The organism is Brevibacillus laterosporus (assembly GCF_030489605.1).
Lineage (GTDB): Bacteria > Bacillota > Bacilli > Brevibacillales > Brevibacillaceae > Brevibacillus_B > Brevibacillus_B laterosporus_E.
On sequence record NZ_JAUKFY010000001.1, the window covers coordinates 173,015 to 230,685 of the forward strand.

Here is a 57,671-nt window from a genome sequence, read left to right on the forward strand (position 1 = left end):
CGCCAAGTGGCAGGCAATGAAGAAGGTCGATTGGAAGATATCTTTTTATCCGCTATCGAGTAGCAGGAGGTGACAGAATTGTATGTGGGCACAAACGAAATGGATTAGTTTCTTTTACACAAGACCCTTCTTTAATCGCTTTTTTATCCATAGTCCTTCTAAATGGATCATTTATGTGGGCTTGGGAACCATTGCTATTGCCATGTACTTTTCGGAGAATTTTGGGCAGCTTCTCCTACATGCCAGTCTTAGTGCTAGATTGATGCTTCTCATAGGGGAATGTATTTTTGTCGGTTTGCTTCGAGGCATGAATACGTTGACACAACAAATGTACTCTGATCGATTACTGACGTTGTTCCATGTATCAGGAGTTTCTCCGTTTCGGATGATCCTTGGGCAATCTACTTCAAGTCTGCCTCTGTACACGTGGTCATCCATTATGATTGCTATTCCATTAACGATTGGCTATTCCGTGATGGAAAGAGTTCTGTATGTTTTGTTATTCCTAGTCGTTTCTCTATTAATGATTTGGTTAACAGACATCTTAAGCCGATTTTTAATGGTTCTGACCATGCGGTTTTTCCCTATTATTGTAAAAACATTCGTAGGTATCTCCTCACTTGCCTATGTTGCGTTAATTGGTCTATTGGTTTGGGCTTTGATTGAGGTTGAAACAATTTCTCCAGAAGCTTGGCAAAGCTTAGAGCGTTTTATGGTATATGTTTTGTGCATTTTCGCGGTCGGTCTTGGAGCGTTGTTTCTATTCTCTGAACAAATTGGAAGGTTTTATTACGAAAGCTGGCTTAACCATGCGGAGTCGCAAGATAGGACCAGACCAGAAACACAGGAAAATCTATCGAATTTGGTCAAAAACGCTCATGATGCCATTGTTTTTAAAGACATCACGCTCTTAATAAGAAACCCCATCACAAAAATCCGCTTCTGGTTTTGGGTGATTGCCATTATCTGTGGAGCAGTGGTAGCGAAGTCGGGTGTGGCCAGTTCCTTTTTAACGGAAGCAAACCAAGCCTATTATGTCTTATTGTTCGTTTCCTTGCTTACAGCACTCGTTTTTGGTGAGGTTGTATCAGCACTCTACCAATTAGAAGAACAAAACTACATTCTTTATTATGTAGCGGCTGTAAAGGGAAGTACGATTTTCTGGGCAAAAACAATGACAGCATCGCTCTTGGTGGTAGCCCCAGCGATCATAGGTCACCTCATTCTAGCCATTGTCCTGCAATTCTCTTTCATGGAGTGGCTGCTAGGAGGATTACTTATTCTTGGCTTTACCTTTGGCTCCATAATCGTTCAATTAAGTATAGCTTCCCTTGATAAGAAGGGGAGAGGTGGAGTCAATCTTAAAGAAGGCTCGGAAGAAGAGGAAATGCTTAAGCAATCCCCGAAAAAGCCGATTGCCATTGTATCGTCTATTGTGGGATTGATTTATCTAGGCGTATGTCTTTGGTTATATTGGATCAATATTGGCATTCCCATTCTAGCAACAATCGTGCTGCTTACGCTACTATTGAGTCTGGTTGGAGTTCGTTATAGCGCGAGATAAAAAGAGAATAATGCAATTTTGTGTCATAAATTGACTTTTAAGGTCAAAAATGTAAATATTAAAATAAGTTGTGTTCTACTTAATTTGTCTACTTATCTTTTTAGAGTGAAAAATATGATAGCGGAGGTCGTTTTATGGATTATGTACAATTAGGTTCATCTGAGTTAAAGTGCTCCCGTATTGGATTAGGAACCTGGGCCATTGGCGGTTGGGCTTGGGGAGGTACCAATGAAAAAGATGCCATTCAAGCGATCCATCGTGCTTTCGATATCGGGATAAATACGTTAGATACAGCTCCCATTTATGGATTTGGTTTATCTGAAGAAATATGCGGTAAGGCTATTAAGCAATATGGTCAAAGAGACAAAATTCACATCGCCACCAAGGCTGGCGTAGAGTGGGTAGGAGAGGAAGGCGTTTACTGGTGCAACTCCTCCAAAGAGCGTATTCTTCAAGAGTTCGAAGATAGCCTACGCCGTTTGCAAGTAGACTATATTGATTTATACCAGCTTCATTGGCCTGATCCGGGATTGCCGCTTGAAGAAACAGCAGAAATTTTTGCACAGCTTCATAAAGAAGGCAAAATTAGAGCGATTGGTGTAAGTAATCTTTCCATTGAACAAATAGAACAGTGGCGAAAAGTAGCTCCGCTTCACAGTAGCCAAAACAGACTTAATCTTCTTCAAACCGAGCATAAGGATACCTTCCTTTATTGCGATAAGAATCATATTAACACCATTACGTGGGGAACATTGGCACAAGGCTTGTTGACAGGAAAATTCACGAAAGACTCCACGTTTGCTGAAGACGATTTACGACATGGATATCCTTTATTTGCGCCAGAATATTTTGATCAGTATCTACAGGCAGTGGATCGTTTAAAAGAAATTGCTAAAGAAAAAGGAAAAACAATGGCACAACTGGCTGTACGTTGGACGTTAGATCACCCTGGAGTCAGCATGTCTCTTTGGGGGGCAAGGAAGCCGTCTCAGTTAGACGAGGTATCTGGAGTAATGGGATGGTCTCTTTCAGCACAGGATTTAGAGCAAATTGATCAAATCATAAAAGAATCTCTACATGATCCATTCCATGATCCGACATTGGGGCCGCCTACTAAGGAAGAGTGGCAGGAGATGGGAGTTCTGTAAAAAAAGAAAATACCTTAGTTCTTCTTCATGGACTAAGGTATTTCTGTTTAGAATTTTCATGATACGAACATAGAGCAGGAGGAGACAATGAGTATACAAAAGCAATCGCAGATCGTTTTGGATATGGAGAAGAGTCTCAAAGGTTTAAAATATATCGATGAAGTTCGTGCAGTACAGGAAGAAAAAAATATTGGCAACAGAATATTGCATGCAAAAGATTTAATCCCAACCATGATGAAAACGGACAGGATAAAAGCAAATACATCAAAATCAGAGCTGCTGCGTCAAACGGAACGGATTGAAAGCTCTCTTCCCTTAGCAATTAGTCATGGGGATGAATTAAAGAGAACAGCTGGCAGTCCTGCTACATTAATTGATGTATTACTTCATGCTGCAGAGCTGGAGGATAAGGGAATCATCTATGTTTTGGATAACGGAGATGAAATCGAAACTAGCTATCGACAGTTATTTGAACAAGCTAAACGTCTATTAAAGGGACTGCGGAACATGGGGGTCAAACCTCAAGACCGGGTTATTTTTCAATTTCAAAAAAATCAAAACTATGTTCCTATGTTTTGGGCTTGCGTATTAGGCGGTTTTATTACTGTACCGATTGCTACGTCTACCTCGTATGCAGAAAAGAATGCCGATACTACTAAGCTATACAATATATGGAGCATGCTGGATAAGCCAGTAATCATAACGGATGAAGATTTGCTTAAGGAAGTTAACAAGCTATCGGCAGTTTGGGAAACAGATGAGTTTGTTATCAGCACGGCTGAACAGTTAATGAATAATGATGAGGAACAAGAATTTTATACGTATCAAGAGGAAGATTTCGTTCTATATTTATTAACATCGGGCAGTACTGGTTTACCTAAATGCGTGCAGCACAGAAATGCCAGTCTGGTGGCACGCACAATGGCCACAGCACAATTTAACCAATTTGACAGCGAAGAGGTACTTTTATGCTGGATGCCATTAGAGCATGTTGGTGGATTGGTCATGTATCACATCCTGGGTGTTTATTTAGCCTGCCAACAGATATTGCCGCGGGTAGATTCATTTATTTCTCAGCCGTTGAATTGGTTGCATTGGATGGACAAGTATAAAGCTACCTTGACATGGGCTCCTAATTTCGCCTTTTCTCTGGTAAATGACCAAGAAAAGGCTATTGAAGAAGGAAGCTGGGATTTATCCAGTGTAAAACATATCTTAAATGGCGGAGAAGCGATTGTTGCTAAGACGGCTAAGCGATTTTTATCCATATTGCGTAAACATCAACTCCGTGACGATTGCATGTACCCCTCTTTTGGAATGTCTGAAACCTCTTCCGGTATCGTATTTTCCAAAACATTCCGCAGTGAGCCTCAATCTGGCGTTCATTATGTAGATAAGATTTCATTTGAAACCCTGCTTCGATTTGTAGATGATACAGAAAAAGAACACATTTGCTTTACAGAGGTAGGAGGACCCATTCCGGGTGTAAGTGTTCGAATTGTTGATGATAATAACCAGTTGCTGCATGAAAATCATATTGGCCGGGTGCAAGTCACAGGCCCTACAATCATGGCAGGCTATTATCAAAATCAAGAGGCCAATCAGGAAGCGTTTATTGGAGACGGCTGGTTCTTTACAGGGGATCTGGGCTTCCTCAATGAAGGCCGATTAACAGTTACAGGTCGTCAAAAAGATATCATTATTATGAACGGCAAAAATTATTATAATTACGAAATTGAATCCTTAGTAGAGAGTGTATACGGGGTGCAATCTACATTCGTAGCCGCCGCAGCGTTTATCGATGCCTCCAAAAGCGTTGAGGAGCTAGCGATCTTCTTTACTCCTATAAATGATATAGATGACAGATTCCTAGGTTTTATCATAACCGAAATTAGACGAACAGTAAGTAGAAATTTAGGTATAACACCGAAGCATATCATTCCGATTAAGAAGGAAACATTTTCAAAAACCGAATCTGGTAAAATTCAGCGTAATAAATTCACGGAGAGACTATATGCTGGGGAATTTGATGAGATTATTAAAAAAATAGAGACACAAAATGAGGACCCTCATCAAACCTTGCCAGAATGGATGTATGCAAGAAAGTGGGAAGAACGCCCTATTTCGGTACTAGCCTCCCCGCTCCCGCAAGAAACGTATCTTATTTTTCGCGATAAATTAGGGCTGGGAGATCAATGGTCCTCCTTGTCTCAGAATGGTTCTAGCACGATGATTATCGTTGATCAGGGAGAAAGCTTTAAAAAACGAGGAGAATTCCACTACGAAATAAACCAGCATGAGCAAAAGGATTATCAGTTACTATGTGAGGAACTAAAAAAAGAATCGGTAACCATTCATCATGTTCTGCATCTATGGACGTATCAGGAAGATTTGGATGAAGCAGAAAAAGAGCTGTCTTATTTAAAAGAAAGTCAATTCTTAGGCAGCTTTAGCCTTATTTTCCTGTTACAAGCTTTACATAAAGAAATAGGTATGCCAAAAACGTTGACATTTGTTTCTTCCAATGTATTCTCATTAGAAAATCCTGAACATTCAGCTTACGAGAAGGCAACGATACCAGGAATCATCAAGACAATGAAGCATGAATTTCCTAATACAATCGCTAAATTTGTAGATATAGACACCAACCATCCTCCTTATCATCCTTTGCTAGCGTTACAAGCCGAGCAGGGGCTGCCGGACGAGGAAAGCGTGGTTATTTATTCAAAGGGCAAACGATTTGTCCCGAAACTGCAACAGGTAAATCTTCAAGAAGCTAACAAAAAACCATTGCCATTGGTAGAAAAAGGATTCTATGTCGTTACAGGCGGTCTCGGCGGGGTCGGCAAGCAAATTGCTCAATACTTGATTCAAAAGTTTGATGCAAATATTTTACTACTCGGAAAGACCGCGCTTCCTAGTGCAACTGACAAAAATACTGGTACACAGAGTGAGCGCTATCGAGCACTTCGAGAATTAGAGAAGCTGACTGCTAGAGAAAATCAAATCATCTATAAAAGCACTGATTTATCCGACGCAACGGTATTGGAAGAGGCAATTAATGAATCAATGTTATGTATGAATGCTGAAAAGGTGGATGGCATTATTCATTTAGCCGGCGTCTATTATGAAAAACCATTATTGGAAGAATCCGTTGAATCACTGGAACATATGTATGAATCGAAAGTAGCGGGAACCTATCTGTTAGGCAAACTGGTTGAAAAATATCCCGAAGCTATTTTGGTTACCTCCTCTTCCTCCAGTGGTTTGTTATCAGGCTATGGAGTGGGAGCCTATACTTCCGCCAATATGTTTGTGGAGACATTTACGGATTATGTAGCACAAAAACGGGATGGCGTACAATGTTTCGCATGGAGCCTGTGGAATGATATCGGTTTGGGGCAGCAATTTACAGATATGAAAGATTTATTGATAAGAAAAGGACATCAACCGATCTCTCCACAAAAGGGCATCTTTTCATTTGAATTAGGCTTGATGCTTGAACATAACATGCTGTATATCGGGCTGAATAAAGGCGTATCCGAAATTGCAACGCTATGTTCTGAGGTGGTGGAAAAGGAACTAGTAACGACGATTTATTTCTCTACTACCCATAATCAATTCTCCTTGTCTGAAATGTACAGCACCATCAGATTGCACACCATTGATGAAAAGGGGAATTCCACAAAGGTTATTTTTAGACAGGTCGATCAGCTTCATTCAGATCAGGCTGAGGATCACCTTGCAAGCAATAACCGGCGAATGGAAGAGGAAATCAAGCAGCTATGGTCTGAAATCCTGCAGGTCGACCAGCTTCAGGCTTTTGATAGTTTCTTTGATTTGGGAGGAAGCTCACTGAAGGCAACGCAATTACTCTCCTCTGTACAGTCACGATTTGGTGTGGCCATTCCTCTAAAGGTGTTTTTTGAAAATCCTACCATTAAAGGATTAATCCATCGCATGGGGAATGCAGCTGGGACCAAGGGTAACGTCATGCGAATCTATGAGCCAGCTAAAAAGAGGGAAAAGATCATCGGCTTATCTCCATCGCAAAGAGGACAATGGTACTTATATCAAACGCGTCCAGACAGTCCTTTTTATAACATCACGTTCACTCTTACCTTCGGGGAAAATGTGAATAGAGCTTCTTTATTAAAAAGTATACAGGCCGTTATTCAATCACAGGAAGCGCTACGTTCCGAAATCAGAATGATCGAGGATGATCCAAAGCTATTTATCCATGATACCTATGTAGTGGGGATACCGATTATCGATTTATCCTCCTATCCTTTGGAACAAAAAGAACAGAAACTGGCAGCCTTGATTGATACGGAAGCAAATACTCCTTTTCAAATGATGAATGAGCCTCTGTCAAGATTTACCCTTATTCATGTTGGTGACAATGTACACATCCTGTTGGGAAGCATGCATCATATTATTTCAGACGGCTGGTCGATACATGTATTTACCAAAGAGCTATTACGTTTTTATAAGGAAATACAAGAAAACGGTGCCGTCGATAATAAAGAGCTAGATTATACCTACACAAACTATCTGCTAGACCAAAAGGAATGGCTGACAAAAGAGAACCCGGAATATGCTGATCAACTATATTATTGGAAAGAGAACTTGGCAACTGAAACAGCACCGTTAACCCTGCCTATACAACTCTCCCGCCCAGCTATTCAAAGCTATCAAGGGATGACCATTGAACAGCTTGTGACCCAGGAGTTAACGGAAAACATCATGGAAGCAAGTAAACATATGAAATCTACACCGTATATGTTTTTACTTTCTACCTTTGCGGCGCTATTATTCCGTTATTCTGGACAGGATACCTTCCGTCTTGGAACGGTTCTAGCGAATCGGAACATGCCGCAAACAGAAAAGATTATCGGCTATCTGGCCAATACGGTTACGCTATCTTTTGATTTCAAGGAAGAGCTCACTTTTGACCAATTGCTGGATAAGGTAAGGGGCATGGCGTTGGAAGCGCATGATAATCAAAATGTCCCGCTAGAAATTGTTTTACGTGAGTTACAAGTAAGGCATACTGCGGATATGGCGCCTTTGTTCCAAATTGTCTTCACCATGCAAAACGCGGTACAGCATCTCTATCATAATGAACAAATAAAGGCCTACTTGGACATTGTTTCCAATAAAACCTCTAAATACGATCTAAGCTTGCATGTCTATGAAGAGGAGCATCAATTGCGATTTAAGCTGGAATTCAATACCGACTTATTTGAAGAAGAAGCTATGAAAACCTTCTTGGGACATTACCTGAATTTTATTCAAGTGATCACCAACGATAAGGTACACACAGGTTAATTCAGAAAGAAAAAAAGCTCAACAATGCTAACTTCTATAACGGTAAAAAGGCATTTCCTCCAGATTGAGTAGGAAATGCCTTTTTTTAATAGGTATGATGAAATAGCTAGCGTATGGTTTATACCTTGAGCATAGTTGACAGCAAGGTTTGATTAACCAGGCTGATCACAGCCTGCTCGTGCTCCTGAATGAAGAAATGCCCGCCGTCAAAGGTGGCAAAGCTGATATCTTGACTTGTATGTCTACTCCATTCTGTCATTCGGTCTACAGATACGGTGTCATCCTTTGTTCCATAGAGAACCGTAACGGGTGTGGTAATAAGCTCTCTATTCAGATCAGGTGCATACGTTTCTACTAATTTAAAATCTCTTTTAAGGATAGGCGTAAATATGTCCATTAGCTCTGTGCTTGTCATCAGTTCGGCTGGAGTCCCGCCCATTGATCTGACTTCCTCCCAAAACGCTTTGCCTTCAAGCTTGTGGCGATTCGTTGCGGGTGCGATATGGGGAGGATTTTTTCCAGAAAAAAAAGTAGTGATGGGCATAGGAGCATTTTGTTCTTTTAGAGCATGAAGCACTTCAAAAACGAGCAAGGCCCCCATGCTATGACCAAACAATGCATACGGGCTGGAATCTAATTTACTTTGTAAAATCGACAAAATATCGGACACTGCTTCCTCTATATTTTCGTACAGAGGCTGGTTAAACCGACTTCCTTTCCCGGCAAGCTCAATAGGGATTAGCTCTATATTTGGGAGAAAGGCTTTTTTCCAGCTGGTGTATACGCTAGCAGATCCCCCGGCATAAGGGATACAGAATAGTTTCATTTTGGTTGACACTTGTAACCTCCTTGTTTTCCTACCAGTACTAGTTGCAGGATATATGTTTTGATAAATCAGTATTTTTACATTATACAATAAATGAAGGGTATTTTTTACTTTTCTGCTCATTTTTGTACCCTAAAATATGATCCAATAGGAACCCGGAAGGAACAAAAGTGAAAATGCCGGTAATAAATGTAATACCAATCGGAAGCATTAAATGCGGATAAATCTAAAAAAGAAGATGGCTTAGTCCCGCAATGAAGAGATTTAGGACACATAATCCAAAAAGACTATGATTTTTTAGATAGATCGGCAGTTAATATGAGTAAAGAACTAGGTGAAATACACTTTTAGTGAAAAAAATAGCGGCTAATGTAAAAAAAGTACGGTATTCTAAAAGAATATGAAAAGTTATCTAGCAAGATATAGAGATTTTTGCACGAAATCATGGGAATTCAGTCTCTGTTTTTTTCAAAAAATCTGACCGAAAATGAAAGAAGGGAAACTATTTATTTCCCTTCGCCTTTTCTTGAGCAGGCAGTACCAAAAGCTTATGATAGATCCATTTGGTATATGCAAAACCTTCCTTCACACGATAGTAAGGGATAAAGATGCTTGCTGAGTCGGTTCCAACCGGGTGTGCATCCATTGCTAATACATTGGCCATTTCCATAGCGCGCATTAAATGATAATTGTGGCTTACGATCAATGCTGTGTGATAGCCATTTTCCTGCATGATTTTCTGGCTGAAGCTGAGATTTTCCAGCGTATTTACAGCCTTGTTTTCCAGATAGATGCTGGAGGCGGGGACTCCTTTTTTTATAAGATAAGTACTCATAACGTCAGCTTCGCTATGCTCTTTCCCTTTTCCAATTCCGCCAGAAACAATAATGGATTTTATGTATTTTTGCTGATAAAGCTCGAATGCTTTTTCTAAACGTTCTGCCAAAGCCGGACTGGGCTGATCACCATGGACAGCGGCGCCAAGGACAATCGCGACATCGGCAGGCTGTGGCACAGCCGAGCGCTCTACTTGAGCCATTCTATAAAAGATGAAGCTAAACCATAGGATAGTCAATACAAAAATAGGGACCCCCACGCGCAACATCCCTTTTTTAAGGAACAGTAACAATTTGCTCGCCTCACTTCAATAGGATTATAGGATGATGGAAATGACTTGGTCAAAATCTGGTAAAACTGCATATGTAACCACAAACGTACTCAAAGACTTATCCGATCAATCGGCACCAGATAATTTATATACTTCTTCTGCGACTACGCATGTCGCTCCCGATAAATTGAAACGCGGAAACAAAAGAAAAGGATTTTTATCTTCAGCTGCCTATCGAAACGCTAACCATTCGTTTGATTCTTGCCATGCTGATAATCTGCCAGCTGCGTCTCACTCTACTAAAAGAGAACAAAAGCTGCCAAACGAAATTGAGCGCCCTCTTCAAAGCTTTCTGAATGGGCTGCAAAATCTTATTGGATCACAGCTCATCGGCTTTTATCTATATGGTTCTATTGCGCTTGATGCGTATGTTCCCGGTGAGAGTGATATTGATTTCCTCTGTGTTACAGATGGCGATTTAGAAGAGGTGGATATGTGGCTGATTGAAAAGCTATTTTTCGAACAGATGGCTATATATCCGATTCTCGCTAAGCTAGAAGGAAATTTCCTTGCAGCACATCGGCTAACATTACATAATCGCTGCGAATGCGCCCAGTGCTTTGAGGAGGCTTATTTAGTCAAATCGCCCCGAGATTGGAACGCCGTTACATTACTATTATTGCGTAATCAGGGAATCCCTTTGCTAGGACCAGCTCCAACTGAAATAATACCAGAGGTCTCTGCCTCAGAGTTAGCGAATAACATGATTGGGAACCTACTTTATTTTGAAATAAATATGGAGCATTACTTTAATCGAGGTCTAAATGACCAGGTTTTTGCAGTATTAACGCTGTGCCGGATTCTATATACGATGCGCACCGGTGAAATTGTGAGTAAGCAAGCCGCTGCTGAATCGGTATTGTCTCAGTTGCCAGCTCTCGGAAAGGTTATCATCAAGAGGGCGCTGCGAGTAAGGGGAAAACGACCAGATGCAGGTAAGACGACAAAAGCTGGTACAGATCTCGCTCCAAAGGATAAGCTGCTAGAGTTTGTTTCGATTGTAAAGAAGCTTGCAGTGGATTAAAAGTATTCAGCCTCTCACAAATAGTAAGACGTAACATAGATGATGAACGTAACGACTTTATGTAAAAAACATGTAGCGTGGATTTTGCATGAAGAAGTGCTATTCAGATTTTTTGTGCGTCTTTTTTTGTTTTACAAATATACATTTAATCCCAATAGAGTTATAATTATGAATGTTTCATCTGAATAATGGGAGGTGCTTTTTATGTTTTTAAAAGAAAAGGATACAGCCGAAATGCCGGCAAATGTAGCTCTTATTGAGAAACTGTTTATGCCCTTCATGTTTCAAGCGATCTATGTCGCCGCGGATTTACACCTTGCTGATCATCTAAAGGATGGGGCAAAAAGTATCGGTGAACTAGCTCAAGTGACACAGACAGATGAATCAGCTCTTTATCGACTGCTACGCTCCCTATCTAGCATGGATATTTTCAAGGAAAGCGAGAAGGGAATCTTTGAGCTGACGCCAATGGCTGAATGGTTAAGAAGTGATGTGGAGGGTTCGCTACATTCCATGGCATTGATGCTAGGTGGACAACCGATGTGGAACCTATTGCCAGAAATGGTGACCAGTGTGAAAACAGGCGACTCATCCTTCGAGAAAACCTTCAAGCTATCATTTTACGAATATTTAAGTCAATCAGAAAACAAAAAAGCTGGAGATATTTTTAATCTAGCAATGTATCATAATACACAACGGCAAATTAAACAAATCCTGGCCAACTATGATTTTTCCTCTTATCACCAAATCATAGATGTGGCAGGCAATCATGGACAATTACTTACCGCGATTTTAAAGGAAGCCCCGGATAGTAAAGGGATCATATTTGATCAGGCTTATGCGCGTGAGCTCGCTTTGACTAACCTAAATAAGGAACAAGTATCCGATCGATGCGAATTTGTAGTAGGTGATTTTTTCAAAGAGATTACAAAAGGCGGAGATTTATATATTCTCAAGCATATCCTACACAATTGGAATGATGATAAAGCGATTGAAATTCTTACGAAATGCAGACAAGCAATGGGGGATAACAGCAAACTCTTAGTGATTGATTCCGTTATTGAAGAAGGAAACTCAAAAGATTTAGCGAAATTCCTTGATTTACAAATGCTGCTTTTACTGGGAGGAAAGGAACGGACGCATGAAGAATACTCTCGATTATGCGAGACAAGCGGATTGTTTATTCACAGGGCGATTAAACTGCCGATGAGCATGTCTTTACTGGAGATTTATCCAAAGTAGAGCATTTCATTTAGCATGGGAAAAAATATAGGAATAAAACGCCCCTATGTTTTTAGGTAAGAGCTGAAGGGCTGATACTGCTGTCTGAAGCGAAGGAATTTCGCTCTCAGGCATTTTTTTTGTAGTGAACTTGGATTGATCCTATGATTGAGAGGGGGCAGGCAGGGGGAAAGTGTTTTGTAAAATATATTTGACATTTACATTCCTTTCTTAGTAAGATGATGTCAAATGTGTTTTACATTTTTGAGAGGGGATTTCATGGAGAATAAGATAAAGGAATATAGGAAAGCGCTTGGGCTGTCCCAAGATGATTTAGCCAAAGCATGCGGTGTGTCAAGACAGACGATAAATGCAATTGAAAATAACAAATACGATCCCAGTCTGGTTCTTGCTTTCCAGCTTTCTTATGTATTGGGCGGGAGTGTTGATACCATTTTTTTGTTTAAAAAATGAAAAGTCATAAGACTAGCAATGAAGGATGAGGAGTGCGTCAGATGCCAATTGGAAATAAAAGACTTATTGGGGGAATTATTTCGGGGATCGCAGTGCTTGCTATCGTAGGCTATAACCTTTTTAAATATGTGCAGGGTCAGCAGTTAGGATTCAGTGACCTGATTAGTATCCCCATTATTTTGATGTTTTTTTTCAATACAATTTCATGGAATTCAGCAGAAGAGCAACGGGATGAGCTAGGTCAGTTAATCACATGTAAAAGTGCCAAGATTAGTTATTTTGCTCTGATGATCGTAATTCTTATTGTTTTCCTATGCGAGGAAGCTCCGTTCCATTCTCATCAGCCCATAAAAAATATGTCTTTGTTCCTGGTGCTTTGTGCATCAACCGTTATTTTACCGGCAGTTGAATTCATCGTCTCTAGACGATTTCGCTAACGATCCTGCAGCGTGGATTTATCATGAAAAGATTGGCAGGTAGTAAAATACCATTGTGTGAATATCTTCAGATTAAATTTTATATTAGAACCCAAAAATCTCTCTAATCGATCAGAGAGATTTTTTGTATGCAATCCTGTATCTAATCATGATTAGTAGGGAACAGTTATATTCCGGATATAATTCAATGTACCGTTTTTGTAGACATAAATGGATGCATTGCCAGATTGAACTGCGGTAAATTTATTAAACTGTGTCCTGCTATCGTATTCAACCTTGATAACCTCACGGCTTTGAAATACTTTTTGCGACCAGCCATCCTTCGTGCTTATTCTGATATGTGAGCCAATATTCCATGTTTCATTAGAGGTGCGGATTGATGCTGAGACGTTACCAGAGTGTTTGGCTGGTGTAGCCATTGCACTTGATGCTGGTAAGAATGGTGTTACCGTGATCCCAAGAGCTAAAGAGAAAGCAAATAGTGTTGAGACAGCTTTTTTCATTAGGGAAGCCCTCCTTATATTTTTGAATATTACAATGATTATATCAAATAATGGAAAAAAATGTAATGTTGATTTAGAAATATCTATTCTATAATCCGATTAACTTTCATACTAGCTTTTTGTTACGGCCAAGAAACGTGAGAAGCTTCTATAAGGATTTTCTGATGTCTAGCGGAGAGTGGCAAGTTACTGCGCATATGCCTTTTACTCTTATAGCAAACTAAGGAATAGATTTTTTACCTTTTTACACAGCTTCTTCGCAAATCCTTGACCTGTAGCCTGAGAATAGATGGAGAAATTTTTGATTTGTATAAAAGCATTAGCTTGATTGCGAAGCATTCCCTCTTAAGCATTGAGGGTATGGCCTTCGCTTCCTCTCGGGAAATGCCCCTTTGCCTCGAATTGCCATGAGTGTTTCTTGATAATGTGCTCGAGCTACAGGAAAACTGATTCACTGACCTTCAAACAGATTAATAATACAGAGCAGGGAGCACAATCTAATGTTTACCTCGCCTTATACCCCGTAGGATAGGCAAGAAAAAGCCTATGCCATCACCTCACCAAAGCCCCAGCGATGAAGAATAAAACTCATTTTTATGACTCGAACCCATACAACGAACGGGAATAATACCTTATTGAATTACTGGACTGCCTTCGAGTTAAGGTTACGAGACCTTGTCACTAGGGTTACGACAGCTATTTTAGTAGCTTCGTGATAGAAATCTCACAGCTCACAAACTGATAACGCATGCCAGCACTTACAAAAGGAGTGATCTTGTGATCTTCTAGACGAACTCAGAATGAATGAAATGTCGGACAAAAAGACCATGTACATGAAAACAAAACCAAAAGGAGAGTATCTATGTCTATCCATGAAATACTTCGGTTAAAAATGTTTAAGGTACTAGGTTTGACCCTACTTATTTTTTCATTGATTGCTACACCGATGATTTATGCAGCGGAGACGAAAGTAAATCCGCCCGGACCCACGAATGCCAAAGAAGTAGAGAAGTTTGCTGATCAATTCTTCAACCGTCCAAAAATCAAAGAAAAGCTCACCGGTGCTGCTTTTGTTGTGGTAAAGGATGACCAAGTACTGTTCAAGAAAGGCTACGGATACGCTGATCTGGAGAAGAAGAGGCCTGTTGATCCAGACTCTACCGTATTTCGTATCGCTTCGATTTCTAAAATCTTCACATCTACAGCAGCCATGCAGCTCGTGGAACAAAATAAACTAGACCTAAATAAGGACATTCAGGAGTACCTGAAGGATTTTAGTCTTAATAATAAAACAGGCAAAAAGCTCACCTTGGATCATTTAATGTCACATATGACTGGCTTTGAGTATACCGATCTCCCTTCTATGGATACAGATTCACCAAATAAGTACTATCCATTGGATGAGTTTGTTAAACAGAATGCTCCAAGCATTGTATCCAATCCTGGAGAGGTGTTTCGGTATGACAATTATGCTTTCGTCTTGCTAGGATACATTGTTCAGAGCATGACCGGTGTACCATTTCATCAGTATGTGGAAAATCATATTTTTAAACCTCTGGGCATGAATAACAGCAGTTTTATCATGAGGCCCGATATACATGCTAATCTGGCTACACCGTATGATGGCGCAAAAAAACCAATTCCTGAATATGGCTCGATTCCTACAGATGCACCAGACGGGAGTATGCTATCGACTGCAGGTGACATGGCTAAGTTCATGATCGCACATCTTAACGGCGGTAAGCTTGCAGGGAAACAGATTTTACAGGAAAAAACAGCAAAAACAATGCATCAGGTTCGCCATAATCTGCACCCAAAAATTCAAAATGGCGCATACGGATTCGAAACATTTTTCCAAAACTATTACAATCAACAAGCTGTAATCGGCAAGGGCGGAGATTTGCCTGGATACCATTCTTGGATGTGGCTTTTACCCGAAAAGAAGGTGGGTGGATTTGTTGTTTTTAATGGAGATGGGGCGAATTTTCGAGAAGAGCTGTTCAAAGCGTTCATGGATCATTACTATCCAAAACCAGTGGAGGATAAGATAGATGAACAAACCACCAAAAAAGGGCTACAACGCTTTGTCGGCGTTTATCAGGATTTACGCTCCCCTTATTGGGTGTTTCGAGTCAATGTATTAGATGATGGACAACTGATGGTGAAAGACCCTTTAGGTAATCATAAGCTTCGGCAAAAGGACCCATTTTTGTTTGAAGATGAGCAAGGAATGAAAGCTGCGTTTAAATCAAATCCGAATGGCTCGGTCGACTATTTTTATTATAATAAGGTGGATAGCTGGGCGCAAAAGAGACCGGATCCAAAACCATACAGTGATGTCGCCAAAGACCACGAATTTGCCACATATATTTACGATGCTAAACAGCTTGGGTATTTAGTTGAAACTGCCGACAATAAGTTTCACCCGGAAAAGCCAATTACCCGGGGAGAATTTATTGCTCAATTACTACGCGTTATAGGAGTTCCGCCTTCTAAAAAATCGCCAATGTTTATAGATTTACCTGGTAATGAATACGCTGGAGAAATTCAAAGCGCCCTAGATTATGGGCTCGTAGAAAAACCAAATCATCAACGAATCGAGCCAAATAGACCGATTACCCGAGAAGAGGCGGCAACGCTCGTCTGGCGGGTGGCCAATAAAAAACAGGTGCCTCTTTCTGCAAAGGTGTCCTTGATTGGCAAAACAGATTCCTGGGCTATGGACGGCGTTAAATATGTAGTCTCAAAGGGCTTGTACGGCCCAGAAGTTAAACCGAATAGTCAAGGAGAAATCGATTATAAATCCAAGCAGCCAATGCTTCGCCAGGAGGCGGCTGCACTGATCAGCTTATTTGCACAACGCTTTGTTTCAAGCGAATAGTAAATGGGAAATGTAGCCTTGCCGCCTTTGAAAGTTTGACGCCTAGAAGAACTGTATGTCTAGGGAGCAGAGGATACACATTACTCCACAGAGAGCAGACGGATTCTCTGTGGAGTTTTATTTGCAGACAGGTTATAAGAAAATTCAGAAAGAAGGTTCGGATTGTTTAGAAAAATATCTTGTTATAAAAGAAGAACTACGTAATAATGTTTGTAGCTTTATATTTTTCTGATGAAGGGAATGAGTTATGCCAGGTAGCTGATGGTCTTTTCTTACTCATCGTATAAAACATTGGAGGTAAGACCATGAAAACAGAAACAAGCATGGAAACAGAAAGATTGCTGATAAGAGAAATGACGCTTGAAGATGCAGAGGTTTTATATCGCTATTGGTCAGATGATGAAGTAACAAAGCATATGAACATCTCTTCCTTTACACATGTTGATCAAGCGAAAGATATGATACAACTCCTCCTTGATTTAGGGAAGGAAGGGAAAGCATATCGTTATTCCATTGTATTGAAGGAAACAGACCAAGTAATTGGAACTTGCGGATTTAATTATATAGATCGAGAAGATAATCGAGCTGAGGTTGGATTTGATTTGGGCAGACCCTATTGGCAGAAGGGCTATGCTGGAGAAGGCTTAGAGGCGCTGATTCGTTATGGATTTAATGTCCATAAGCTTAATCGAATTGAGGCCAAGGTGGAACCAGAGAATGTTAATTCCAAGAAGCTTCTAAGCAAGCTTGCCTTCGTTCATGAAGGAATACTGAGAGAATACCAAAAATCCAAAGGAAACTATGTTGATTTACACATATTTTCGTTATTGAAAAAAGAGTACCTTGAACAGAACGAGTGAGTTAAGTCTTTTAGAGACAGATAGCACGGTATAAAAAGTAATCCTAATTCATTTGATATGTCCCCTTCAGGTAAACAGTAATAAGAGGTATTCTGTTTAGTTGGAGGGGTTTTTTATGAGGGAAATGCTCTGTGCAAGCCTATACGTTCCAACGAATGGTGAAATCGTAGAGCTGCATGAGTAGTCTTATTTATGCTAGTGATGAAGGGAAGCTGAATGGAAAAAGGCGACCATAAACAAGGTCGCCAAATGCTTGTCTAGCTGTATTAGTTCTTTGTAAGAGTAACCTTACCAGAAGATGCTTTTCCTTCGAAATCGTACAAATCGTCATCATCGTCAGAATCCGTAATGGTACCCGTAATGTCAGCATCCTCAAAGGCATCGTCATCCCAAACCATCTTACAGATCTTCGTTACGAAATCCTTAAGGTCATCCTTATCTCGATCATTGAACAAATCTTCGTCATCGTCCATACTAAACTCGATTGTGATTTCAATATCATCTTCATCGCCATCTAGGCTAATATCCCAATCAATGTCTTCCCAATCCTCATATTTATCGCGGATTTTATCTTCAAGATCTTCTAAATCATCGCTGTCGCTGCTTTTCTTATCATCTTTCCTTGCCAGATCATCCTTGGCATCTTTCAATTGTTTTTCTAGGTTTGCAATCGTGGAGTCTTTAGATGCCAATTGTGCTTTCAGCGAAGCAACAGTTGGGTCTTCACGATCTGTCACGGATACTGTGTAGGATGCTTGATCCCAATCAACGTTTTTGTTGAATACACCAGCCATCATACGAACCGGAATGTAAGTCGTTCCATTGACAATAAATGGTTCAGTCGAGGTTGGAACTTCATAACCGTTATACTTTACCTTCACATTATTGTATGAAGCCAGTACATTCTTCTTTACCACTGCAGCATCAGTTGTTGCAGGTAGAGCACCAATCAATAGAGCAGATGATAATACTAGTAATGCCTTTTTCTTAAACATCAGGATCCCTCCATGTGTCTTGTTTCTAATGTTGAAATTTTTGTTGTTTTTACAAGCAAGAAGTTTTAACAGCCGAAATTTTGCTGAAGAATTTCGTGACCTTCTTGGCTAATCTCTGCCATTTTACAAAAGAAAGAAGTCATGCTGATGTCAAAACAAAATGTTTTTCAGGGAATTTTTGACAATGATTCGGTGGGATTGGGCAATAAAAGAAGCCCCGGATAATTCCGGAGCTTTTAATGGTTTATGCGGATTGAGAGGTGAGAAAATGATCAGTGAAAACAGTCATGAGGTAAATCAAACGCATGCCAGAAACTCATACTTGCAACAAAAATGAACGAATATGTAATGCGAAAATTAGGTAAAGTACCAGCTTTAGCAAAGTGAAATAAACTTATTTATTAGAAAATTGCTTGAAGAAGTCTAGCTTCTCATCCAAATAGCTGTCATTTGTTTCAATACTGCCGACGATATGTGGATCATGCATGCATAATCCCATAAGCCATAACTGACGAATACCTACCATGACAGATACAGCCTCTCTATCATTCTCCGAAAATGGGCGGACTGCTGTATATCCAAGAAGGAAGGAGTCCCAAAGCTGTTCCGCTAATTGATGATCCTCCTCCAACAGCAGCCTTGTCAATTTGAATGCAGCTAAATCGTAGGCGCGCCAACCATATCCGCACAGATCAAAGTCATAATGCGTATATGTCATATCCTCACAGAAGCTAATATTCATATTCCCCTGAAGGTCTCCATGACAGATACCCCAGTCCAATCCATTACGGATGTGTTCGTTTAGCTTCTCCTCCATTTTTTGAGCTACCTCACGGATAAAATAAAAATCCTCAAGACGATGTTGCATTCTGGATTCAATAATTTTCAACGGATGAAGAATGAGGCTTTGAATATCCCAAATCTGACGTGAATGATTACTTGCAAACAAATCAGCTTTTATATGCATTTCAGCAACAGCCTTACCAAACATTTCACTGACTTCTGTGTTTTGTATTTCCTGTTCTTTACCCTCTGCGTAGGTGAAAAGTACTCCAAAACGGTATCCCTCTGGTACTTGTAGCTTCAAGATATAGTTTCCTAAAGCAGTAGCGATTGGAATTGATACAGGGATGCCTTCCTTAAATAAATGAAGCAATAGCTCCATCTCGAAGGTTACTTCTGAAACTTTTGTTCTCCAATCGCTTCGGTATAGCCTAAATATCAGCTTTCGGCTAGCTGTTTCAACGATATAAGTATCATTCATCCCTCGAAGAAGGTATTGGACCTGCATAATTTTTTCTTTAGGATATTGTTTTTGGAGTATAGGTAGCAAAGCTTTCTCACAAACGGTTGAATACGTCACGGACAATAACATAGGACCCTCCGCCTTATCAGCTAACTGAACTTGTATTTAGAAGTAATACGTAGGAGGAAAGAGAAAGGTTACAGGCAGTTAAACAGTTTTAACGAGCAGTACGTTAAGCATCTGGATTAATACCATGATTCTCAGATTTGATCCTTACCATAGATATTGATAATTGTAGTATCCCTCCATTTGTAAGGAAAAAAGACCCTCTGTAACCTAAGCGGCCGCAACGAGAAAATGTGCTCTTCACAAAACCGACACCAATATACTATAGGGGAGTATAGTAAAATGATCTTGATTGATAACTCATTATGTTTGGAGGAGAGATATCATGAAAGTCGCAATTATGCTTTACAATGGGATTACTGCGCTAGATGCAATAGGGCCGTACGAAGTATTTGCTGGTGTAAAGGGTAACGAAGTGAAGTTTGTCGCCAAAGATAAGGGTTTAATCAAGCTTGATTCTAAAATGGGGTATTTGCATGCCGATTTCAGTTTTTCTGAGGTTACATCGGCTGATATTCTTGTCGTCCCTGGTTGTTGCCCCCCTAACTATAAGTCTTTGATGAATGACGAAGACACACTGAATTGGATTCGGGAAATACATAAGACGACGAAGTGGACCACATCGGTGTGTACCGGTTCTCTGATTTTGAGTGCGGCAGGTTTGCTAAACGGATTGAAGGCAACCAGTCATTGGAGTTGCCTAGAATTACTCCAGTCTCTTGGTGCTATCCCAATTGATGAGAGAGTGGTTCGTCAGGGCAAAATCGTTACAGCGGCGGGTGTTTCCTCCGGTATCGACATGGCCCTCCAGCTAGTAGCATGGGAATCAGGAGAAGAGATGAGCAAATCAGTCCAACTGCTTATGGAATACGATCCTGTGCCGCCGTTTGATACTGGATCACCAAAGAAAGCCCCGGCTTCAATGGTAGACCAATTAAGAGCGATGCTTCAAAAGCTTGAAAACAAGGAGCCTGAATTATAAATCACATATAAAAACGTAAGTAATCTAGCTGAGTGTATTGTTTGCCTCACCCAGTTACCATGAAAAGTATTACCAATGATAAGTGGTATCGATGTAGCTCCAGCTTATCGTCATTTCATGAAAAACAGATATTCATATGCAAAAAAGCATCATTCTTTCACTATAAACATAGAAGGATGATGCTTTTTTGTCCTAGCTGGGTGGTAATATGAATAAATCCCTTCATGCCAAAATAAAAACGCTCCTTTTCGGTATATTCACGGGTGAGTGAAGAGTGAACTAACACCGAAAAGAAACGCTTTATAAAAGTGCGTAAGCCTCAAAATGATCCGATCGTTCCCCTCTACACTGCACTTAGCGATTATCAAGGATAAGAATCTAGATTAATCTCGGCTATGTAAAAAATAATGGTGGACCCTATCGGGATCGAACCGACGACCTCTACACTGCCAGTGTAGCGCTCTCCCAGCTGAGCTAAGGGCCCATATTTGGTGAACTTATGGAAAAAGTATAGCATAGTGTCTCCCTCTTATGCAACTAAAAAACTTAAAATTTTACCATTTATCATCTAAACATGTACATATTATAAATATATGACTAAAATATTCCGATAACATTGATGACAACTGGAAAGGAACGGAAATATACCTCTTACTAACTTATTTTCTACAATCGACCAGTAATTCCGAATTCCAATCCAGAAAAACGAAACGAGTTACCCAGTTACCCGATCGAATATCGATCATCCCCAAGCCTAAGGAGGAGTTACCTTGTTTACAATTTGGAATAAAAAAAAACCATCACCAGCGCATGAATCATTAGAAGTAGATAAGAAGCAGACGGAAAGTCGCTTTTCTTCTGGCGCTTCACCTACTATAGCACCTACCAATATGAATTCTGTTTCTCGTGCGCATTCACTGATAGAAGCTGATACACATAATCACTTGCTTACAAGCATTGGTCTCTACGAACAAAATATAAAGCTAAGTCAAAGCGGCAAGCTTTTAGACGATCTACAAGAGACAACGAAGCGGGCCTTTCATGTGAGTAAATCCTCCGAGGAATTAGCCTGTTCGGTAGTGGACGTAGCGGAAAGTACAAGCAAAATGGCGCAGTTCACCGAAGAGACAACAAGCAAGGCATACCAAAGTGGCAAGAGTATCAGTGAATCGCTGGCTATTTTTCGTGAAGTAGAAAATTCCGTTTCATCTATGAACAGTACCTTCGACAGCTTGCAACAGGGTATCATCTCAACACATAAAATTGTCGATACCATTCAGAGTATTTCTAATCAAACCCATCTACTAGCGCTGAACGCTTCGATTGAGGCAGCAAGATCGGGGGAGCATGGGCGAGGATTTGCAGTCGTAGCGCAGGAAGTGAGAAAACTCGCTGAGGAGACCAAGCGCGCTCTGGCGGATATTTCTACTCATATGGAAGAAGTCATGAAAACATCTCTGACAATGCGCGAACAGGTGCAAGCAACACAACAGCAGGTGGCAGTAGGAGCTTATCAGGCTACGGAGGCGGAGGTTTCATTGCGGCATATGATTGAGGAGATGCGTAGCATTGAGACACAGACCAGTAATATCGCATCCATTACGGAGGAACAAGCCGCAGCTACTCGTGAAATTGACGAGCATATACATAATATCGTGGAACAGATTTCAGAATCTAGTGAATCCTTGCGAAATATGGGGATAGAAGTGAATGCGCTTTCGCAAAAAATAAATCAGAATAGACTATACAACATTGAGGAGTATGGTAAGCACCATGATTGGCATGACCGCCCTGATTTGTTAAAGCAAGTCGTCATTCAAGATCATCTTTGGTGGGTGTGGAAGGTATACAATGCGATTTATGGATTCGAGGTATTAAATCCTCATGAAGTGATAGATCATACGGCATGTCGATTAGGGCATTGGTATAAGCTAGAGCAAGATCGTGTTCCAAAAGCATTGAAGCCTGGTTTTGAGAAAGCGCATCACAATGTTCATCGTTTAGCAAAAGAGATTGCTCTCGCACTTCAGAATGGCGATAAACATCTAGCTAAAGCTTATCAAGCGGAATTAGAGCGGGCTTCTAGTGAAGTTGTACAATTTATTGAGAAAATGATGTAACACACAAACGCCATATTATCCTATTATAAAACGCTATATTCAAAAAAGCTCTCTAGACCTATTAAACGTCCAGAGAGCTTTTAATTATCAGCCAAACTGATTATTTGCCTTCATTTCCTATACAGTTCCTGCACAACCTTATGTAGTCGTTACAATGTTGATCATTTTTACCTTTTGAATAATTGTTGTTTCCAACTGTTCATTAAGCTTATCAATGCGTTTTCCGATGAGAAAAACATCAATTATAGCCCAAACAGTGATTGGAATAAACATAAGAAACCAACTGATGGCACAGACGACGATCATCCCAATAGCAATTCCATTGTCACCGCAATAAAATCGATGACCTCCGATGATGCCAAAAAAAATCCACAAAAGATAGGCAATCAGTTTTGATCTTTTTCGTTTTTCAAATTCTGCGTTTACCATGAGTTGTTGTTCGGTAGTTAAGCTTCGCCTTGCGGTCAAATTATCCATGACATTCCTCCCGACAAAATGAGCACATACCCAAGCTTTTATGACATCAAAAAGAATTGACAGCTCGTGGCTGTCAAATTCTTTGGGCATATGCATCTATTCTATGAGAGGGGATGAATAAATTTGCTTGTTTGCGGTTGATGTCTAAAAATATTCAAAATCGCAAAATGAACCAGAAAATACATAAGGAATGGTGCTCTCATTACAAACTAAACTTTAAATCGCTTCAGTTCTTCCTGCAACTGCTTCGTCATGTTAGCCAACGTACTAGCGGTAGCATGTACTTCCTGAGCAGAAGCGGAGGCTTGCTCGGATGTAGCCGCAATTTCCTCTGAGGAGGCAGCGACTTCCTGTGAGATACTGGAGCTGGATTCCACTTTCGAGATAATATCTTCTTTTTGCTGCTGCATGTGCTGTGCAGATAAGCTAAGTTGCTCCAGCTTAGGATTAATGACGTCAATTTCTGCCATGATATTACGGAAAGAGGCAGTGGCTGTATCCATTTCTGATTTTTGCCCGGATATAGCTTCTTTCATTGATGTTGCATTCATAAGCATTTGATCTGAATCGGCGGATACCGCGTTAATCATGTCTGCGATCATTTGAGAAGATTGACGGGATTGCTCTGCTAATTTACGTACTTCATCGGCCACAACAGCGAAGCCTCTGCCAGATTCCCCTGCTCTTGCTGCTTCAATAGCTGCGTTTAATGCTAATAGATTTGTTTGTTCGGCAATTTGATTAATGACAGTAGTGATATGATGAACATCCTTTAGGTTATCGTTGGATGTGACAATATTATTGATGAAATCCTGGAATACCTGATTAACCTCATCGACCGATGTGATAAGCTGATTCAGGTTTTCGTTACTTTCATTTGCCAACGTATGAATATTTTTTCCGTTAGTGTCCACTTCTTCGATCGCACACACCATCTCATCTAATTGGGCACCATACGAGCTGAGTGTCTCACCGATTTCAACCAAATCTTCTGTTTGTGAAGTAACACCCGTTGCTACATCTTGAATGGAGATAGAAACACTTTCAGTAGCAGTACTCATTTCATTGGAAATGTTGCTTAAGCTCTGAGAAGATTGATCGATTTCTGTCGATTGCCTTTGTACAACACCAATTAAATTACTAAAAGAGTTTTTCATATTTTGTAACATAAGAGACAGCTCACCCAACTCGTCTTTACGCTTGAGGAGCTTGGCATCGATTGATATGTTTAGCTCGCCTTGTGCCATTCTTCCTAGAATGTCTTTAAAGGAGTGGATGGAACGGCTTAGCGTATAAGCATACCAATAGGCAATACCAATAGAAGCTAACAAGAAGAAACAAGAAATTACCATTAAATAATTTCGCATGCTAGTAATGCCGCCAAGCAGATCATCGGCATTGATAAAGACAACAATTCCACCGCCTGTAAGAGAGAGCGGGGCGTATCCAACATATTTTTTTATTCCTTGATAATGATAAGAGCCAGTAGAAGTATTTCCCGCAATCAAATCGGACACAATGTTAGCGAGTTCCTTAAAGCTGTCATCGGTCTGAGACATCACAATCAGGTTTTCTTGTGTTTTCATTTTGGGAATATCCTCAGTGACGACAATTGTTCCGGTTTTATCTACAACAAAGCCTTGTCCTGTTTCACTGAATCTAAGAGTAGACAAAAACTTTACCAATTCATCAGCAGATTGAACGACGTATACCACACCATTAATCTGATTTCCTGTACGGATAGGTGCAGCAAACACGATAATAGGTTCTTTCGTTTGGCTGGCGATAAATACGTCTGATGTAGTTGTAGCTCCGGTCAATGCTTTTTGGAAATAGATCTTTTTACTTATATCTTTCCCTTCATTACTACCAATCACGGTCTTACCTGTAGCGTCTGCAATACCCCAATCTATTGCACCATGCTCTTTAACTAGGGTATCAAGACTCTTTTTAATTGCTTCTGAATCTGTTTCTGTTTGATATTTTTTAACTGCTTCTCGAGCTGCTAAACTTTCTACAAATGTTATGTCATCTGTTAATTGAGCCTGATAATTTCCCGCTGCTTGTTGGGCAAGAGGCAAAAGCATTTCCTCTGCACTTGTGACCATTTGCTTTTGCGCTTCAAAAAAAGAAAGGCTTGTAAGTCCTAAGCAGGTGATGATCAGCAAGCCACAAATCATAAATAACAGCTGCCCTTTAATCGATTTAAACTGAAAGATTCCTTTCAATTTCAAAATAATCCCTCCATTTTTACACTTGTTAAAACAAGCATGTCTTTACATTTTCGTACTTTAACATTAAAAAATTTATGGACAATTTGTTACGGATGTGTAAAAAAGCAAAAATAAAAAAATACGCAAGCTATGTAAGGGCTTTTATTTATAATTAAGTAAACCTATAGGAATTATGAAACTTTTTCGGGCTTGATTCGTATACCAAAAAAGTAATCAGCCCAAGAAGTGATCAATAGTAATGTTTCGTAATAAAAAGGGTAAACTGATTACAGATTCTTCATCATTTTTTATGTAGCGAGGAGGGCATTACAGTAATGGATATTCGCGAAATTGAACTACCTGGCATCGGTCGAAAATTCGAAATGATTACAAGAAATAATGAAAAAGTGGTTATCGTTATCCACGATGACGGTCGAAGAGAGATTTATCAATTTGATGCAGATGATCACGATGAGAGCATTTCTAGTGTTATTTTTAACGATGCCGAAGCTAGAAAAGTGGCTGAGATTCTAGGGGGAGTCGTTTATAAACCAAAAGCGCTTGAGACAGTAGAAATGGCTTTTCACGATTTAATAATTGAATGGTTTAAGGTATCACCAAATGCTGTAGCGGTTAATCGGTCGATTCTGGAGGTGGATATTCGCAATAAGTACAGTGTGACTGTGATTGCGATTTTGAAAAAGAATTTGAAAAAAGTTCTGAATCCGGGACCTGAGGAGATTATAGAAGCTGGGGATACGTTAGTCCTAAGTGGGGAAAGAACTCATTTAAAGGCGGCGATTCGTGAATTATTATCGAGCGAGGGGGACTAAAATATAGATGGATCATTTGGTATTTGAGGTCGGAACTGCACTTTTGTTGGTAGCGATTGCAGCATTGCTGGCGGGAAGATTAAAATTCTCGATTATCCCATTTTTAATTGTTTTGGGAATGATCGTAGGTCCGCATGCTCCTACGATTGGGATTTTTGATTTTACCTTTATTGAATCCCAGGGAATCATTGATTTTATGGGTAGGATTGGCGTTTTGTTTTTACTGTTTTATCTTGGGCTGGAGTTCTCAGTCGGTAAGCTCATTAAATCAGGGAAATCTATAGCCGTTAGCGGAACCATATATGTAGCTCTTAACTTTGTATTGGGGCTTCTCTATGGTTTTATGACGGGCTTCCCAATGCTAGAAACATTAATTATTGCTGGTTTTGTGTCAGTGTCTTCCAGTGCGATTGTAGCCAAAATCTTAGTCGATTTGCGGCGAACGGGAAACTCAGAGACAGAACTTATCCTCGGAATAATTCTCTTTGACGATATTTTCCTCGCGGTATTCCTTTCTATTATGTCGGGATTGTTGCTAGGTGGGGCAACATCGATTGGAGGAAGCATTCTATCTGTCCTCATTTCAATCGGATATATGCTATTGTTTTTTGTCATTGCGCGTAAGGGAACCCCTATCTTAAATAAACTACTTAATATTGCTTCAGATGAAATTTTTATCATTGTGGTGTTTGCAGCTTTGTTCTTTGTTGCTGGTTTTTCTGAAACCATTCACGTAGCAGAAGCAATCGGTGCCTTATTATTCGGCTTAGCATTATCAGAGACAGAGCACAGTAAACGCATTGAAAAACTCGTTATTCCATTCCGTGATTTTTTTGGAGCCATATTTTTCTTTAGCTTTGGGCTCAGTATTGACCCGTTAACACTAGGCGGTGCCATTTGGCTTGCGGTAGGTGTTGTTATTTTAACCGTAGTGAGTAATTATGTTGCCGGTATGATCGCAGGCAGACGCTCTGGACTGTCTCATAAAGCATCTAGTAATATCGGACTTACGATAATGGCTCGCGGTGAGTTTACTATTATTGTAGCGAATCTTGGTATTGCAGGCGGGCTAATGCCTATTTTAAAACCGTTTTCTGCCTTATACGTGTTGATTCTTGCTATACTGGGACCTTTACTCACCAAAGAATCTAAGTATGTGTATCAGTTTATGAACAAGATTTTTGGTTGGAGTCAAAAAACAGCAAAAAAGGCAGAGAAGAAAATTGAAAACACATAACGAACAGAGAAGACAGGCTTCGGCTTAAAAATATATAGAAGGATAAATAATGGGGCTTAGTTCAGTACATATTGGACTAAGTTCTTTTTTTTATTGGTTTTCCACAGAAATTCCACGTTTATCTGATAAAATGACAATAACGAAGACAAAATCAAATACAAAACCAAAGACAAAAACAGAAATCGGAGACTAATATGTATATGGATTCGAGAATCGTAAAATCGTTGTTTATACTACAGTTGCTCTCATCATTTCTAGTATTTGCTGGGCATTATACCGCATTAGTGCTCAACTATACTGATCCATTCTGGGTTATCGCTTTAAATCAAATCAGCCGTTATGGAACTGTTTTTTTAGCAATTATTACTGGGTTTTTTACTGCAAGATCCCTGGAACGATTAAAGGGGAGTGGCTGGAGCTTTTTCTCGGGAAAGATTACTTATATCGTTATCCCGTTCCTATTATTTGGTGTATTGTATCACTATTTGTTAACGGAACAACTCCCTTCACAAGGAACTGATTTTCTAAACATCATACTTGGTAAAACAGGCGGGCAGCTTTATTTTATTTTCATGCTGTGCCAATATTATGTATTCGCTTACATTTTTAGGAATATTATTAACAAAAAGAATATTCTTGTGCTGATCTGGGTGTTTATGATACTTCAATATGTGTATATTAATTACTTACACCAGCCTTGGCTTGGACTGAGTACACGGCATGCTTTTCCGACCTGGATTTTCACATTCTATTTGGGGCATATCATATATTGGTACAGGGAAGAAATCATCCTCTTCATGAAGAATAATCAGCCTATTTTGGTAGGTTTTGCGGGAATCTCCTTATTTAGTGGTATATTGTTTGTACTATCTGAAACAACCTACGTGGCTGTTCATATGCGGTTTGTACTAGCGACTCTTGTTACGTTGCTTACTGGCTTACTTTTTCTGTTCGATTGGGCAGAGTATATTCCTTTGACCTTTCGCAAAGGCCTGACCTTCTTCATCTACCTGACACACTCGGCTGTTACAATTATAGTAAATAAGACGCTGATAGGTTATCTAGGTGATATTGCCTGGATTTTTGAAAGCACGTGGTATACGCTGGTTTATTTAGTCATTATTTATTGCATTACCTTTGGAATTTCCATGCTTTTGTCTAAAATGATGAACCTGATGGAGACACATAAACGGCGCAAGGTCAGGCAAATAGAAGGATCGATGTAAAAAAATGGTTGATGCATGTATTCAGATTGCATCAACCATTTTTTATTTGCTTGCGTATGGTTTTGATGTTCAACCCGAAACTCATAGTCTCTTTTTTGTTTCATTCGTAACGTTTATAATAGATAAGTGATTTTTGTTTCCCCTCTTAGTAGCAGATTTGTATCTACGTGCATTCTGCTTGTGACAGACGGGATATCATCTAAGACAAAAACATAGACAAATACATGGAGGTTTTCATGAATAAAAAAGAAGTGGCAGCTTGTCTGTCCGCGTTCTTGCTCCTATTATTGCTGGGCTGTCAGTCTGTTGAACAGCATGCCCAACAAGCCTACTCTGAACCCAAACAGCTAGAATCGATGAATAAAACAGACATACAAAACATTTGTACTGATGAGCAAGATTGTATAGAGCTAGGCAATAGACTGGTTCAGGAAATCAGTGTACATATACCTGAGCTTTTTTCGATGGAAGAGTATGTGAAGGATAAAAACGAGGAGTCGGAAGCAAACGAGAAAGGCTTATCCATCGGCGAAAAAAGACAATATGCTATTGAAACACACGTGCTGATCAATTACAAGATTAATGCACAGGATGAATTAGTAGAGCCGTATAAGCAAAAGCTCGATACCGAAAAATGGAGGAAAAACTCTTCTGCAACTGCACTAAAGCGAGAGGAGCTTGAAAAATGGCAAAAGGATACTCTGCTGCATCAAGAGATGTGGAACTTTTATAAGGCGTTAGTTCCTAAGGAGCAACGCAAACAGCTTGCAGAATTCACGGTCATGACAGATGGGAAACAGCATATCCTTGCGAATCTAATTCAATCAGAGGGTAGTTCTACTAAATGGAGGCTGGAGATGGATGCCCTAGATTTCCGTAAAGCCGATCCACAGCTAGTTAAAGAACTGATCCATGAGACTGCCCACCTGATCTCGCTAGGAGAGGATCAGATGCAAAGTTACATAGAACATGATAAACCAAAAGCGCAGTCGAGTCAGAGTCAGCCAAAAAATAACGTAAAGTGTGCCAGTCTACATGTGAACGAAGGCTGTACGAAAAAGGATTCCTATTTAAATACATTTTATCAGCAATTCTGGTCGATGTATGAAAAAGAATGGAAACAGACGAATGTAGAGAACGATGCATCAGCTAAACGGGTCTTCTATGATGCCTACCATCAGGAATTTGTATCCGAATATGCCATAACCAATGTGGCAGAGGACTGGGCAGAGACCTTTACCATGTTTACATTACATGATTTTAGCCAAAATGAAACAACATCAGAAAGCCAGCAGAAGTTCGCGAAAATGAAATCATTGTATGCATATTCTGAACTAGTTAAGGTGAGAACAGAAATTTTATATCATGTCTATAAGCTGCTACCAGAGCTAAAGCAGTAGCAGAATAAAGGATTCTTATACCAAATGAACCGAAAGCCAGAGGTCCCGAATATGGAATATCTGGCTTTTGGTTTGTCGTTTTTGTCACTACTGGATGATTGGAATAGAGCCGTTATATTTATGTTCCTCTTCAAAGCGGCGAAATACATTCATCTGATAGGAGGCTTTTTTCGGAACAGGGAAGGAACGTATGAAGGTATGATCTTTATAGGTTTCACTATCAGATTCTATACCGTCGATGGAAAACAAGGTTGATTCTTCCGTTCCCGCGATAGCTACATAGAGCTTATTATTTTCGTAATACACACGGTTAATATGCATCTCTGTATCCGAGTAGGTTTTCACGGCGGGGTATTTGTCTGTTAAGGAAAGAGTGCTACTTCCTTCTTTCTTGTGTAACACCGTAATCCCATCAAATAGCAGAGTTAATTTAGCCGGCAGCTCTTCAAAATAGAGGGAAGGGATAAAATTTATAAACGACATGTCTCCATTGTGATTAGGTTTGGATAAATTATCAATATCTCCTTGGATGTAAGCATGGAGGAAATGGAGAGCTTTGGAAATACCAATCTCATCAATATTCCTATCAGACCAGATGGACGTACTTTTACGTATGTTGGTGCGCTGACAGGTTTTTATTTTCAAGCCTATGGAGCTGATTGCTTGTATCTGTTTTATGATCGGGATTTGAAAAAAGCGGTGGTTTGTTTTGAGTATACGTAGAACATATCTTTTTAGCAGTCAAAGTAGAGTGAATGTACCCTACGTAATATGTACTAGCTTGTGCTATGAAATGAAAGGCTGTCGGGGGGATTATCGGCAGCCTTTTCGTGCTTCAGGACATTTTGTTAGCGCATGTATTATCCCAAAAATCCTCCTGAATAATAACTAGTGAATCGAAATCAATTCTATACTTCTTTCATAGGAATGGAATCTATCAGGTATAATCCTTCGAGCACAATAAAATACCATTAATCAATCCATTATTTTTTATTGTTATTTACAGAAATATACAGAAGGGTTAAAATTAATAAAAAATGCTACGTTCTATTAATATAGGAAGGGGATTCATATGGTCGACAGTAAAACTACCCAAACAATCGGGGAGCTGATAAAAGCAAAAAGAACAGAGTTAGGCATCAGTTTATCAGAGGTATCCAGAGTGACTGGGGTTAGTAAGGGGGTTATTTCCAAAATAGAAAGTGGTGAGACGAAGCGTCCAGAGTTACGAACCTTAAAGCCGATCGCAGATGTTTTAGAAATACCTTGCGAGGAGATCATTGAATGTTGTATTGAAATGGAACAACGAGTGAGTATGCTGGATTTATTTTTATCAGAATCCATTGAAATTTCCAACCTTTCCTTAATCACTAAAGTGGCAAATAAACTTCTTGAGTCTCCTCAGGAGGATACATATACATTATTGGAACATTTGTACCGGCTTGCGAACAAGAACATGAATACAGACATTCGGTTAACCCTCTATAATATCATTATTACCTACGCTAGAGGCCATGGAGTACCCATGTATATTGCCAAAGGATTATATCAAAAATACTTAATTGAAAGAGAAGATTTGAAACGTCTGGAAGAATCGTTTAAAGTAGGAGAAGAATCATTATATTATGTTGATTTTTTATCTGATGAAGAGAAAATAACTTTTTATTTCAGAATGACATTGCATGCTCATAACACCAAGAAATTTGCAGAATGCATCGAGTTATGTAAGTTGGGTCTGAAAGAAGAAACCCCGGGAACAGAGTTAAAGGCGAGAGCACACCTAGCTATGATTAACTCTCTCTTATTTTTAGAAAATTATGATGAAGTAGAACATCATTTGGATATTTTCGAGCAATACCAGTATCATTTTGTCCCGGATGCTACGAAAATTACTCGTGCTATTGTGAAAGCAAAAACGAAGCAGTTTGATGCAGCGATTCCCATGTTAAAGGATTGTCTGGCTGAGGTTAGTAAGGATCTTAAAATACATGTGGCGAATGAACTGTTTGATGTCTATTTTCAAATGAGAGACATGGAATCTATTGCAGAATTGCTGACCCAAGAAGAGGAATGTATGCTTCATCATCCTCAAACACCCTATCAGCATATTTCAATCGGAACGTTCTACCAATTTAAAGGGAACTATATGATGGAAAGCGGATTCCTTGAGCAAGGAAAAGAAAGCTATCTGTTAAGTTTAGGTACATTTAAAAAAGTGAATGCCTATCAGGAATTAACAGAGTGTATGAAACATATTTTTGAATATTTTGCAAAAAATTTAATGTCAGTCGATATTGAATATGTAAAAAGATTAAATGAAGTGTATAATGGGGCTGTGAGAAAAAAATGTAACTAGAGGAGGAAAATGGAGTGAAAAAGACGGTTATTGCAACGGTATTATCCTTAACTTTATTAGTAGCGATGAATGTGGTTCCTTTACACAAAACAACGGGCTCAAACATAACTGCTTTAAAAGTTATTCCAACTGTAGTTGATCCTGGCCATTAATATGATGAATTTTCGATAAGAGCGCTATCGTCATGATGCGCTCTTTTTTATTGGCTGAAAAATCATGTCACCACGAAGTATCTCTCGTCCTCTCGAAAGTAAAGTCTTTGTCAGCAGAGATGGTATAATGCGAAGAAGAGATAAGAAGCGGGTGAAAATATGGAAGAGATTCGGGTACTTATTGTTGATGATGAAAAAGAAATTAGAGATTTACTGCGCAAATATCTGGAAAGAGAGTTGTATCAGGTTGATGTGGCAGTAAATGGAGAAGAAGCTCTTCAGATGTTTGAAAAAAAGAAATACAACCTTATGATTTTAGATGTAATGATGCCCAAGATTGATGGTATTGAGGTATGCAGAAGGCTTCGAAATAAAACGAACATTCCTATTCTAATGCTCACTGCTAAGGATGATGAGATTGATAAAATTTTGGGTCTGAGTATGGGAGCAGATGATTATATTACCAAGCCCTTTAGTATAAATGAAGTGGTGGCTAGAGTTAAAGCTATTATGAGAAGATTTCTAATACTAGGGAGCGATGATCGTTCTCATGAAAACACATTGATAACGTTTAAAGGCATAACAATTGATCTTAAAAAATATACCGTACATCTAGCTGGAGAAAAGATAAGCTTAACAGCCAAGGAATTTGAACTGCTGAAGTTTTTTGCTTCCCATCCTGAACAGGTTTTTACGAAGACACAGCTCTTTCGGCAGGTTTGGAATAGTGAATACGTAGAGGATGACAATACGGTTATGGTACATATTCGAAAGCTTAGAATGAAAATAGAGGCTAATCCATCCGAACCAAAGTATATACAGACAGTTTGGGGAATTGGATATAAGTTTGTAGGTGAAAAAAATGAGATATGACAAAATAACCTTTCTTCTTCTCCTTCAGCTCATCATCATGACATGCTTCCTATTTATAGATGTAAAGGGACTGTCTGAAGGCTTCCTGAGAGGTGGGTTATTTACTGTTTTATTTGTGATTACAGGATTTCTTATTGTCATTAGGCTTGAATTTCTGACGAAAGTAAAGAGGATGATTGCGGAGCTAAGACGTGCGACTCATGGAAATTTCCGGACAAGATTATTGGCTAATGAGGATTACTTATTTAATGAATTGATTTTTTGTATGAATGAATTAATTGACCAGCTCGAAAAAGTTCAAGTTCAGGCGATAAAATCAAAAGCAGCCAGAAAAAGTCTTTTATCAAGTATTTCGCATGATATTCGTACTCCTCTTACTTCTATGATTGGATATGTTGATGCTCTAAAGGATAATGTGGCTACTTCAGACAAGGAGAGACGAGAATATCTGGAGATCATTTCAAAAAAATCGAGCGGTTTGAAACATGTAATTGATGAAATGTTCCATATGGCAAAATTAGATGCGGATGAAATCCCTTTACAGCTAGAATTGCTCGACTTTGCTGAAATGGTTAGGGAATCATTAATTGAATTTTTGCCTGAGCTAAAAAAGTATCAGATGGAGCTGAAGGTCTGCATTCCTGAAGAGAAATGCCTGATCGTGGCTGATCGTCTGAGTCTGTTGCGAATTATGAATAATATGATCAAAAATGCTGTGCAGTATGGGAAAAAGGGGAAAGTGCTGGGCGTTGAATTGACTGAGACCGACAAAGAGTACCAATTGTCTATATGGGACAAGGGTGCAGGGATTTCTGGGGAAGACATACCTCATGTATTTAACAGGATGTATCGTACAGATCGTGCGAGAAACTCGTTACATGGAGGCAGTGGATTAGGTCTGGCTATAGCTAAGAGCCTTGTAGAAAAGCATTCAGGAAAGATATGGGTCGAGAGCGAGCCGGAAATAAAAACGACCTTTGGCTTTTCTATTCCTAAGCAAAAGCATGGAACGGAATTTAAGAATTAATTAAGAACTAGTTAAGAGGCAATTAAATTCGTCTGCTTATCATGAAACTATGAACAGCTAGTGATAATCGTTTAATAGGCAGGGGGACAACATGAGTGTAATCATTAAAACTACGGATTTAACAAAGGCATATGGTACGCAAATCGTTGTAAATAACCTTCAGATGAATGTAGGGCAGGGGCAGATTTATGGTTTTCTCGGTCAGAATGGTGCAGGAAAGACGACTACCATTCGCATGCTGTTAGGATTAATAGAACCCACCCGGGGGACGATTGAAATATTCGGGGAGAATTTACTGAAAAAAAAGAAAGAGATTTTAAGAAGAGTAGGTTCTATTGTGGAGTCCTCTGGATTCTATGAAAACTTAACAGCTAGAGAAAATCTGTTCATTAATGCAAAGCTCATGGGTGTTCATAAGAGAAATGCAATGGAGGAAGCCTTGGAGATCGTTGGACTTCAACATGAAACGAAAAAGCTGGTCGGAAAATATTCATTGGGAATGAAGCAGCGTTTAGGGATTGCCAGAGCCATTCTGCATCATCCTGAGCTGTTGCTATTAGACGAACCAACCAATGGTTTAGACCCGATTGGCATTAAAGAGATACGCAGACTGATTAAATCTCTAGCCCAAGAAAGAAATATAACGATTTTGATTTCTAGTCATATTTTATCAGAAGTAGAACAACTGGCAGATCAGATAGGAATTATTCATGAGGGAAGGCTGCTTGAGGAAATCTCCTTTGAGGAGCTTAGAGCTCGAAACCGGAAATACCTTGAGTTTCAGGTATCTAATGATACCAAAGCAGCGATGCTGATGGAGGATCAGCTTCAAATATCTGATTACCGGGTGCATGAGCACGGAATTATCCGGGTTTATTCTCACTTTGGCCAACAGGGAAAGATTAACAGGCTGTTTGTAGAGAACGGTATTGAAGTAAGTAAGATTACGATAAGCGAAGATAAGCTGGAGGATTACTTCACGAAGTTAATTGGAGGTGGGACTATTGGGTAATTTGCTTTATGTTGAGCTTTTAAAGCTTAAGAGAGCAAAAATGTTTTTTGTCAGCATGATAGGAGCTGCTTCAGCCCCGATTATGGTATTTATCGGATTTTTGAATATGAAGATGAAAAATCCGAATGCCTCTGTTGAATTTCAAGAAGCCTTTTACAATACGAATTTGTATACACTTCTGCTCATAGGAACACTTCTGTATGGAGTGATTACTGCTTATCTTGTTAATCGGGAGTATGTGGAAGATACATTAAAGAACCTGCTAACCATACCCGTATCGAGAACTAGCTTTATTCTAAGCAAATTAGTTTTACTGTTGATTTGGATTTTGCTATTAACAATAATGACTTGGGGACTGACCTTGATTTTGGGATTTATTGGACAATTTGAAGGTTTAAGTACCGCTTTATTGATACAATCCTTTTCACAATATATCATGGGCGGATTTCTACTGTTTCTTTTGTCAACCCCGACTATGCTTGTAACCTTTCTGTTTAAAAATTATGTTCCTACGATTATATTTACTGCCATTATCACGATGGCAAACGTAGCACTCGCAAATTCAGAATATCGGGTATTGTTTCCTTATTCAGCGGTACATGCAGTGGCTATCAATCGGTTTGTTGCTGAATATGCTCCCGTATACTCCTATTTATCTATTTTGCTTACATCGATCCTTGGATTCATTATAACCATGATGTATTTTAACAAGGTGGATGTTCATTGATTGTAGTCTCTCTTGCCGTGCTAACCAATTTAAATAGGAGGAATGCCAAAAATGAATGTTTCTGAGTTAAACATTGATGTTTTTCGAGCCATTAATGATTTAGGGAAACAGTATGCTGTTTTAAATCCAGGTGTGGTTTTTATTGCAGAGTATATGGTGTATTTTTTAGGATTGGGTCTACTCGTTTATTGGTTTACTCGCAGCCGCAGAAATCGAATGATGGTCATTCAAGCGGCGATTACCTTCATCCTTGCTGAAATTCTTGGAAAAGTAGCGGGACTTTTCTATTCGCATTATCAGCCATTTGCGGTACTGCAGGATGTCAATCAGCTTGTTGAACATGCGATTGATAATTCGTTTCCAAGTGATCATTCAATCTTGTTCTTTTCCATTTGTGCTTCTTTTTGGTTTATGCGTAAAAAAGAAGGCTGGCTATGGCTTGTCCTCGCTGTATTTGTGGGACTCTCTCGCGTTTGGGTAGGTGTTCATTATCCAGTTGATGTCATAACAGGGGCATTATTAGGCATTGTCTCGGCTATGTTTGTGTATTGGGCTGTGCCAAGGCTTGCTTTTATACAACGGCTACTTGCTTTGTATGAAAAGATAGAACAACAATTCTTGCCGGCCAAAAACAAATCCAAGAATTTTTAAGCAAAAAACCGCGGAGCTAATCCCGCGGTTTTTTTATGGAAATGGAGGCGGTTTACTAAGAATATGGCTTATTGTCGAATAATGACACAATTTGTCATACGTTTCAACATTTTCAATTGATATATTCTTAGCGGAACATTCTTTAGAATAAAAAGATAAAACAGAAAATATCTTATTTATCAGAGGAAGTATTGTCCAGCATGTATGTAAAAATTAACGGAATGCGAAACTCACAAGACAGAATGGAGGATTTCAAGATGGCACTCGTATGGGCAGATGAACCTACAGATGGGAAAAAAACTTCCCAGAAATCAAAAGAGCATGAAAAAAGAGAGGTCCCTTCCGCCGACCAAAGCCAGGGAACATCTCTTCGTTTTAAGCAAAAAACGCTCTCTTATCTTAGTGTAAGGGACAGACAAGCTCTAAGGCAACAGGGTAGCACGAGATTTCCTAAAAAAGGTAAAAATGTTGTGGGGAGTATGTGGTCATATTTTTAAACCGAAATAAAGAGCATGAGGTAAGTTTAAATATTAAATGATGGTTCCAGTTGCTACAAGGCAAGACAAGCCGGAAAAGATAAATTACGAAATTGCATACAGGGTAAAATTGAAATGAATGTATGTGATAAAACCCGTACAAGTCAGGTTGTCCAAAAGCATCAGTAACAAGTTAATAGAGAGTGGCGGCCGCCTCGCAGCGGCCTTTTTTGATGCCGATAAATGAAACGAAAATGAGAGTGGGGTAATTAGGCATAAAACGAATGATTTATGATTTTAGGTTTGTACTTCTCAAATAAGAATAGGCTTCAGGTCATTACGGACATTAGATTGTCTGCATAGATTATAGAAAAATGCCAACAGGCGGAAAGGAAAAAAAACATGGCTGAGCCATTTTTGGGTGAAATCCGTTTATTCGGATTTGCATTTGCTCCTGTAGGATGGGCATTTTGTGACGGACAATTACTTGCAATTAACCAGAATCAAGCATTGTTTTCCTTGCTAGGGACAACATACGGCGGTAATGGCATTACAACCTTTGCATTGCCTGATTTAAGAGGAAGGGTAGCAATCCATCGGTCAGACAGCTTTCCGATGGGGCTGACTGGGGGAGAAGTAACTCATACATTAACTGTTGCTGAAATGCCTAGCCATACACATCAGGCCTTGGGCAGTATATCTGCCGCTAATACAGTTTTGCCGGCTAATAGTGTTTGGGCAGCGACAGACAATCTAGCCTACAATCAATCTGCCAATACTTCAATGAGTCCTGCAGCAATTAGCTCTACTGGAGACAGTCAGCCCCACAATAATATGCAACCATTTCTTGTGCTTAATTATTGTATAGCGTTACAGGGAATTTTTCCGTCGAGGCCGTAGCGCGTTACTATTTTTAAGATGCGTATTGTAAGTCTTCTTTAGAGGAATTTCCTCCAACTAGTATCGACCGCAGGAAAGGAGGGACGTACAACGTGTCCAAATATATGCGAAAATACTATATTCGTAAAAAAAGATACGGGCTTATATGCTTAGTTTGCAGATTAAAGAGAAAAATTGATAGATTAGAAAAGGAAATAATGAGGAGAGGAAAACAAGGGGCCACTGGAGCGACGGGAGCCACCGGGGCGACCGGAGCAACAGGACCGATCGGACCAACAGGAGCCACGGGACCGACCGGAGTCACGGGACCGACCGGAGCCACCGGGGTGACAGGAGCCACGGGAGCGACAGGAGTCACGGGACCGACCGGAGCCACGGGGCCGACCGGAACCACCGGGGTGACAGGAGCCACGGGGCCGACCGGAGCCACGGGGCCGACCGGAGCCACCGGGGCGACCGGAGCCACCGGGGTGACCGGAATACCAGGCTCGACAGGAGTCACGGGCTCGACAGGAGCACCAGGGGCGACAGGAGTCACCGGAGCGACAGGAGTCACCGGAGGGACAGGAGTCACCGGAGCGACAGGAGTTACCGGAGTGACAGGAGCCACCGGAGCGACAGGAGTTACCGGAGTGACCGGAGCCACCGGGGTGACCGGAATACCAGGCTCGACAGGAGTCACGGGCTCGACCGGAGCCACCGGGGCGACCGGAGCCACGGGGCCGACAGGAGTCACGGGACCGACCGGAGCTACAGGCTCGACAGGAGTCACGGGATCAACAGGAGCCACGGGGGCAACAGGAGCAACAGGAACCATCGGTGTCTTTGGAGATGGTTCAGCGGGCCCGCTTATTGTACCTTTGGGGCAAATATTAGATATAAGTACCCCAGCAGGAGTGGCGTTGCTCCCAGCAGGCTTAAATTTACAGTTTTCTAGCATTATCATTGACGGTACGTTAATTGTTCCAAGCGGTGTCGTATTACAATCAACTTCAAATATCGTAGTAACAGGAGCTATTTTGGTATTGCCTGGGGCCATGGATTCAGGCAATGGTGCTCCAAATGCAGGCGTATCGCTAGCGGAAGCTGGGCCGTTTAATGGAGGAATTGGACTTGGTATTTTGCAAGCTGCTCAGATCAAGCTACCGCAACCGGATGCTGGAGGAGCAGGAAACAGAGTATTGCAAGGAACTGGGGGCGAGGGAGGAGGCTCGTTAGTCTTACTCGCTCAAGGAAACATCCAGATCTCAAGCGGAGCTTTTATTATCGCTAATGGTAGCAACGGCACAAATCCACAAACAGTCGGCCAAGGAATTCCAGGTACGGGTGGAGGTGCGGGTGGAATTATTGTTTCAGCAGCACAAGGCGCAATTAATGTAGCGGGTACGATTAGTGCGAGCGGAGGCAATGGAGCCAATGGCTGGAATAACAATGGCGGAGATGGTGAAGGAGGCGGAGGAGGCGGAGGTGGTGGTATTATTCACCTAATTTCCCCGAGCTTGCCTACTATTACCGGAAGCCTGTTGGTCAATGGAGGGCTAGGAGGAAGTAATGCTGCTGGCATGACCGGTCATATCCTTGTAGGTGGCGGAGGTGGAGCCTGCGGTGGCAGTGGGGGCAATGGTGGCGGTGTACCCATTCTTGGTCAGCCTCCCGTTGTAGCATTACCTGGACAAAGCGGACATCTACTGCAAACCATTGTGCCAGTTCCCGCAAATTTATTCATTGTCTCCTAATCAATTCTTTATTTACAAAACCCATCACGACGATCCCATCTCCATTGGGATCATTTTTTATGGAAGGATGATTTAATTGTCTTCTAATCATCCTGTTGCCTGTCACTAGAAATAGGCATTTTTCTGATTCAAAGGTTTTTTTTGTGGTAAATCAAATAAACGGAATCAACAAGCCAAAAAACTAGAAAAAATTTATTACATAATCCGGAAGGCAGTTTTTGGATGGTTACACATTACAGGCTAATAATGTTAAAATAGAAGTCATGTTTCATTCAGCAGCTTTCTTTCAAAAGTTGCAGTCCAAAGAAAGGTGATGAGGAAGATGAAAAAAATGAAGGGGACTCTGCTTGTCCTACTAGCATGTGCTATGCTTACCGCTTGCTCCAATAACTCAGGAGAAAAAGCTGAACCTACTAAAGTAAACCCAGAAGGGGCACCAGCACCGGCACCAGTGGATACAAAAACTAATAATGATTTTAAAGGGGAACCAATCAAGGACAGTAAAGGCTTACCGGAACCTAGTCAGATTAACGTATATAAATACGGTAACAAAAAGACTTTAAAATCAACAGATGCGGATTTCAAAAAAATTGTTGAATTGACAAACAAACGTGTAGGTATCGTGGGAGAAATCGTTCCGACCCAGGAAACAGAGCTAAGCATTGAGAAAGCAACCAAATTAGGTTTAGCGATTGAATATGTATATGATCAGCCAGTAGAGTATGAAATTGTGGCCAAAGAAAAACAAGGCGACAAGAAAGTAAATACTACGGTTAAGGTTACTTCTAAGAGCGATATCTTTATCTTCTCTGGAAACGATAGTGACAGAATGTATTATAGCGAAGATGGTAAAACCTATACCGACAAACCTATTCGTTTAACTGAGACAACAGAATTAACCAAACTAATTTCTAAATAATAGTTACGTTTTGACGAATAAAACAACTTGCAAGAACCCGTTTACATGATAGATGGGTTCTTTTTTTTGGGGCTATGGAATTAGGAGAAACATGTTGCACTGTATCAAAATATAGAAGGTAACACACACAATAGGTGATAAACAGATTCTTTACATGCTACAATGAAACTGTTGCTGTTACATACAGCACTTTTAAAAAAGCTGAGGAGGGGAACAGCAGTGATTAAACATCTCGCAGATTGTACAGTACTCCAAAATGGAGTGAAAATGCCTTGGATTGGTCTTGGTGTATGGAGAGTAGATGATGGAGCTCAGGTTGTTCACGCAGTGAAAACAGCAATTCAGCACGGATATAGAAGTATTGATACTGCTATGATCTACAAGAATGAAGAAGGGGTTGGCCAAGCAATTGCCGAAGCTGGGGTTCCCCGTGAAGAATTATTTATAACGACTAAGGTATGGAATAGCGATCAGGGCTACGATACGACGCTAGCTGCTTTTGATGAAAGCTTGAAAAAGCTTGGTCTGGACTATCTTGACTTGTATTTAATCCATTGGCCGGGTACAGACAAATATGTAGATACGTGGAAGGCATTAGAGAAGCTATACAAGGATGGAAAGGTGCGTGCAATAGGTGTCTGCAATTTCCACAAGCATCATTTGGAAGAATTGCTGAAGTCAGCACAAGTGAAGCCGATGGTGAATCAGATCGAATTGCATCCGCTTTTGACCCAGAAGGAATTGCTTACATATTGTAAACAGAACAATATCCAGGTCGAAGCTTGGAGCCCATTGATGCAAGGAAATTTAGATCATCCTGTTTTGGCTAAATTGGCACAAAAATACGAAAAAACACCAGCTCAGATCGTGCTTCGTTGGCATTTGCAAAATGGTGTTGTTATTATTCCAAAGTCGGTTAAAGAGCATCGTATTAAGGAGAATGCAGCTTTGTTTGACTTTGAATTGTCAGATGAAGATATGGGCCGAATCAATGATCTGAATCAAAATCAACGTTTTGGTCCCAACCCAGACGAATTCTTTTAAGCCTGATGTAATTAATATCAGGTAAGCAAAAAACGCCTCTTCTGATGAGCAGGTTTCATCAAAAAGAGGCGTTTTTAGTATGCGCCTGATGAAAGGAGATTGTCAAAATGCGGCGCTTATTATTGTAAGTTCAAGACCGTAACTTTATCACGTGTCATGGATTGCAGGCTTTTTGGTACACCCTGTACGCCTACACCAGAACCTTTTACTCCAATGAATGGGAAGTGGTCTGGACCGCGTTCTGTACGTCCATTAATTTGCACGGAGCCTGTTTCTAGCTTTTTGGCCACATGGAATGCTTTGTTAATATCATTCGTAAAGACGCTTGCTTGAAGTCCAAACTCGGACTTGTTTGCAATCTCAATCGCTTCTTCTGCGTCTTTAATTCGGATGATTGGCAGAACAGGACCGAATGGCTCCTCCCATGCCACACGCATATCAAGCGTTACGTCTGCCAACAGGGTTGGATGAATCAAATTGCCCTCACGCTTGTTGCCAGTCAAAACTTTAGCACCTTTTTCGATCGCATCATCAATGAGACCTTGAATGTAATCAGCAGATTTCGTGTCGATTACAGGCACGACAGTTGCTTTGTCTTCAGGAGAGCCGATCGATAGCTTAGCTACTTCTGCTGCTAGCATATCCGTTAGCTGATCAGCTACTTCGTCCTGAACTAGCACCCGTTTGATGGCGGTGCAGCGTTGACCGGAATAGGAGAAGGCGCCTGAGATAATTTGACCCGTTGCTAATTTTAAATCAGCGTCTGGAAGCACGATAGCAGGATCTTTACCGCCAAGCTCCATCACAAGCGGTACCATTTTTGCTTTGCTTGCGATGTGATAACCAGTCGCTGTTCCGCCTGTAAAGGTAATCATATTGATTCCTTTATGCTCAACCAAATAATCACCAATCACAGAGCCACGTCCGGTTACTACATTTACAATGTTTTTCGGAATTCCTGCTTTGTGTAGGGCTTCAATCATTTTGATGCCACTCAAGGCTCCTTGTGTTGCAGGCTTGAAGATTACGGCATTACCCATCATCAATGCTGGTGCAATTTTAGCTGAAGACAGATTAACCGGGTAGTTGAATGGCGAAATAGCCAAAACGACACCAAGTGGAACACGTTCAACAATAGCGATTTTTTGTTTTGAACCACCAGGAAAGTTTTCACCGCTCATGCTTTCGTTGTACATATGAATAGCTTCTTCAATGTTGTAGCGAATGAGATCCGCAGAGCGTTCCACTTCCTTTTGGGCATCAGCAAAAGTTTTACCCACCTCTTGCATCATGATATCGGCAATTTCGTCCTTCATAGCCAAAAGCTCATCAATCCATCTATACAGATAGGAAGCACGTTCACGAATGCTTAATTCAGCCCAAGCTTTTTGTGCCTCAGCCGCTAATTTGATGGCTTCGTCTACTTCTTCGCGAGTGATGGCTTGTACCTCGCCAACGACTCCGTCTTTATACGGGGAATATATTTTAACGGTTTCGTTAGAGGAGCTTTTTCTCCACTCACCATTGATATAGTAAGGTAATTGCATATGTGCAGGTGCTGCTGTTGTAGTCATAGTCTGTACCCTCCATGATGTATTGAATATTTTGGTACATTGATACCAAAAATGTGTTAATGTACAAATTGAACCACTTTATTAACAAGGTCAATTGTCTGTTAATCAATTGACACGTCCATTATATTTGACATAAGATTAATTTGTCAAAAACTAAATTGTATACAATTGAATTGGAAGTGTAAAAAGAGGGGAGACAAATCATGAATAACAAGAAAATGCTAGCGCTAGATCAACAGCTATGTTTTTCGATTTATGCCTGTTCTCGTGAGATTTGTCGGTTGTATCGCCCGCATTTAGAAGAAATGGGACTCACCTATCCACAATATTTAGTGCTTTTAATTTTATGGGACGAGCACTCCTGTACGGTAAAGCAGCTAGGGCAGCTCCTTTATTTGGATTCAGGTACGTTGACACCGATGCTAAAAAGACTGGAAGCCATGGAGCTAGTCAAAAGGGAGCGCTCTACCACTGATGAGCGAACCGTCAATATTACAATTACGGAGAAGGGGAAACAGCTTCAAAGCAGAGCGGATGGGATTAAAAATGCCTTAGTGGAAAGTACGGCGATCTCTATGGAGGAATTTGGACCGTTACTAGAACAGATGCAAGCGATGCTAGAACGCATCCATGAATTAAATAAAAACAAAACGTACTGCTGCATTGATGCTGACAAAGAGTAAGTGGCAGGAAAACAAGCTTACCAAAAAAGCTATATGAACTTTAACAAGATGTAAGCGGTCTAAAAGCAACCCGTGAATAATAAAGAACCCTCATCTACATGTACATTTGTTTTTTGTTACCTATGGACCTACACAAAAACCGCCCAAGCAACTGCTGAGCGGTTTTTCTTTATAGCGTTTCCTAGATATTCCATTGATGCAATTCCAGACGGCGTACACCTTCTACTACATAAGGATCAGATTCAGCTATCTGTGCAGCCTCCTCTAATGAATCAGCAATATAGATTACCATCCCGCCTGAACCATCGGCAAAAGGCCCTTTCGCAAAGATTTTGCCTTCTGCTTTTAGCTTTTCGAGATATTCAAGATGATGAGGGCGAAATTCCTGATTTTTCTCTGGGTTTTTCATATGTAAAATTGCAGCGAAGTGAGCCATTTTGAAATCTCCTTTAGCTAACAGGTTTTCTTTTTATTGTATCAAAATTCAACAGAGTTTGCGATGTTAACGGCTTCATTTTTTATAGATACAAAGAAACCTTGGATGCAGGTTTGATGTATCAAAAAGGTAGCGAAATCATGTAAAATACTGTAAAATTAAGGCTAAGTTAGTAGATTTATGTTGGAGGAAAAGAGAGCTGGGGGGGATGAACAGTGTTTCGTTCCGAACTGGAATGGACGCGTGAGGAATTACGCGATACGATCCGCAAGCATATGAAACAAAAAAGATTGACGCAAGCGGAAACAGCCCAGCTGATTTCCATTGAAAGAAGCGGATTTACCAAGGCCATTAATGGTAATCATTCGTTTACGCTGGAGAGCTTAGACAAATTGACCGTAGTATTTGAATTGGAAGAAGGGGCTTTTTATCATCTGTTTTTTGGAGAATGCATTGAACAGCGGCACAAAAGTGTCCATTTGGTATTTATTAAGGACAAATATGAAAAATTTCTAAGGCGTTGCCTAGAGGTTGGGAAGTACGATATAGCGTTTCAGCTGTTAGAAATGCTGTTGGAGCAGGATAATAAAAAGCTCGATGTTATTTATACGATTGCGGAATCTATTTTTGAACAAGCCGAGCTAAAATATCCCGGAGTTCCCACTTATAAGGAATCAGAGTATCAGCAAGCTCTTTTTCTCTATAATTATTATGTAAACAATGAAGCTGACTATCATTCGGAGCAATTAGCCATTTGCTATTTTCGAATTTTTTATATTATGCGTTTTGATGTAAAAGAATCTTATGAAAAATTAGTAATGCTGCTATCTGTCATTAATCGATTGCCCCTACAGGAAAAAATCAAAGCCTATGATCGAGTAATGATGTATTTTTATATTGCAAGCGATTGGGAAAAGGTACTGCATTATGCCGATATCTTAGAGAAGCTGGCAAAGGATCAGAATATTGACATTTATAATCACTGTCTGATGATTAAAAGCTTTGCCCTAAAGGAAACAGAGGACTATCAGGAGGCTATGCGTCTAACCGATCTGTATTCCAAGTATAAACCGTTTCAGAATGTCGGATACGGAAACCGGATGATGATCGAAATTACCTCGGGTGACTTGGACAACCTCCTGACCTATGTAAGCTGGCTATCTCAGCAGGATCAGCGAGAATCAGGTCTGTCGATTGTAATAAGGAAGCTATTAGATGCGAATAGAGCACTGTTAGCACGTTATATTTTTGAGATGTTTGCCAAGCGTTTAGCCCCTGAGGAAAATATATTAATTAACAAATATCGGTTTAATCTTTTTCAGGTTGCCTCTCAAATGTATTTCGAGCTAGCTTTGTATAAAGAGGGAATCGATCAATTGTTAAAAGCAATAAATAAAGCACTCTCTCTTCATAAGCAACAAGAACTAGGAGAGTTGCTTTACATGTTTGAAACACATAGAATTCATGCAACTCAAGAACAACAGCGTCTCTATTGGAATCTGTTAAAAGAATGGAAGGAGGGTCAATTCGCATGAAAAAAGTGTTGATCGTTATTGGACTAGTAATGGCGCTTACAATCCCAACAGCGGCACTAGCTGACAATGGTGCTAAGCCGATTGATTACAGCAGCGGTACAGAGCTTGAAAACAATGATAAAGAGAGAGATAACAACTGTACTGAGAATAGCACTGAAAAACACAATCATGACACAGAGCAGGGAAGAATTTGTGATAACGGAGCTAGACCAAAATAGAAAAATGGAAATTAGTTGTTGCTGTCGCTCATGACATTGGGTGGCAGCTCTTTTTCTTCTATTTTAAGAAAAAGTGATAAAAAAATGGAAAACACCTGTAACTTATCACGTTACTTTATCATTATATAAAATTTTAATTTGCTGGAGAAAGGTTTGTGAGATAAGGTGAGCGGAATATTGAAGCATGCCCCTCCCATCAAAGACATGGTCATCACATTGCAACAACAACTGGTTGTTCTAGTTCAAGAGAAAGGTAGTTTTTCTCATCCAACGGTTGTGGCTTTAAGCAAGGAACTGGATGAATACGTGCTCCAACTGCAAAGTCAACGCTTTCAGCAGTATAAGAAGAGTAGACAAATGGAAGAGAGAGAGCACTGTTGATCCCTTTCATGAAAAATCAAAGCTGAAATATCGTATATTTTTGCTGATAATTCCACATTCCTAACTAAGAACCCAGATGATGGGATTGTTTCAATGACCATTACTGATTCTTAGAGAGGATGTTTTTGTTTATGCTATATAAAGCTTCCTGGGGTTTGATACTTACTGCTACTGCGTTCCTTTTTAGCGCAAGCTCTGCCGATGCAACGCACGAAATGCTACCAACTAGTGCGATTTATTTTGTGGCTGCCCCTGTCCCCCTTCCTGCTGAGATTATGCATCGAAACCACTTCATAGATAACTCTGCACTGCAATCCCTATTACATCTATCTAGAGAGCAATTGCTTACTGAATTAAACAAAGGAAAAAGTTTGGCAGACATAGCTAATAGTCGCGGTGTCGATAAAGCAAAAGTGATCGAACTGCTTAAAATGCAACACATTGCCAAGCTCGATGAAGCAGTAAAGAATGGCAGCATGACGAAGGAACGTGCTGAGAAAGTAAAGGAGCATGCTACGAAAAAAGCAACTCGCCTTGTAGAAGGTACCTTTCGTGATGAGAAGAGAAAGCATATCAGGAGAGGAAAGCTAGCACCGTGGGAGAATCAGGAGCTTCTTACGTTGTTAAAAATGGACAGGGAGCAATTGAAAATGACTTGGATAAGTGGAAAATCTCTAAATGAGATTGCCCAAAGCCAAGGAGTTTCTAAGCAGGCAGTGGCAGCTCTTTTACAAAAAGCATATATGGAGCGTATTGAGAAAGCTGTAGAGGATGGCCATCTTTCTAAGGAAAAGGCAGATGAAATTAAGCTCAAGGTTAACGGCAAGATCGAAAAGATATTGAATAAAAAATGGGAAAATAAGAATGGACTTCAGCATAAGGGATCAAAGTAACACCAAAAAGAGAGGACGTTGTCTCCTCTCTTTTTCTGCTTTATTGATAAAGCTAATGAAAAGTAGAGTAGGATTTGGTTATAAGAGATGCACTGCGACAGTTGCGACATAGTGGAGGATAAGGATGCATTTTTCTTGCTGCAAGGGAATCTAATAAGTGGTATCTCCGACAATGAAGGCAGGGCTTTACACCTTTGGTAACCGTTTGTTCCCCCCAGGCTAACACTTGTGATGAAAAAGGTAGAAAATGTAATGATTGATAATGAAAAGCAGGGCCTGACGGATCGATCCAACGAACGATTTGTCCGTTTTCCCACAATGATAAATAGGAGTGGTCCTCGTAAGGCTCGATAGTAATTTGGTAGCGATTTCCCTGCCAGATTTGTGGATGGGTCTTCACAAGAGGATCATCCCAGACAAATTGAAAATGTGCCATGGCGGAGTGCTCCTTTTCATCGTTTTGCTTTTCAGTATGGTCAAAATATTAACCGATCATAACAGCTTATTGGCTTCACCGTATTCAATTTCGCCTACCCTAAAAACCTGATACACTAGTTGTAGTGAGAAAGATATAGGAAGGAGGATCAGTTATGAGATCAAGGACCTTTACCTTTACGGATAAACAGGGCTTTACCCTCTTTGTTTATCATTGGTCTCCTGACAATCAGGAAGAAGTAAAGGGAGTTGTGCAAATTGCTCATGGCATGACTGAAACAGCCAAACGATATGAACGATTTGCTAGATTTTTAACAGATGCAGGCTATGTGGTGTATGCAAATGATCATCGCGGACATGGTAAAACAGCAGGCAGTATCGAGAAATTGGGGTATGTGGGACGCGATGGATTTGTATGGATGGTCAATAATATGGCTCAGCTTAGTCAGATCATTCATGATGAACAGCCGAATCAGCCGTTGTTTTTGTTTGCGCACAGTATGGGTTCATTTTTGGGCCAAAAATATATGTATGAATTTTCACAGTTGATAGACGGAATTATTTTATCAGGCAGTAATGGCAGTCGGGGAGTAGAATTACTTGCGGGATTAGGGATCACCAAGTTAATTACAGCTATTCGTGGGGATCAATACCGCAGTAGATGGATCGATTCCGTAGCTTTTGGTAGCTTTAATCGTCATATTCAGTCACCGCGTACGCAGTTTGATTGGCTGAGCAGAGACCCGGATGAAGTGAATAAATTTATTGACGATCCTTACTGTGGCGGGGTATCGACTGCCAGCTTTTATCGCGACTTTTTTAAAATGCTGCGCGAGATTCACCAGGAGCCATATCTGCAACGAATACCGAAAGACCTGCCTGTCTTCATTATTGCGGGTGATCAGGATCCTGTAGGAATGCGAGGCAAAGGAGTTCGCAAGCTTATAGAAAGGTATGAGGAGCTACAATTGCAGCAAATGTCTTATAAATTATACCCAGAAGGTAGACATGAGCTGTTAAATGACATAAATCGCGAGGAAGTGATGCAGGATTGCTTAGAATGGCTCAATAAACAGGTGGAGCGTATTCGTGGTTAAACAGTTACTAGGTTATTGCTTTTTGGTTATGCACAAATCCCCTCGATTGTCTTTTGCTGTCTTAGCAAAGCATTCGAGGGGAATTTTTTTAGATATAGAAGATGTAAAAGAGTATAGCGGAGCAAAACAGGTTTATTTTACTGCAGATGCCCGTGCAGGCACTAGCTCTTTTGCTTGCTTGCGTTGATACATGTTGTTGCATACTAAGGCTGTGATGATGAGCATTGTGCCGCCTACATCATAAATAGTCATGTTATAGCCTTGCATAACCGAAATGATAAATGTTGTAACAGGTACAAAGTTGATAAATAAGGTTCCGTTAATTGGTGATAACAGCTTTATTCCAGCGTTCCAACTAATCAAAGCAACCACGCCAGCAAAAATAATCATAAAAGCAAGTTCATTGCTAGCAGCTAGGATTGAGGTCGTGGTAGGCACATGTAAAATATGTAATCCAGTTAGAGATAGAACCACTAATCCCGAAGTGAAGGTGCCCAGAACGCAGCTTAATGTGGAGTAGCGTAAAACGGACCATGCAGTAAAGTGATTGCCTCCAATTGTGTAGATTACCCATCCTAGCACACCGATGAAGATAAGTAGAACAGCGAAAATACTGCTTCCACCAATTAAAAAGGCTTTTACATCTCCTTTTGTAATTACCATAAATACCCCTACTAAAGCTACTGCGATGCAACCAATCGTAAACGGTTTTGGTTTATTTGATTTATAAATCCATAGAACCAGCACAGACAGCATTGGCATCAATGCTTCCATGACGGAGGCCAAAATGACCCCTGAGGTCCCTAATTGATTTTGTCCCCAAAATACTAATAAATTATAGCAGGTGAAAGCCATTGTCCCAAAAAACCACAAGGACCATCCACGGCCTTCCAGACGTAAGGCTTTTAAACCCTCTTTCCAGACTAATAAACCAAGTAAAATGAGGGAAACAACAGAATAGCGAATAACAGAGAAATAAAATGGATCAATAAATTCAAATGCACTTTCTGCAACCGGAAACATAGCTCCCCAAGCTACACTGGCTACCAAGCAGAGGAAGGCTCCCCTCATGATGTTGTCTGTCTTCATTTTCTCTCTACCTTTCTCTCTCTAAAAAATCTTACGTTGAACATCATATGTCGAAAACACTATCATGTAAAATGATTGAAATTGATATTAGTCATCATTATAATTGATATCAAATGTAAGGTGTAGAAAGAGGAAGAGAGAATGGAAATAAGCGATCTGCGTATTTTTCAAATAGTAGCCGAGGAAGGTAGTGTGAGCCAGGCCGCCAAACGCTTAAATTATGTTCAATCAAATGTCACGGCTCGGATTCAGCAGCTGGAAAAGGAACTAGGAACATCGCTGTTTTATCGGCACCGTCGAGGCGTGACGCTGAATGAAGACGGGCGCAAGCTGTTAGGCTATGCCCAAAAAATGCTGGCGCTAATGGAAGAGATGCAGCAGTCCTTTCAAACCAGCGAGGACCCATCTGGGCCATTGCTGATTGGCTCGGTTGAGACCGTTTCGGCGCTGCCTATCATCTTGTCGTCTTATCACAAAAAGTTCCCACGGGTCGATTTATCTTTAGTATCAGGAGTTACGCAACATCTGGTAAGCGATGTACTGCAATATCAGTTAGATGGGGCTTTTGTAAGCGGACCTATACAGCATCCAGATATTGTACAGGAGCATGTCATGGAGGAAGAGCTTGTGTTAGTGGCTGGAAAAGGTATTCTTACATTAGAGGGATGTAAAAGCAAGCCGCTCCTTGTATTCCGATCAGGCTGCGGGTATCGGGAGAGATTGACTCAGTGGTTATCAACACAAGGGATCACGCCTACCAAAATAATGGAGTTTGGCACGTTGGAAACGATCTTAGCAGTAGTAGAGTCAGGACTTGGCGTTTCACTTGTGCCAAAATCAACGGTGTTGCGATTACATTCGGAAGGAAACATACGTCATTTTACATTGCCTGAGGGATATAATCAGGTAACAACAGTATTCATCCGCAGAAAAGACTCCTTTCTGACAAATACCATGCGCTGTTTTTTACAGCAAATTGATCAGTTTCATGAACAGCATCGGGAGCAAATCTCCATGCATAAAAAAAAATAACGTATGGCGAACGTTATTTGTGAGAAGAAATGCAAAATTTTATTTTGACAGAATTGCAACCTATGGCAAATTATATAAGGAAATCAGATAAAAACAATAAAAAAACGTAATAATTAAGAATAGCTTTATGTTATTAAGGTTATTTTAAGGTTTAAACCACAATTTGATATTTTTAGTAGAAATTTGATTTTTGCTATCTATACAAACGGATGTATGTTCATTCGCCTGCTAATAAATCTATGCTTTTGACTAGGCCTATTTTCATTGATAGGTGGCACCATTGAAAGATAACTGGGTAGAAGTAAATTTAGGCTTTTGACCCAGCATATCTGTCTGTATCGAAGCTCATACCTCTTGCATTGTATGTTAGTGGGGATATTGTTTAAGTTTTGGAAGTGTCTAGGAGATTGCAATCATCTCCACCGTTCCCCAAAACTACAAGTAGAGGTGATCAAGTTATGTCATCATGTCACAGACGAAGAAGACGCAGACACAGAAGAGTCAGTAACAGAGATGTTCGTAGAGCGAGAAGAAATATCCGTCGCGCAAAACGTTTCCTAAGACGCGCTCTTCGCGACTTGAGAAGAAGAAGACGTAGAAGACACAGAAGACACCATAGACACCATCGTAGACACCACAGACATCACCGCAGACACCATAGACACCACAGAAGAAGACGTCGTTGCAGAATTGTCTGCTAGAAGGTTGTGAGAGGCGCTCATGAATTGGGCGCTTCTTTTTTCCATACATGCTGGAATAGGAATGACATGATAAAATAGAAATGATACATAAACCCTTATATAAGTTAGAACATAAAGGAATGTAAGAGTCAGCGGGGTGTTAACTGTACATGGGGCCCATCAGCCAAATTTATCTCGGTTTATCTGTCATTAACATTTTCCTAGCAATGGCACTCATCTTTTTGGAGCGACGCAATGCCACGGCTACCTGGGCTTGGATTTTGGTTCTATTTTTTATTCCTGGTTTGGGCTTTTTCATATACGTGATTATGGGCCGCAATTTAAGTGGGCGTAAATTGTATCGAATCAATCAGCGGGAAAATAAAACCCTCAATGATATGGTCAGATGGCAAAAACAGAAGCTTCAGCAGGATAAGCTTGTTTATCAGGATGCCTCGGTGGAGACTTATCGTGATTTCGTCTATATGAATGTGACCACTAATAAGACCTTACTTACCCAGGACAATGAAGTAGAGATATACACAAGCGGGAAGGAAAAGTTTAAAGCCTTATTTGCCAGCTTGGAGCAGGCTACGGATCACATTCATTTGCAGTACTATATCTTCCGTCAGGATGCTCTGGGAGCTCGATTAGTTGATCTCCTTGTAAAAAAAGCAAAGCAAGGAGTAAAAGTCCGAGTATTATATGATGATATTGGCTCGCTTGGCATCAAAAAGAATTTTTTTGACGAATTAAAGCAGGCAGGGGGAGAAGTGGCGGTCTTTTTCTCTTCCCCTATCCCTTATCTTAATTTTCGTTTGAATTATCGTAATCACCGAAAAATCGCCGTTGTGGATGGTAAAATTGGCTTTGTCGGTGGTTTTAATGTAGGGAATGAGTATCTTGGCCTAGATCAAGTGCTAGGGGATTGGCGAGACACGCACCTTCGAATAGAGGGGCTAGCAGTCTCGTCGTTACAGATCACTTTTTTGCTTGACTGGAATCTGGCATCAGGTCAAAACATTCTTTACACAGAGGAGCATTTTCCGAAATGGAGGGGGGCTGGAAAGGTTGCCCTACAGATAGTCACAAGTGGCCCTACTTCCAGATATCAGCGTATTCAATACAATTATTTAAAAATGATTCATTCTGCGAAAAAGAGTCTATATCTGCAAACACCGTATTTTGTACCAGATGAAAGCTTATTAAACGATTTGAAAATCGCTGTACTTTCGGGCATTGATGTAAGGATCATGATTCCGAAACGCTCAGATAATCGATTGGTTCAGTGGGCATCTTCTTCATACATAGGTGAGTTGTTAGGGGCAGGAGCGCGTTGTTATCTATATGAAAAGGGATTTTTGCATGCAAAAACAATGATGGTGGACGGCAATTTAGCAACTGTCGGTACAGCTAACCTAGATATTCGCAGTCTCAAGCTAAACTTTGAAGTGAATGCAATTATTTACGACAGTCAAACTTCAAGAAAACTGGAGGAAATCTTTTTGCAGGATATTTCTCATTGCACTGAGCTGACGCTAGAAGAATACAATAATCGTCCACGTCTACTCCGTTTTCAGGAGTCGATTGCACGGTTATTATCTCCTATTTTATAGGCGAATTACGGGCGTGTCATCTGATTAAAAGGGACACGCTCTTTGTGCAAAAAATGGAAAAAATGATCTGAGATTGATAAAATATAAAGCATGGGAGGTGATGCTAATGGGGCGTTTCAAAATTACAGGTATGGTTGTAATGATGATGTTTTTGCTCGTTCAAGGCTGTTCAACCTCTAGTTCTACTTCTACAATGGAACAGCAGGCTTTGGAAATCGCTATGAATTTTAAGAAAGCACAGTATGAGATTGGAGATTTCAAGACTGAAAAAGATGTGCAAAAGATGAATGTGACTGAACTTGCAGCAAAGAACGATGCGGTTAAACCCTATCTAACTGAAAAAGCCTTTGAATTGTATGTAGGGAACCGTGAACAATCGCTTAGCTCTGAGGTGGCCAGAGGGAGGCAAGCTAACATCAAGCTCAAAAAGCTGACTATGGAGAAAGCCGCCGAGGAAATGGACAAAATAACTTACCATTATAACATGGAGCTGGAATTAACTTATGCTGACGGTAAGCAGAATAAAGTCATAAAAACGAATGGACAGATGGATTTGGTAAAAGAGGGCGAGCAATGGAAGATAGCTCGGGATTATGATGCAAATCCGCTGATTGAGGAATACAATGCAATTCATAATCCATGACGGCAATAGGAAAATAAAAAGATGCTTGAAATGACTAAGGAAGTTATTTCAAGCATCTTTTTTTTATATCGGTGTGATATTTACATTCCAGTTGTTTGTTTGGGTGTATGAGTTACATTTGCTGCTATGCCTTTCGCTCGCCTTTTTGGAGGAACTCCGCCCAAAAGATGGATCCAAGAAAAGCGGGACAAGAGATAGGTAATTAGCAAAGTGACTATAACCGTAATCAGATACTGATTTACAATCCCAAGGTTTCCTTTCCATAAAAATTCCAGCTTATTTGCCACAGCTAATGAGGATAAATAGGATAGTAACAAGGGATGCAACAGAAAGATCAAAAACGATTGCTCCGAAATCCAATTGAAGATAGGGTGAAGCGGATTTTTTTTCTGATAAAACAAACGTCCCATATTATAAAAAAGGAAAAAGCAAATGAAGCAGTACAAAATGATGCTAGGCTTAATAGATAGGGTATAGGTACGCGACCATATTGTATCCATCACAACCAGGCCAAAAGTAAGGACCCAAGCCAGAAGCAGCCAAAAGGTTTTCCCTTTGAGCCAGTTTCCCCAGTGTTCTCGGTATTGAGCTAAAAACATGCCGGCTGTGAAAAAGAAAATCCAGACCGGTATGGGAATGCTATAGGGCCACCATAATTTTGGCAGGAGAAATCCAACCTTAGCATGCTGCGAGAGGTAAATCAGCGATTGTAGGCCTACTGTCAGGAGTAAGCTAACGAAGAGCATGCTGTTTGGTGAGCGATAATACCAAGAGCGCAACCATGGATACAACAGATAAAATTGAAAGACAATTAACATGAAGTACAGATGGACATAGCCTTTTCCTTGCCATAATGTTTTTAACAAATAATCGGTCCACATGAAATAATTCTGATTGTGCAACAGCCCGCTTTGAGTATACAGCGCATAGATGATTGTCCATAAGATGTAAGGAATAATCAGTCTTTTCATACGCTTTTTCATGGGAGGGCGTTGGTGAAGCTGCAGCTGCCGATCCTGATAAAAAAGAAAGAATCCCGATAAAAGCATGAACATGGGGACAGCAAAGCGTGATAATTGATTCCAAATAAAAGCAAAATCAGTTCGAGTAACAAAATGCGATGTCACATGGATGGCAATGACGCCCAGCACGCACAAGACTCGAATAAAATCGTATTCTCTTAAACGATTCTCCACAATAGTTTCCTCTTTCATAAATGTCATACTTTTCTATTTTACATAATTTCCTTATTACAATTCAATATCTACCTAATGGAAATAAGAGCTGGAGAAGGCTGATTAATTACTAGATGTAAAAGGAAAGGAAGCATAACTTTTTCTTGTGTGAGGTTTTTCACAATGTTTCTTAGCAATACAACTTACAATGACGAAAGATAGAAAGATAAAAAGCAGCATTTACAAACACAGTTTCTACACCGGCAGTAGATCAGGTAAGTCAAAGTAATGATATATGGGATGTTACATAGGGACAATGGGAGGGTGTAAAAATTGAATGCACAAACAAGGCTGACAAAGATGAATGAGTTGGGTTTATACGAAATTCGTTTGGAATCAATCGGGGGGTTGGGGGCAAATTTAGCTGGTAAAATGCTGGCGGAAGCTGGCGTTATTCATCTGGGGCTGAATGGCTCCAATTTTTCTTCCTACGGGTCAGAGAAAAAAGGGTCCCCCGTAAAAGCTTTCGTCCGTTTTGCCAATCCTGAAATGAAATTACGTGCTACTTCCCCTATCGATGAGCCGCATGTAGTGGGTGTATTTCATGAAGCAATGCTATCGACACAGGATTGTACGGCTGGCCTAGGATCAGACGGTATCCTGATCGTTAATACGTCGAAAACGCCTGAAGAAATTAAAGAACGAACAGGGCTACTCGCAGGAACCATTCTATGTGTAGACGCTTTAGGGATTTCTCTTCGTGAAAAAACTCGCATTAATACAGCAATGATGGGCGCCTTATGCCGAGTTGTAGATTTTCTGCGACCAGAGGCTGTCAGACAGATTATTCGTGAAACATTCGAAACCAAGTATCCTAAGCTGGTTGAGTCTAATCTACGCACATTTGACGCAGGGTATGCGGAAGGAACCATCACAACATTCGCGGCAACAAATTTGAAAGAAGAAAAGTCCTCTATTCAAAGAAGCTCAGGGACGGTGCTTGGCTATCTGACACAGCCGATCGGGGGCGTGATTACAAATCCAGGCAACTCTGTGTTAAAAGATCTGAGTGCTTCTCGTCAAGGCTATCTACCGCATTTTAACGAAGAGACATGTATTCACTGTGCAGCATGTGAAATGCATTGCCCAGATTACTGTTTTGTATGGGAAGAGGGCGAAGATAAGCGCGGTCGTGCTCAGCAGTTTTTACGTGGTATCGATTATCAATATTGTAAGGGCTGTATGAAGTGCGTGGAGGTTTGTCCAACTGGATCGCTAACTTGTGAACGAGAAGAAGAACAATATGCACGTGAGCATGCCGTTAAACATTCATTTGCAATGGTAAGAGCGTAAAGGGAGGAGCTAGGGACATGAGTGTAAATGCAACAACGTCACCAGAACAAAAACCCAAAGCCTGTGTAGCGGAGACGGCTGATTTCAGATCCGGTAATGAAATGGCGGCGAAAGCAGCAGCTCAGATCAATTATCATGTAATGGGCTATTTTCCGATTACTCCGTCAACAGAAATTGCTGAATATCTGGATGAGATGAAAGCTAATGGGGAGCATGATATCGTCATGATTCCGGCAGATGGAGAGCATGGATCGGCTGGGATTTGCTATGGAGCTTCTACGGCGGGCGGACGCGTATTCAATGCCACTTCAGCAAATGGATTATTGTATATGCTGGAGCAGTTGCCCGTTCAATCCGGTACCCGCTTCCCGATGGTCTTAAATCTGGTAACACGAGCAGTGTCAGGACCATTGGATATACGGGGAGATCACTCCGATTTATACTATGCACTTAATACAGGCTGGCCGATTCTCTTGGCCAAGGACCCGCAAGCCGTGTATGATATGAATCTGTTTGCTCTGCGCGTAGCCGAGCATCAAGATGTTCGTTTACCCGTAATTGTAGCCTCGGACGGATTTTTTACCTCGCACCAGAAGCGGCGCGTTCAGTATTTTACAAATCGAGAAGATGTTTCCCGATTTGTCGGAGAGAATACGGTTTATGTTG

At 40.4% G+C, this 57,671-nt stretch carries 52 protein-coding genes and 1 tRNA gene (2 of these 53 running past the window's edge); 39 read left to right on the top strand and 14 right to left on the bottom strand.

Annotation, left to right across the window (positions count from 1 at the left end):
- The 4 genes from QZ995_RS00565 to QZ995_RS00580 all read left to right on the top strand — a co-directional run.
- On the top strand, positions 1–63 hold the 3' end of the coding sequence (locus QZ995_RS00565; protein ID WP_301801752.1) for an ABC transporter ATP-binding protein. Its footprint begins 660 nt before the window's first position; 63 of the gene's 723 nt are visible here — the last part of the coding sequence; its start codon lies beyond the left edge, outside the window; the stop codon is at positions 61–63.
- A gap of 19 nt (positions 64–82) precedes the next feature.
- A complete protein-coding gene (locus tag QZ995_RS00570) occupies positions 83–1,564 on the top strand; it encodes a hypothetical protein (RefSeq protein WP_301801753.1) in 1,482 nt (493 codons plus the stop codon).
- A 134-nt stretch (positions 1,565–1,698) separates the two neighbouring features.
- Positions 1,699–2,712, top strand: a complete 1,014-nt coding sequence (locus tag QZ995_RS00575; RefSeq protein WP_301801755.1) for an aldo/keto reductase — start codon at positions 1,699–1,701, stop codon at positions 2,710–2,712.
- Between the two features lie 87 nt (positions 2,713–2,799).
- Positions 2,800–8,043: an SDR family NAD(P)-dependent oxidoreductase gene (locus tag QZ995_RS00580; protein ID WP_301801757.1), complete on the top strand. Its 5,244-nt coding sequence runs from the start codon at positions 2,800–2,802 to the stop codon at positions 8,041–8,043.
- Positions 8,044–8,161: 118 nt separating this feature from the next.
- Here QZ995_RS00580 and QZ995_RS00585 read toward each other — a convergent pair whose 3' ends face one another.
- Positions 8,162–8,881 (bottom strand): thioesterase II family protein, encoded by a 720-nt coding sequence (locus QZ995_RS00585; RefSeq protein ID WP_301801760.1) that lies wholly within the window; start codon positions 8,879–8,881, stop codon positions 8,162–8,164.
- A 490-nt stretch (positions 8,882–9,371) separates the two neighbouring features.
- Entirely contained in the window at positions 9,372–9,974 is a 603-nt protein-coding gene (locus QZ995_RS00590) for a YdcF family protein (RefSeq protein ID WP_301802249.1), read from the bottom strand.
- 64 nt (positions 9,975–10,038) lie between these two features.
- On the opposite strand from QZ995_RS00590, the gene QZ995_RS00595 reads away from it, so the two are divergent.
- The 4 genes from QZ995_RS00595 (at position 10,039) to QZ995_RS00610 (ending at position 13,193) form a co-directional block, all read left to right on the top strand.
- Positions 10,039–11,061 carry an aminoglycoside adenylyltransferase domain-containing protein gene (locus QZ995_RS00595; protein WP_301801762.1) on the top strand — a complete coding sequence of 341 codons (1,023 nt, stop codon included), beginning with the start codon at positions 10,039–10,041 and terminating at the stop codon, positions 11,059–11,061.
- A gap of 204 nt (positions 11,062–11,265) precedes the next feature.
- Positions 11,266–12,303 carry a methyltransferase gene (locus QZ995_RS00600; RefSeq protein ID WP_301801764.1) on the top strand — a complete coding sequence of 346 codons (1,038 nt, stop codon included), beginning with the start codon at positions 11,266–11,268 and terminating at the stop codon, positions 12,301–12,303.
- A 258-nt stretch (positions 12,304–12,561) separates the two neighbouring features.
- Positions 12,562–12,756 (top strand): helix-turn-helix transcriptional regulator, encoded by a 195-nt coding sequence (locus QZ995_RS00605; protein WP_301801765.1) that lies wholly within the window; start codon positions 12,562–12,564, stop codon positions 12,754–12,756.
- 41 nt (positions 12,757–12,797) lie between these two features.
- The gene (locus QZ995_RS00610) at positions 12,798–13,193 is read left to right on the top strand and encodes a hypothetical protein (RefSeq protein ID WP_301801767.1); all 396 of its coding nucleotides are present in this window, start codon (positions 12,798–12,800) and stop codon (positions 13,191–13,193) included.
- Between the two features lie 152 nt (positions 13,194–13,345).
- Here the strand turns inward: QZ995_RS00610 and QZ995_RS00615 are convergent, their stop codons facing one another.
- A complete protein-coding gene (locus QZ995_RS00615; RefSeq protein ID WP_301801768.1) occupies positions 13,346–13,696 on the bottom strand; it encodes a hypothetical protein in 351 nt (116 codons plus the stop codon).
- 862 nt (positions 13,697–14,558) lie between these two features.
- Here QZ995_RS00615 and QZ995_RS00620 point away from each other — a divergent pair.
- Positions 14,559–16,577 (top strand): beta-lactamase family protein, encoded by a 2,019-nt coding sequence (locus tag QZ995_RS00620; protein ID WP_301801770.1) that lies wholly within the window; start codon positions 14,559–14,561, stop codon positions 16,575–16,577.
- Positions 16,578–16,882: 305 nt separating this feature from the next.
- Positions 16,883–17,437, top strand: coding sequence for a GNAT family N-acetyltransferase (locus QZ995_RS00625; RefSeq protein WP_301801772.1), 555 nt, complete (start codon positions 16,883–16,885; stop codon positions 17,435–17,437).
- Between the two features lie 266 nt (positions 17,438–17,703).
- On the opposite strand, the gene QZ995_RS00630 is transcribed toward QZ995_RS00625, so the two are convergent.
- Positions 17,704–18,432, bottom strand: coding sequence for a copper amine oxidase N-terminal domain-containing protein (locus QZ995_RS00630; protein ID WP_301801773.1), 729 nt, complete (start codon positions 18,430–18,432; stop codon positions 17,704–17,706).
- Between the two features lie 394 nt (positions 18,433–18,826).
- Positions 18,827–19,807, bottom strand: coding sequence for a phosphotransferase (locus tag QZ995_RS00635; protein ID WP_301801774.1), 981 nt, complete (start codon positions 19,805–19,807; stop codon positions 18,827–18,829).
- Between the two features lie 322 nt (positions 19,808–20,129).
- On the opposite strand from QZ995_RS00635, the gene QZ995_RS00640 reads away from it, so the two are divergent.
- Positions 20,130–20,786, top strand: a complete 657-nt coding sequence (locus QZ995_RS00640) for a DJ-1/PfpI family protein (RefSeq protein WP_301801776.1) — start codon at positions 20,130–20,132, stop codon at positions 20,784–20,786.
- A gap of 408 nt (positions 20,787–21,194) precedes the next feature.
- On the opposite strand, the gene QZ995_RS00645 is transcribed toward QZ995_RS00640, so the two are convergent.
- A tRNA-Ala gene (locus tag QZ995_RS00645) sits at positions 21,195–21,270 on the bottom strand.
- A 286-nt stretch (positions 21,271–21,556) separates the two neighbouring features.
- Here QZ995_RS00645 and QZ995_RS00650 point away from each other — a divergent pair.
- A complete protein-coding gene (locus QZ995_RS00650; RefSeq protein WP_301801778.1) occupies positions 21,557–22,906 on the top strand; it encodes a methyl-accepting chemotaxis protein in 1,350 nt (449 codons plus the stop codon).
- 138 nt (positions 22,907–23,044) lie between these two features.
- Here QZ995_RS00650 and QZ995_RS00655 read toward each other — a convergent pair whose 3' ends face one another.
- Positions 23,045–23,383 (bottom strand): TM2 domain-containing protein, encoded by a 339-nt coding sequence (locus QZ995_RS00655; RefSeq protein ID WP_301801779.1) that lies wholly within the window; start codon positions 23,381–23,383, stop codon positions 23,045–23,047.
- A 209-nt stretch (positions 23,384–23,592) separates the two neighbouring features.
- Positions 23,593–25,617, bottom strand: coding sequence for a methyl-accepting chemotaxis protein (locus QZ995_RS00660; RefSeq protein WP_301801781.1), 2,025 nt, complete (start codon positions 25,615–25,617; stop codon positions 23,593–23,595).
- A 314-nt stretch (positions 25,618–25,931) separates the two neighbouring features.
- Between QZ995_RS00660 and QZ995_RS00665 the strand changes: the two genes are divergently transcribed.
- From QZ995_RS00665 to QZ995_RS23940, 4 genes are all read left to right on the top strand, one after another.
- Positions 25,932–26,429, top strand: coding sequence for a cation:proton antiporter regulatory subunit (locus QZ995_RS00665; RefSeq protein ID WP_301801783.1), 498 nt, complete (start codon positions 25,932–25,934; stop codon positions 26,427–26,429).
- A gap of 7 nt (positions 26,430–26,436) precedes the next feature.
- Positions 26,437–27,666, top strand: coding sequence for a cation:proton antiporter (locus QZ995_RS00670; RefSeq protein WP_301801785.1), 1,230 nt, complete (start codon positions 26,437–26,439; stop codon positions 27,664–27,666).
- 200 nt (positions 27,667–27,866) lie between these two features.
- Complete coding sequence (locus tag QZ995_RS00675) at positions 27,867–28,892, top strand: acyltransferase family protein (protein WP_437124701.1); 1,026 nt, start codon at positions 27,867–27,869, stop codon at positions 28,890–28,892.
- A 236-nt stretch (positions 28,893–29,128) separates the two neighbouring features.
- The gene (locus tag QZ995_RS23940; RefSeq protein WP_301801789.1) at positions 29,129–30,292 is read left to right on the top strand and encodes a hypothetical protein; all 1,164 of its coding nucleotides are present in this window, start codon (positions 29,129–29,131) and stop codon (positions 30,290–30,292) included.
- Positions 30,293–30,379: 87 nt separating this feature from the next.
- Here QZ995_RS23940 and QZ995_RS00685 read toward each other — a convergent pair whose 3' ends face one another.
- Positions 30,380–30,775, bottom strand: a complete 396-nt coding sequence (locus QZ995_RS00685; RefSeq protein WP_301801790.1) for a hypothetical protein — start codon at positions 30,773–30,775, stop codon at positions 30,380–30,382.
- 54 nt (positions 30,776–30,829) lie between these two features.
- Here QZ995_RS00685 and QZ995_RS00690 point away from each other — a divergent pair, with 54 nt between their 5' ends.
- The 12 genes from QZ995_RS00690 to QZ995_RS00745 all read left to right on the top strand — a co-directional run bounded on the left by QZ995_RS00690 (position 30,830) and on the right by QZ995_RS00745 (position 42,165).
- Positions 30,830–31,015 carry a hypothetical protein gene (locus tag QZ995_RS00690; protein ID WP_437124702.1) on the top strand — a complete coding sequence of 62 codons (186 nt, stop codon included), beginning with the start codon at positions 30,830–30,832 and terminating at the stop codon, positions 31,013–31,015.
- Positions 31,016–31,364: 349 nt separating this feature from the next.
- Entirely contained in the window at positions 31,365–32,648 is a 1,284-nt protein-coding gene (locus QZ995_RS00695) for a helix-turn-helix domain-containing protein (protein WP_301801792.1), read from the top strand.
- Between the two features lie 14 nt (positions 32,649–32,662).
- A complete protein-coding gene (locus QZ995_RS00700) occupies positions 32,663–32,800 on the top strand; it encodes a hypothetical protein (RefSeq protein ID WP_301801794.1) in 138 nt (45 codons plus the stop codon).
- Positions 32,801–32,959: 159 nt separating this feature from the next.
- Entirely contained in the window at positions 32,960–33,673 is a 714-nt protein-coding gene (locus QZ995_RS00705) for a response regulator transcription factor (protein WP_301801796.1), read from the top strand.
- On the top strand, positions 33,663–34,700 hold the full coding sequence (locus QZ995_RS00710) for a sensor histidine kinase (protein ID WP_301801798.1): 1,038 nt from the start codon (positions 33,663–33,665) through the stop codon (positions 34,698–34,700). Before QZ995_RS00705 ends, QZ995_RS00710 begins: the two co-directional genes overlap by 11 nt.
- A gap of 91 nt (positions 34,701–34,791) precedes the next feature.
- Positions 34,792–35,712, top strand: a complete 921-nt coding sequence (locus tag QZ995_RS00715; RefSeq protein WP_301801801.1) for an ABC transporter ATP-binding protein — start codon at positions 34,792–34,794, stop codon at positions 35,710–35,712.
- Positions 35,705–36,439: an ABC transporter permease gene (locus QZ995_RS00720; RefSeq protein ID WP_301801803.1), complete on the top strand. Its 735-nt coding sequence runs from the start codon at positions 35,705–35,707 to the stop codon at positions 36,437–36,439. The genes QZ995_RS00715 and QZ995_RS00720 overlap by 8 nt, the downstream gene beginning before the upstream one ends.
- 51 nt (positions 36,440–36,490) lie before the next feature.
- On the top strand, positions 36,491–37,090 hold the full coding sequence (locus QZ995_RS00725) for an undecaprenyl-diphosphatase (RefSeq protein ID WP_301801804.1): 600 nt from the start codon (positions 36,491–36,493) through the stop codon (positions 37,088–37,090).
- Positions 37,091–37,968: 878 nt separating this feature from the next.
- Positions 37,969–38,466: a phage tail protein gene (locus tag QZ995_RS00730; protein ID WP_301801805.1), complete on the top strand. Its 498-nt coding sequence runs from the start codon at positions 37,969–37,971 to the stop codon at positions 38,464–38,466.
- A gap of 92 nt (positions 38,467–38,558) precedes the next feature.
- Positions 38,559–40,202: a hypothetical protein gene (locus QZ995_RS00735; protein ID WP_301801807.1), complete on the top strand. Its 1,644-nt coding sequence runs from the start codon at positions 38,559–38,561 to the stop codon at positions 40,200–40,202.
- Positions 40,203–40,524: 322 nt separating this feature from the next.
- Entirely contained in the window at positions 40,525–41,121 is a 597-nt protein-coding gene (locus tag QZ995_RS00740; RefSeq protein ID WP_301801809.1) for a hypothetical protein, read from the top strand.
- A gap of 219 nt (positions 41,122–41,340) precedes the next feature.
- Positions 41,341–42,165: an aldo/keto reductase gene (locus tag QZ995_RS00745; protein ID WP_301801811.1), complete on the top strand. Its 825-nt coding sequence runs from the start codon at positions 41,341–41,343 to the stop codon at positions 42,163–42,165.
- Positions 42,166–42,284: 119 nt separating this feature from the next.
- Here the strand turns inward: QZ995_RS00745 and QZ995_RS00750 are convergent, their stop codons facing one another.
- Positions 42,285–43,739 carry an NADP-dependent glyceraldehyde-3-phosphate dehydrogenase gene (locus tag QZ995_RS00750; protein ID WP_301801813.1) on the bottom strand — a complete coding sequence of 485 codons (1,455 nt, stop codon included), beginning with the start codon at positions 43,737–43,739 and terminating at the stop codon, positions 42,285–42,287.
- Positions 43,740–43,942: 203 nt separating this feature from the next.
- Here QZ995_RS00750 and QZ995_RS00755 point away from each other — a divergent pair, with 203 nt between their 5' ends.
- A complete protein-coding gene (locus tag QZ995_RS00755; RefSeq protein WP_301801814.1) occupies positions 43,943–44,422 on the top strand; it encodes a MarR family winged helix-turn-helix transcriptional regulator in 480 nt (159 codons plus the stop codon).
- 181 nt (positions 44,423–44,603) lie between these two features.
- Here QZ995_RS00755 and QZ995_RS00760 read toward each other — a convergent pair whose 3' ends face one another.
- On the bottom strand, positions 44,604–44,858 hold the full coding sequence (locus tag QZ995_RS00760; protein ID WP_301801816.1) for a YciI family protein: 255 nt from the start codon (positions 44,856–44,858) through the stop codon (positions 44,604–44,606).
- A gap of 215 nt (positions 44,859–45,073) precedes the next feature.
- Between QZ995_RS00760 and QZ995_RS00765 the strand changes: the two genes are divergently transcribed.
- The 4 genes from QZ995_RS00765 (at position 45,074) to QZ995_RS00780 (ending at position 47,885) form a co-directional block, all read left to right on the top strand.
- On the top strand, positions 45,074–46,393 hold the full coding sequence (locus QZ995_RS00765) for a helix-turn-helix domain-containing protein (protein ID WP_301801818.1): 1,320 nt from the start codon (positions 45,074–45,076) through the stop codon (positions 46,391–46,393).
- Positions 46,390–46,611 carry a hypothetical protein gene (locus QZ995_RS00770; RefSeq protein WP_301801820.1) on the top strand — a complete coding sequence of 74 codons (222 nt, stop codon included), beginning with the start codon at positions 46,390–46,392 and terminating at the stop codon, positions 46,609–46,611. Before QZ995_RS00765 ends, QZ995_RS00770 begins: the two co-directional genes overlap by 4 nt.
- Before the next feature lie 177 nt (positions 46,612–46,788).
- Positions 46,789–46,992: an aspartyl-phosphate phosphatase Spo0E family protein gene (locus QZ995_RS00775; protein ID WP_003339057.1), complete on the top strand. Its 204-nt coding sequence runs from the start codon at positions 46,789–46,791 to the stop codon at positions 46,990–46,992.
- 131 nt (positions 46,993–47,123) lie between these two features.
- Positions 47,124–47,885, top strand: coding sequence for a hypothetical protein (locus tag QZ995_RS00780; RefSeq protein ID WP_301801826.1), 762 nt, complete (start codon positions 47,124–47,126; stop codon positions 47,883–47,885).
- Positions 47,886–47,937: 52 nt separating this feature from the next.
- Here the strand turns inward: QZ995_RS00780 and QZ995_RS00785 are convergent, their stop codons facing one another.
- Positions 47,938–48,321: a hypothetical protein gene (locus tag QZ995_RS00785; RefSeq protein WP_301801827.1), complete on the bottom strand. Its 384-nt coding sequence runs from the start codon at positions 48,319–48,321 to the stop codon at positions 47,938–47,940.
- A 154-nt stretch (positions 48,322–48,475) separates the two neighbouring features.
- On the opposite strand from QZ995_RS00785, the gene QZ995_RS00790 reads away from it, so the two are divergent.
- Positions 48,476–49,417: an alpha/beta hydrolase gene (locus tag QZ995_RS00790; protein ID WP_301801829.1), complete on the top strand. Its 942-nt coding sequence runs from the start codon at positions 48,476–48,478 to the stop codon at positions 49,415–49,417.
- A gap of 132 nt (positions 49,418–49,549) precedes the next feature.
- Here the strand turns inward: QZ995_RS00790 and QZ995_RS00795 are convergent, their stop codons facing one another.
- Positions 49,550–50,506 (bottom strand): DMT family transporter, encoded by a 957-nt coding sequence (locus tag QZ995_RS00795; protein ID WP_301801831.1) that lies wholly within the window; start codon positions 50,504–50,506, stop codon positions 49,550–49,552.
- A 141-nt stretch (positions 50,507–50,647) separates the two neighbouring features.
- On the opposite strand from QZ995_RS00795, the gene QZ995_RS00800 reads away from it, so the two are divergent.
- From QZ995_RS00800 to QZ995_RS00810, 3 genes are all read left to right on the top strand, one after another.
- The gene (locus QZ995_RS00800; protein WP_301801832.1) at positions 50,648–51,538 is read left to right on the top strand and encodes a LysR family transcriptional regulator; all 891 of its coding nucleotides are present in this window, start codon (positions 50,648–50,650) and stop codon (positions 51,536–51,538) included.
- A gap of 850 nt (positions 51,539–52,388) precedes the next feature.
- Complete coding sequence (gene cls, locus QZ995_RS00805) at positions 52,389–53,834, top strand: cardiolipin synthase (protein ID WP_301801834.1); 1,446 nt, start codon at positions 52,389–52,391, stop codon at positions 53,832–53,834.
- Between the two features lie 106 nt (positions 53,835–53,940).
- Positions 53,941–54,477 carry a hypothetical protein gene (locus QZ995_RS00810; RefSeq protein ID WP_301801836.1) on the top strand — a complete coding sequence of 179 codons (537 nt, stop codon included), beginning with the start codon at positions 53,941–53,943 and terminating at the stop codon, positions 54,475–54,477.
- 80 nt (positions 54,478–54,557) lie between these two features.
- Here QZ995_RS00810 and QZ995_RS00815 read toward each other — a convergent pair whose 3' ends face one another.
- On the bottom strand, positions 54,558–55,673 hold the full coding sequence (locus QZ995_RS00815) for an acyltransferase (protein WP_301801838.1): 1,116 nt from the start codon (positions 55,671–55,673) through the stop codon (positions 54,558–54,560).
- 312 nt (positions 55,674–55,985) lie between these two features.
- Here QZ995_RS00815 and QZ995_RS00820 point away from each other — a divergent pair, with 312 nt between their 5' ends.
- Positions 55,986–57,005 (top strand): 2-oxoacid:acceptor oxidoreductase family protein, encoded by a 1,020-nt coding sequence (locus tag QZ995_RS00820; protein ID WP_301801840.1) that lies wholly within the window; start codon positions 55,986–55,988, stop codon positions 57,003–57,005.
- Positions 57,006–57,022: 17 nt separating this feature from the next.
- On the top strand, positions 57,023–57,671 hold the 5' portion of the coding sequence (locus QZ995_RS00825) for a thiamine pyrophosphate-dependent enzyme (protein ID WP_301801842.1). The gene runs 1,646 nt beyond the window's last position; only the first 649 of its 2,295 coding nucleotides appear in the window; the start codon lies at positions 57,023–57,025; its stop codon lies off the right edge, out of view.

What these genes read in the sequence shown, in the direction of transcription:
- QZ995_RS00580 (WP_301801757.1), top strand. Translation starts at nt 2,800, where the DNA reads ATGAGTATACAAAAGCAATCGCAGATCGTTTTGGATATGGAGAAGAGT.
- QZ995_RS23940 (WP_301801789.1), top strand. Translation starts at nt 29,129, where the DNA reads ATGAATAAAAAAGAAGTGGCAGCTTGTCTGTCCGCGTTCTTGCTCCTA.
- QZ995_RS00655 (WP_301801779.1), bottom strand. Translation starts at nt 23,383, where the DNA reads ATGGATAATTTGACCGCAAGGCGAAGCTTAACTACCGAACAACAACTC.
- QZ995_RS00630 (WP_301801773.1), bottom strand. Translation starts at nt 18,432, where the DNA reads ATGTTTAAGAAAAAGGCATTACTAGTATTATCATCTGCTCTATTGATT.
- QZ995_RS00690 (WP_437124702.1), top strand. Translation starts at nt 30,830, where the DNA reads ATGGAGGAAATGGAGAGCTTTGGAAATACCAATCTCATCAATATTCCT.
- QZ995_RS00675 (WP_437124701.1), top strand. Translation starts at nt 27,867, where the DNA reads ATGGATTCGAGAATCGTAAAATCGTTGTTTATACTACAGTTGCTCTCA.
- QZ995_RS00620 (WP_301801770.1), top strand. Translation starts at nt 14,559, where the DNA reads ATGTCTATCCATGAAATACTTCGGTTAAAAATGTTTAAGGTACTAGGT.
- QZ995_RS00615 (WP_301801768.1), bottom strand. Translation starts at nt 13,696, where the DNA reads ATGAAAAAAGCTGTCTCAACACTATTTGCTTTCTCTTTAGCTCTTGGG.
- QZ995_RS00760 (WP_301801816.1), bottom strand. Translation starts at nt 44,858, where the DNA reads ATGGCTCACTTCGCTGCAATTTTACATATGAAAAACCCAGAGAAAAAT.
- QZ995_RS00695 (WP_301801792.1), top strand. Translation starts at nt 31,365, where the DNA reads ATGGTCGACAGTAAAACTACCCAAACAATCGGGGAGCTGATAAAAGCA.
- QZ995_RS00785 (WP_301801827.1), bottom strand. Translation starts at nt 48,321, where the DNA reads ATGGCACATTTTCAATTTGTCTGGGATGATCCTCTTGTGAAGACCCAT.
- QZ995_RS00595 (WP_301801762.1), top strand. Translation starts at nt 10,039, where the DNA reads ATGACTTGGTCAAAATCTGGTAAAACTGCATATGTAACCACAAACGTA.
- QZ995_RS00750 (WP_301801813.1), bottom strand. Translation starts at nt 43,739, where the DNA reads ATGACTACAACAGCAGCACCTGCACATATGCAATTACCTTACTATATC.
- QZ995_RS00725 (WP_301801804.1), top strand. Translation starts at nt 36,491, where the DNA reads ATGAATGTTTCTGAGTTAAACATTGATGTTTTTCGAGCCATTAATGAT.
- QZ995_RS00770 (WP_301801820.1), top strand. Translation starts at nt 46,390, where the DNA reads ATGAAAAAAGTGTTGATCGTTATTGGACTAGTAATGGCGCTTACAATC.
- QZ995_RS00665 (WP_301801783.1), top strand. Translation starts at nt 25,932, where the DNA reads ATGGATATTCGCGAAATTGAACTACCTGGCATCGGTCGAAAATTCGAA.
- QZ995_RS00705 (WP_301801796.1), top strand. Translation starts at nt 32,960, where the DNA reads ATGGAAGAGATTCGGGTACTTATTGTTGATGATGAAAAAGAAATTAGA.
- QZ995_RS00590 (WP_301802249.1), bottom strand. Translation starts at nt 9,974, where the DNA reads ATGTTGCGCGTGGGGGTCCCTATTTTTGTATTGACTATCCTATGGTTT.
- QZ995_RS00570 (WP_301801753.1), top strand. Translation starts at nt 83, where the DNA reads ATGTGGGCACAAACGAAATGGATTAGTTTCTTTTACACAAGACCCTTC.
- QZ995_RS00810 (WP_301801836.1), top strand. Translation starts at nt 53,941, where the DNA reads ATGGGGCGTTTCAAAATTACAGGTATGGTTGTAATGATGATGTTTTTG.
- QZ995_RS00715 (WP_301801801.1), top strand. Translation starts at nt 34,792, where the DNA reads ATGAGTGTAATCATTAAAACTACGGATTTAACAAAGGCATATGGTACG.
- QZ995_RS00710 (WP_301801798.1), top strand. Translation starts at nt 33,663, where the DNA reads ATGAGATATGACAAAATAACCTTTCTTCTTCTCCTTCAGCTCATCATC.
- QZ995_RS00605 (WP_301801765.1), top strand. Translation starts at nt 12,562, where the DNA reads ATGGAGAATAAGATAAAGGAATATAGGAAAGCGCTTGGGCTGTCCCAA.
- QZ995_RS00685 (WP_301801790.1), bottom strand. Translation starts at nt 30,775, where the DNA reads ATGTCGTTTATAAATTTTATCCCTTCCCTCTATTTTGAAGAGCTGCCG.
- QZ995_RS00670 (WP_301801785.1), top strand. Translation starts at nt 26,437, where the DNA reads ATGGATCATTTGGTATTTGAGGTCGGAACTGCACTTTTGTTGGTAGCG.
- QZ995_RS00575 (WP_301801755.1), top strand. Translation starts at nt 1,699, where the DNA reads ATGGATTATGTACAATTAGGTTCATCTGAGTTAAAGTGCTCCCGTATT.
- QZ995_RS00780 (WP_301801826.1), top strand. Translation starts at nt 47,124, where the DNA reads ATGCTATATAAAGCTTCCTGGGGTTTGATACTTACTGCTACTGCGTTC.
- QZ995_RS00610 (WP_301801767.1), top strand. Translation starts at nt 12,798, where the DNA reads ATGCCAATTGGAAATAAAAGACTTATTGGGGGAATTATTTCGGGGATC.
- QZ995_RS00800 (WP_301801832.1), top strand. Translation starts at nt 50,648, where the DNA reads ATGGAAATAAGCGATCTGCGTATTTTTCAAATAGTAGCCGAGGAAGGT.
- QZ995_RS00600 (WP_301801764.1), top strand. Translation starts at nt 11,266, where the DNA reads ATGTTTTTAAAAGAAAAGGATACAGCCGAAATGCCGGCAAATGTAGCT.
- QZ995_RS00640 (WP_301801776.1), top strand. Translation starts at nt 20,130, where the DNA reads ATGAAAGTCGCAATTATGCTTTACAATGGGATTACTGCGCTAGATGCA.
- QZ995_RS00755 (WP_301801814.1), top strand. Translation starts at nt 43,943, where the DNA reads ATGAATAACAAGAAAATGCTAGCGCTAGATCAACAGCTATGTTTTTCG.
- QZ995_RS00730 (WP_301801805.1), top strand. Translation starts at nt 37,969, where the DNA reads ATGGCTGAGCCATTTTTGGGTGAAATCCGTTTATTCGGATTTGCATTT.
- QZ995_RS00795 (WP_301801831.1), bottom strand. Translation starts at nt 50,506, where the DNA reads ATGAAGACAGACAACATCATGAGGGGAGCCTTCCTCTGCTTGGTAGCC.
- QZ995_RS00740 (WP_301801809.1), top strand. Translation starts at nt 40,525, where the DNA reads ATGAAAAAAATGAAGGGGACTCTGCTTGTCCTACTAGCATGTGCTATG.
- QZ995_RS00635 (WP_301801774.1), bottom strand. Translation starts at nt 19,807, where the DNA reads ATGTTATTGTCCGTGACGTATTCAACCGTTTGTGAGAAAGCTTTGCTA.
- QZ995_RS00625 (WP_301801772.1), top strand. Translation starts at nt 16,883, where the DNA reads ATGAAAACAGAAACAAGCATGGAAACAGAAAGATTGCTGATAAGAGAA.
- cls (WP_301801834.1), top strand. Translation starts at nt 52,389, where the DNA reads ATGGGGCCCATCAGCCAAATTTATCTCGGTTTATCTGTCATTAACATT.
- QZ995_RS00790 (WP_301801829.1), top strand. Translation starts at nt 48,476, where the DNA reads ATGAGATCAAGGACCTTTACCTTTACGGATAAACAGGGCTTTACCCTC.